This is a genomic window from Paraburkholderia sp. J67 (assembly GCF_905220265.1).
In the GTDB taxonomy this organism is placed as follows: Bacteria; Pseudomonadota; Gammaproteobacteria; order Burkholderiales; family Burkholderiaceae; genus Paraburkholderia.
The window spans coordinates 173015-230685 of sequence record NZ_CAJMZK010000006.1; the positions used below are offsets into that span (position 1 = coordinate 173015).

General features: G+C 65.0%; 48 protein-coding genes. 28 read left to right on the plus strand and 20 right to left on the minus strand.

Annotation, left to right across the window (positions count from 1 at the left end; all coding sequences use genetic code 11):
* Nucleotides 1-120 precede the first annotated feature (120 nt).
* The 7 genes from U5782_RS14210 to U5782_RS14240 all read left to right on the plus strand — a co-directional run bounded on the left by U5782_RS14210 (nt 121) and on the right by U5782_RS14240 (nt 6923).
* Complete coding sequence (locus U5782_RS14210; protein ID WP_322044464.1) at nt 121-408, plus strand: hypothetical protein; 288 nt, start codon at nt 121-123, stop codon at nt 406-408.
* A gap of 1 nt (nt 409) precedes the next feature.
* Complete coding sequence (gene mdtN / locus U5782_RS14215; protein ID WP_322044465.1) at nt 410-1462, plus strand: multidrug transporter subunit MdtN; 1053 nt, start codon at nt 410-412, stop codon at nt 1460-1462.
* Entirely contained in the window at nt 1443-3482 is a 2040-nt protein-coding gene (locus U5782_RS14220; RefSeq protein ID WP_322044466.1) for an FUSC family protein, read from the plus strand. Before mdtN ends, U5782_RS14220 begins: the two co-directional genes overlap by 20 nt.
* Complete coding sequence (locus U5782_RS14225) at nt 3469-5040, plus strand: TolC family protein (protein ID WP_322044467.1); 1572 nt, start codon at nt 3469-3471, stop codon at nt 5038-5040. Before U5782_RS14220 ends, U5782_RS14225 begins: the two co-directional genes overlap by 14 nt.
* A 192-nt stretch (nt 5041-5232) precedes the next feature.
* Nucleotides 5233-5724 (plus strand): lysozyme inhibitor LprI family protein, encoded by a 492-nt coding sequence (locus tag U5782_RS14230; RefSeq protein WP_322044468.1) that lies wholly within the window; start codon nt 5233-5235, stop codon nt 5722-5724.
* Between the two features lie 197 nt (nt 5725-5921).
* Entirely contained in the window at nt 5922-6500 is a 579-nt protein-coding gene (locus U5782_RS14235; protein WP_322044469.1) for a PAAR domain-containing protein, read from the plus strand.
* Nucleotides 6501-6509: 9 nt separating this feature from the next.
* Nucleotides 6510-6923, plus strand: coding sequence for a DUF4279 domain-containing protein (locus U5782_RS14240; protein WP_322044470.1), 414 nt, complete (start codon nt 6510-6512; stop codon nt 6921-6923).
* A 121-nt stretch (nt 6924-7044) separates the two neighbouring features.
* On the opposite strand, the gene U5782_RS14245 is transcribed toward U5782_RS14240, so the two are convergent.
* Nucleotides 7045-7386 (minus strand): DUF4148 domain-containing protein, encoded by a 342-nt coding sequence (locus U5782_RS14245; protein ID WP_322044471.1) that lies wholly within the window; start codon nt 7384-7386, stop codon nt 7045-7047.
* Between the two features lie 353 nt (nt 7387-7739).
* On the opposite strand from U5782_RS14245, the gene U5782_RS14250 reads away from it, so the two are divergent.
* Genes U5782_RS14250 through U5782_RS14260 form a run of 3 tightly spaced genes read left to right on the plus strand, consistent with a single transcriptional unit; the run spans nt 7740 to nt 13650 of the window.
* Nucleotides 7740-10994: an efflux RND transporter permease subunit gene (locus U5782_RS14250; protein WP_322044472.1), complete on the plus strand. Its 3255-nt coding sequence runs from the start codon at nt 7740-7742 to the stop codon at nt 10992-10994.
* Between the two features lie 26 nt (nt 10995-11020).
* Nucleotides 11021-12211: an efflux RND transporter periplasmic adaptor subunit gene (locus U5782_RS14255; protein ID WP_322044473.1), complete on the plus strand. Its 1191-nt coding sequence runs from the start codon at nt 11021-11023 to the stop codon at nt 12209-12211.
* Nucleotides 12208-13650, plus strand: a complete 1443-nt coding sequence (locus U5782_RS14260) for an efflux transporter outer membrane subunit (protein WP_322044474.1) — start codon at nt 12208-12210, stop codon at nt 13648-13650. The genes U5782_RS14255 and U5782_RS14260 overlap by 4 nt, the downstream gene beginning before the upstream one ends.
* Here U5782_RS14260 and U5782_RS14265 read toward each other — a convergent pair.
* The 3 genes from U5782_RS14265 to U5782_RS14275 form a co-directional block, all read right to left on the minus strand.
* Entirely contained in the window at nt 13647-15116 is a 1470-nt protein-coding gene (locus U5782_RS14265) for a heavy metal sensor histidine kinase (protein WP_322044475.1), read from the minus strand. The two genes, U5782_RS14260 and U5782_RS14265, sit on opposite strands and share 4 nt — an antisense overlap.
* Nucleotides 15116-15793: a heavy metal response regulator transcription factor gene (locus U5782_RS14270; protein WP_322044476.1), complete on the minus strand. Its 678-nt coding sequence runs from the start codon at nt 15791-15793 to the stop codon at nt 15116-15118. Before U5782_RS14270 ends, U5782_RS14265 begins: the two co-directional genes overlap by 1 nt.
* 102 nt (nt 15794-15895) lie before the next feature.
* Complete coding sequence (locus tag U5782_RS14275) at nt 15896-16204, minus strand: DUF4148 domain-containing protein (RefSeq protein WP_322044477.1); 309 nt, start codon at nt 16202-16204, stop codon at nt 15896-15898.
* Between the two features lie 343 nt (nt 16205-16547).
* Between U5782_RS14275 and U5782_RS14280 the strand changes: the two genes are divergently transcribed.
* The 7 genes from U5782_RS14280 to U5782_RS14310 all read left to right on the plus strand — a co-directional run bounded on the left by U5782_RS14280 (nt 16548) and on the right by U5782_RS14310 (nt 23830).
* A complete protein-coding gene (locus U5782_RS14280; protein ID WP_322044478.1) occupies nt 16548-17051 on the plus strand; it encodes a sigma-70 family RNA polymerase sigma factor in 504 nt (167 codons plus the stop codon).
* A gap of 11 nt (nt 17052-17062) precedes the next feature.
* Complete coding sequence (locus tag U5782_RS14285; RefSeq protein WP_322044479.1) at nt 17063-18043, plus strand: FecR domain-containing protein; 981 nt, start codon at nt 17063-17065, stop codon at nt 18041-18043.
* 141 nt (nt 18044-18184) lie between these two features.
* A complete protein-coding gene (locus tag U5782_RS14290) occupies nt 18185-20653 on the plus strand; it encodes a TonB-dependent receptor (RefSeq protein ID WP_322044480.1) in 2469 nt (822 codons plus the stop codon).
* The gene (locus U5782_RS14295) at nt 20653-21402 is read left to right on the plus strand and encodes a hypothetical protein (protein WP_322044481.1); all 750 of its coding nucleotides are present in this window, start codon (nt 20653-20655) and stop codon (nt 21400-21402) included. Before U5782_RS14290 ends, U5782_RS14295 begins: the two co-directional genes overlap by 1 nt.
* A gap of 73 nt (nt 21403-21475) precedes the next feature.
* The gene (locus U5782_RS14300) at nt 21476-22003 is read left to right on the plus strand and encodes a GbsR/MarR family transcriptional regulator (protein ID WP_322044482.1); all 528 of its coding nucleotides are present in this window, start codon (nt 21476-21478) and stop codon (nt 22001-22003) included.
* A gap of 106 nt (nt 22004-22109) precedes the next feature.
* Nucleotides 22110-23363, plus strand: coding sequence for an SDR family oxidoreductase (locus U5782_RS14305; protein ID WP_322044483.1), 1254 nt, complete (start codon nt 22110-22112; stop codon nt 23361-23363).
* Complete coding sequence (locus U5782_RS14310; protein WP_322044484.1) at nt 23360-23830, plus strand: DUF2269 domain-containing protein; 471 nt, start codon at nt 23360-23362, stop codon at nt 23828-23830. The genes U5782_RS14305 and U5782_RS14310 overlap by 4 nt, the downstream gene beginning before the upstream one ends.
* A 22-nt stretch (nt 23831-23852) precedes the next feature.
* Here U5782_RS14310 and U5782_RS14315 read toward each other — a convergent pair whose 3' ends face one another.
* The 5 genes from U5782_RS14315 to U5782_RS14335 are packed head-to-tail and all read right to left on the minus strand — an operon-like array spanning nt 23853 to nt 30336.
* Nucleotides 23853-24689 (minus strand): ATP-binding cassette domain-containing protein, encoded by an 837-nt coding sequence (locus tag U5782_RS14315; protein WP_415914319.1) that lies wholly within the window; start codon nt 24687-24689, stop codon nt 23853-23855.
* Nucleotides 24690-24708: 19 nt separating this feature from the next.
* On the minus strand, nt 24709-25845 hold the full coding sequence (locus tag U5782_RS14320; RefSeq protein WP_322044485.1) for an iron ABC transporter permease: 1137 nt from the start codon (nt 25843-25845) through the stop codon (nt 24709-24711).
* 29 nt (nt 25846-25874) lie between these two features.
* Nucleotides 25875-26795, minus strand: a complete 921-nt coding sequence (locus tag U5782_RS14325) for a helical backbone metal receptor (protein ID WP_322044486.1) — start codon at nt 26793-26795, stop codon at nt 25875-25877.
* A complete protein-coding gene (locus U5782_RS14330) occupies nt 26792-27898 on the minus strand; it encodes a hemin-degrading factor (protein WP_322044487.1) in 1107 nt (368 codons plus the stop codon). The genes U5782_RS14325 and U5782_RS14330 overlap by 4 nt, the downstream gene beginning before the upstream one ends.
* A gap of 41 nt (nt 27899-27939) precedes the next feature.
* Nucleotides 27940-30336: a TonB-dependent hemoglobin/transferrin/lactoferrin family receptor gene (locus U5782_RS14335; RefSeq protein ID WP_322044488.1), complete on the minus strand. Its 2397-nt coding sequence runs from the start codon at nt 30334-30336 to the stop codon at nt 27940-27942.
* 390 nt (nt 30337-30726) lie between these two features.
* On the opposite strand from U5782_RS14335, the gene U5782_RS14340 reads away from it, so the two are divergent.
* Entirely contained in the window at nt 30727-31341 is a 615-nt protein-coding gene (locus U5782_RS14340) for a TetR/AcrR family transcriptional regulator (protein WP_322044489.1), read from the plus strand.
* A 312-nt stretch (nt 31342-31653) separates the two neighbouring features.
* Nucleotides 31654-32529, plus strand: coding sequence for a lipid A biosynthesis lauroyl acyltransferase (locus tag U5782_RS14345; protein ID WP_322044490.1), 876 nt, complete (start codon nt 31654-31656; stop codon nt 32527-32529).
* Here U5782_RS14345 and U5782_RS14350 read toward each other — a convergent pair.
* Nucleotides 32492-33700: an MFS transporter gene (locus U5782_RS14350; protein ID WP_322044491.1), complete on the minus strand. Its 1209-nt coding sequence runs from the start codon at nt 33698-33700 to the stop codon at nt 32492-32494. The two genes, U5782_RS14345 and U5782_RS14350, sit on opposite strands and share 38 nt — an antisense overlap.
* Nucleotides 33701-33797: 97 nt before the next feature.
* Here U5782_RS14350 and U5782_RS14355 point away from each other — a divergent pair, with 97 nt between their 5' ends.
* Both U5782_RS14355 and U5782_RS14360 read left to right on the plus strand, forming a co-directional pair.
* Nucleotides 33798-34703: a LysR substrate-binding domain-containing protein gene (locus tag U5782_RS14355; protein ID WP_322044492.1), complete on the plus strand. Its 906-nt coding sequence runs from the start codon at nt 33798-33800 to the stop codon at nt 34701-34703.
* A 15-nt stretch (nt 34704-34718) separates the two neighbouring features.
* The gene (locus tag U5782_RS14360; RefSeq protein WP_322044493.1) at nt 34719-35561 is read left to right on the plus strand and encodes a helix-turn-helix transcriptional regulator; all 843 of its coding nucleotides are present in this window, start codon (nt 34719-34721) and stop codon (nt 35559-35561) included.
* Between the two features lie 25 nt (nt 35562-35586).
* Here the strand turns inward: U5782_RS14360 and U5782_RS14365 are convergent, their stop codons facing one another.
* The 4 genes from U5782_RS14365 to eat form a co-directional block, all read right to left on the minus strand.
* Nucleotides 35587-36615, minus strand: a complete 1029-nt coding sequence (locus U5782_RS14365; RefSeq protein WP_322044494.1) for a helix-turn-helix domain-containing protein — start codon at nt 36613-36615, stop codon at nt 35587-35589.
* 252 nt (nt 36616-36867) lie between these two features.
* On the minus strand, nt 36868-37677 hold the full coding sequence (eutC, locus tag U5782_RS14370) for an ethanolamine ammonia-lyase subunit EutC (RefSeq protein WP_322044495.1): 810 nt from the start codon (nt 37675-37677) through the stop codon (nt 36868-36870).
* The gene (locus U5782_RS14375) at nt 37674-39089 is read right to left on the minus strand and encodes an ethanolamine ammonia-lyase subunit EutB (RefSeq protein WP_322044496.1); all 1416 of its coding nucleotides are present in this window, start codon (nt 39087-39089) and stop codon (nt 37674-37676) included. The genes eutC and U5782_RS14375 overlap by 4 nt, the downstream gene beginning before the upstream one ends.
* Before the next feature lie 47 nt (nt 39090-39136).
* Nucleotides 39137-40564 (minus strand): ethanolamine permease, encoded by a 1428-nt coding sequence (gene eat / locus U5782_RS14380; RefSeq protein WP_322044497.1) that lies wholly within the window; start codon nt 40562-40564, stop codon nt 39137-39139.
* Nucleotides 40565-40918: 354 nt separating this feature from the next.
* On the opposite strand from eat, the gene U5782_RS14385 reads away from it, so the two are divergent.
* The 5 genes from U5782_RS14385 (at nt 40919) to U5782_RS14405 (ending at nt 48648) form a co-directional block, all read left to right on the plus strand.
* A complete protein-coding gene (locus U5782_RS14385) occupies nt 40919-42277 on the plus strand; it encodes a TolC family protein (protein ID WP_322044498.1) in 1359 nt (452 codons plus the stop codon).
* Nucleotides 42278-42282: 5 nt separating this feature from the next.
* Nucleotides 42283-43440 (plus strand): efflux RND transporter periplasmic adaptor subunit, encoded by a 1158-nt coding sequence (locus U5782_RS14390; protein ID WP_322044499.1) that lies wholly within the window; start codon nt 42283-42285, stop codon nt 43438-43440.
* Nucleotides 43437-46526, plus strand: coding sequence for an efflux RND transporter permease subunit (locus tag U5782_RS14395; RefSeq protein ID WP_322044500.1), 3090 nt, complete (start codon nt 43437-43439; stop codon nt 46524-46526). Before U5782_RS14390 ends, U5782_RS14395 begins: the two co-directional genes overlap by 4 nt.
* Before the next feature lie 101 nt (nt 46527-46627).
* A complete protein-coding gene (locus U5782_RS14400; RefSeq protein WP_322044501.1) occupies nt 46628-47290 on the plus strand; it encodes a response regulator in 663 nt (220 codons plus the stop codon).
* Nucleotides 47287-48648, plus strand: a complete 1362-nt coding sequence (locus U5782_RS14405; protein ID WP_322044502.1) for an ATP-binding protein — start codon at nt 47287-47289, stop codon at nt 48646-48648. Before U5782_RS14400 ends, U5782_RS14405 begins: the two co-directional genes overlap by 4 nt.
* A gap of 90 nt (nt 48649-48738) precedes the next feature.
* On the opposite strand, the gene U5782_RS14410 is transcribed toward U5782_RS14405, so the two are convergent.
* Entirely contained in the window at nt 48739-50763 is a 2025-nt protein-coding gene (locus tag U5782_RS14410; protein ID WP_322044673.1) for a TonB-dependent receptor, read from the minus strand.
* Between the two features lie 416 nt (nt 50764-51179).
* Between U5782_RS14410 and U5782_RS14415 the strand changes: the two genes are divergently transcribed.
* Complete coding sequence (locus tag U5782_RS14415) at nt 51180-51590, plus strand: DUF6632 domain-containing protein (protein ID WP_322044503.1); 411 nt, start codon at nt 51180-51182, stop codon at nt 51588-51590.
* 117 nt (nt 51591-51707) lie between these two features.
* The gene (locus tag U5782_RS14420) at nt 51708-52013 is read left to right on the plus strand and encodes a hypothetical protein (RefSeq protein ID WP_322044504.1); all 306 of its coding nucleotides are present in this window, start codon (nt 51708-51710) and stop codon (nt 52011-52013) included.
* A gap of 173 nt (nt 52014-52186) precedes the next feature.
* Here U5782_RS14420 and U5782_RS14425 read toward each other — a convergent pair whose 3' ends face one another.
* From U5782_RS14425 to U5782_RS14445, 5 genes are all read right to left on the minus strand, one after another.
* Complete coding sequence (locus tag U5782_RS14425) at nt 52187-52492, minus strand: hypothetical protein (RefSeq protein ID WP_322044505.1); 306 nt, start codon at nt 52490-52492, stop codon at nt 52187-52189.
* Nucleotides 52493-52668: 176 nt separating this feature from the next.
* Nucleotides 52669-53625, minus strand: coding sequence for a spore coat U domain-containing protein (locus tag U5782_RS14430; RefSeq protein WP_322044674.1), 957 nt, complete (start codon nt 53623-53625; stop codon nt 52669-52671).
* Nucleotides 53626-53630: 5 nt separating this feature from the next.
* Nucleotides 53631-55994: a fimbria/pilus outer membrane usher protein gene (locus U5782_RS14435; RefSeq protein WP_322044506.1), complete on the minus strand. Its 2364-nt coding sequence runs from the start codon at nt 55992-55994 to the stop codon at nt 53631-53633.
* 111 nt (nt 55995-56105) lie between these two features.
* Entirely contained in the window at nt 56106-56834 is a 729-nt protein-coding gene (locus U5782_RS14440; protein WP_322044507.1) for a molecular chaperone, read from the minus strand.
* A 47-nt stretch (nt 56835-56881) separates the two neighbouring features.
* Nucleotides 56882-57367, minus strand: coding sequence for a spore coat U domain-containing protein (locus U5782_RS14445; protein ID WP_322044675.1), 486 nt, complete (start codon nt 57365-57367; stop codon nt 56882-56884).
* Nucleotides 57368-57671: the final 304 nt, after the last annotated feature.

Genomic DNA, 57671 nt, shown 5'->3' on the forward strand with positions numbered 1-57671 from the left:
GCTCAAGGCAGCATACTGAAGCGAACCTGTAAGCCTTTCGTCCACCTCAACGTGACGTCAGGTGTTTGCAGGAAATGGCAGACGAGTGGGATTCCAGTCATTGTTCCAGTCACGCAAGCGATGAAACAACGTACATGGCCCAGATTCGCTACCAGCTGTTCCGTTCTGGCATCCGTGCCGTTAGCGGGTTGCGCCGCCCGTGGCGCGCCCGCCTTTGCACTATTCGGTGCGTATTTCCCCTTCTGGCTGATGAGCGCCATAGCCGGCGTCGTGGGCGCGCTCATCGCCCATCGCGTCTTCGTGGCGACCGGCTGGGTCCGCGCCGTGCCCTGGCAGCTTTCTGTGTGCACGGCGATCGGCATCGTCACCGGCGTGCTCGTCTGGCTAGCCGGAACGGGGCAACTCTGACATGAAAATGGCCGGCGCCCCTTCGTCCCCCGCATGGAAAGGCCGCGCGATCGCGGCCGCGATCATCGTGCTCGGTCTGGCGGCGCTCTGGTACGCGTACGACCGCTCGGCGCGCTTTCCCTCCACCGACGATGCAAGCATCGACGCAGATGTCGTGCACGTCGCCGCGCCCGTGGGCGGGCGCATCGTGCGGGTGCCGGTCGAGGAGAACGCCCGCGTAGCCAAAGGCGACGTGCTGTTCGAAATCGATCCGCTGCCTTACCGGCTCGCGGTGGCGCAGGCGCAGGCCGAGGTCGAACTGGCGCGCGCGGCGCTGGCGACGCGGCGCCGCTCGGTGATCGGCGAGACCTCGAATGCCGCCATTGCCGCCGACCAGACCCACCGCGCCAGCCACAATTACGATCTCGCGACACGCAGCGTCGAACGCTTGCGCCCGCTCGCCGCGCAGGGCTATGTGTCCGCACAGCAGTTCGACCAGGCGGTCGTCGCGCAGCGCGATGCAAGCGTCTCGCTGGCGCAGGCCAAGGTGCAGCAGCAGTCGTCGGCGCAGACCATCGGCGACGATGCCGACGCCATCGCCTCCCTGCACGCTCGCGAGGCGGCGCTCGCGCTCGCCCAGCACGCGCTCGACGATACCGTCGTGCGCGCGCCATTCGACGGCTACGTCACGGGGCTTTCGATACTCGCGGGCGAGACGGTCGCGCCCAACCAGTCCATCTTCACGCTGATCCACGCCGGCGAGTGGTTTGCGGTGGCGAATTTCCGCGAGACCGCGCTTGGCGCGATCGAGGTTGGCGACTGCGCGACCGTGTACTCGATGATCGACCGCAAGCAGGCGATGAGCGGCAAGGTCATCGGTATCGGCGCAGGTATTACGGACACCGATCGATTAAACCTGCCGCGCGGCCTGCCCTATGTGCAACAGTCGGTGAACTGGGTACGGGTCTCGCAGCGCTTTCCGGTGCGCGTGCGCATCGAGGCGCCGCCCACGAGGCTGGTGCGCATCGGCGCAAGCGCGATCGTCGAGGTCCGGCATGGCCAGTCCTGCCGCTGAGGTCGCAAGCGCGGTTTCCACCGACGTCGCTGGCGACGTCACCGCGCCCGGCCCTCGCGAGATCGCGCGTCTGCTCGCGCCGTTTCCGGGCCGCGCCGCGATCGTCACGCGCATCGCGCTGATCTGCGCGCTGACCGTGCTCGTCGCCAGCGCCTATGGCACACCCGAAGCCGCAACATCGGCGTATATCGTGTTCTTCCTGAACCGGCCGGATCGTGTGACGAGCGTCGTCATGTCGTGCGCTCTACTGCTGCTAGTGAGCGTGATCATCGGCATCGTCATGGCGGTCGCGATCGTCTGTATCGACCTCCCTCCATTGCGGGTCGCCTGCATGGCGCTACTATCATTCGGACTGCTATTCGTGACCTCGGCGAGCAAGCTGCGGCCGGTCGGTGCGATTGTCGCCATGATTGTCGGCTTCGGGCTCGACGAACTCGGGCTCGCGCCCATCGGCGAAGCCGCCACCCGCGGCCTGTTGTACGCCTGGCTCTTCGTCGCGATTCCGATCGGTCTGGCGATCGTCGTGAACCTGCTGATGGCGCCGTCACCGCGCAGGCTCGCCACGGCGCAACTCGCGCGGCGAATGCGGCTCGCGGCGCGCCGCCTCGCGAATACGGCCAGCGACGCCGAACGCGCCGCGTTCGAGACCAGCCTGCGCGAAGGCAATCACGCGATCATGACGTGGCTAAAACTCGCCAGTCTTGAAGGCACCTTGACGAAGGCCGATAGCGCCGCGCTGCGCCAGGCCACCGCGTCCACCACAGCGATCCTGATCGCGACGGATCTCAGCGCGAGCGAACCCGGCGCGCGGCTGCCTGTCGAGTATGCGGCGCAACTCGCCGACACGATGATGCAAATGGCCGCGATGCTCGACGCAGGCGGCTATCCGGTAGAGATCGCCGTGCCAGTGCCCTCGCCTGAAAGCGCCGCGCCGACGCCCCTCGCCGCGCTCGTGCTGGCAGACCTGCGCGCGGCGCTGGAGCAGTTCGCCGTACCGCCGCCCGCGAGCGCCCCTGCCGCTGAGGAGCACGCCCCCGCGCCTCGCGGCTTCTTCGACGCAGACGCCTTCAGCAATCCCGATCACGTCCGCTACGCGCTAAAAACCACGGCGGCCGCGATGTTCTGTTACCTGCTCTACCAGCAGCTCGACTGGCAAGGCATCCACACCTGTTTCATCACCTGCTACATGGTATCGCTCGGCACGACGGCCGAGACCGTCGAAAAACTGACGCTGCGCATCGCGGGCTGTCTCGTCGGCGCGCTGCTCGGCACGGCAGCCATCGTGTTCGTGACGCCGATGCTGACTTCCGCTGGCCAGTTGATGGCGCTCGTCTTCGTGGGTGCGTGGCTGGCCGCCTGGGTCGCGATGGGTTCGCCCCGCATCGCCTATGCCGGCATGCAGATCGCGTTCGCCTTCTTCCTGTGCGTGATCCAGGGACCCGCGCCCGCCTTCGACCTGACGATCGCGCGCGACCGGGCGATTGGCATCCTGATCGGCAACGTCGTGGTCTATCTGGTGTTCACGCGCGTCTGGCCCGTGAGCATCGCAAGCCGTATCGACAACACATTCGACGCGCTGGTCGCGCAATGGCGACGCATCGCCCGCGCCACCGACGCCGGCACACGCCGCACGCTCGTGGCGAATGCGCTTGCCGAGTATGGCGGACTGCGCCAGAACCTCGGACTGATCCACTACGAACCGTCGTGGGTCCGCCCCGCCGCCACGTGGATCGCCAGCCGACGACGAGCGCTAGCGGAACTCGGGGCGCTGGAAACGCCGTTGTTTTTCGCCGCAGGCCGGGCAGGCGCAGCAGGCGATGCGCGTCTTGGCGAACTCGCACGCCAGTTCTCGCCTGGTAGCGATGCTCATGCGAGTGCCATGAGCTCACCTACCGGGCCTGCCGCCGAAGTCGCAACGGACCCCGGCATCGACGCCTTACTGAACCTCGTCGCGCAACGCTACGCCGCAATCGCCCAGCCCGCAACGCCGAAGGAGACGAGCACCGATGCGCGCCCTTGAACCGACGCCCCGGATGATCGCGCTGGCCCTTGCCTTGAACGCGTGCGCACTCGCGGGATGCGCGACGTCCTCGCTCGATCTCGCGCCGCCTGCCGCCGATCGTCCCTGGCAGCCGCAGACGGATGCGGCCGGCAACATTGTCGCCGGGCCGCCTCGTAGCGCCGCCGACGCCGCGCACGAAGGCTACACCTTGCCACGCAGCGCTGTGCTCGCGAATATCGAAGCGGCAGCGCCACTCGATAAGAACCATGCCTACACATTGCCCGAATTGATCGATCTTGCGGAATCCACCAATCCCCTCACGCGCATCGCCTGGAACGATGCGCGCAACGCGGCGCTCGCTGCGGGCATCGCGAAGACCGCTTATCTGCCGCAACTCACCGCGACGGCGATGGGCGGCTACCAGGCCGCGAGCGGGTCCGCATCCACGCTGCTCGGCAATACCTCCACGAGCTCGGATATTCACGGCACGGTGTCGGTGCTGGCGCTGCAATGGTTGCTGTTCGACTTCGGCGGCCGCCGCGCGCGCGTCGACGCGGCGACCCAGCTTTCGCTGGCCACCAACATCGCCTTCACGGCGTTGCATCAGCAGATCATCCACGACGTCAGCATCGCGTACTACACCTACGAAGCCGCCGACGCGCGAGCGCGCACCACGCAACAAGCCCTCGACAACGCGGACGGCATCCTTGCCGCCGCACGCGCGCGCCTTAAACAGGGCGTAGGCACCGTCGTCGAACTCGCGCAGGCCACGCAAAACCGCGCGCAGGCCAACCTCGCGAAAGTGCAGGCCGATGGCTTCGTGAGCGACAGCTATTTGAGCCTCGTTTCGGCGCTCGGTATTTCGCCGTTGTCGAAGCCAGCGATTGCGCGGTTGCCAACGCGCACGCTCTCGCCGTCCATGCATCAATCCGTCGATCAAATCGTGGCCGATGCCATCGCACGACGCCCGGACGTGCAAAGCGCGTACGCAATCGAACAGGCAAACCAGGCAAAAATCCGCGCCGCCGAGGCGGCGTTCATGCCGAAGGTATTTCTGGCTGCGAACGCCGCGTACGGCACGGGCAGCACGGCGATCACGGCGATTCCGCCCATCGGCGATCAGGCGGCCACGGTGAATCTGAACGGCAGCCGGCGTAGCGGCAGCGTCTTTCTCGGCGTGACGATTCCGCTTTACGACGGCGGCTTGCGCTCGGCCGTGCTGATGCAGGCGCGCAACGACGCCGATAGCGCCGCCGCGAAATTGACGCGCACGCGCGACGAGGCGGTCCGCCAAGTCGTCGCCGCGCAGAATGCGCTCACCACGAGCCTGGCTTCTAACGGCGCTGCGAAGGCGCTGCTCGACGCCACGCAGACGACTTACGACGCGGCGTTTGCTGCATATCGGCATGGGGTTGGCTCGATCACCGATGCGCTGCTTGCACAGAACCAGTTGCTGGCCGCGCAGAACGCGTTTGCGGATAGTTATAGCGCGGCGTTGGCGGCCGCGGCTTCGCTTGCGTTGGCTACGGGGGAGATGGGGGGCGCCCCGGCGGAGAGTGGGGGGAGTGAATGGTGACAGGGCGACAGCAGGCGCGGTGAGTGGAAAACACCGCTGCCAGTCATGCGTAACACCTATCTAATTGGCAGCACCTTGGCAAGAGTCAGGGTTTGACGTGTTTCATCGAAATCGTTTGTCAATGTGGAGTAGCCTGAAATAGAACGGACACCAGAGTTAACAAATCATCATCTTGAGAAAATTGATCATCGCATGATGCACCGCATTAGAATTCCAGTGGCAGCACTACTTGCCTCTCTCACGAATCCCGCATTTTCTCAATCGATATATTTTGACGATTTCAACTATAATAAAATTGAATCATCATTTAAATATTTTTCCGAAAAATCGCCTGATAGTATAGCGAAATTCTGCAAATCACTGCCCCACGCATCACAAGAGGACATGGATCAATGCGGACACAGAGATTTTGAGCTAGCAGATCACGAACTGACCAATGAATTTGGGAAATTCATATCCAAATCTGAGAAAAATGATCTGAATTTGAAAAAAGATAGCGAACCCATATCTCTGCCTTATTTTATGAAATCGGAGGAAACGTGGTTGGCATATCGCGACAACTATTGCTATGGGGAAACGTATGGACTGGGGCAAGCGTCGATGCGATATCAGGTTTTTTGGAGTTGCATGACACGCATGACAAAAAACCGGCTGGCCGAACTGAAAAATCCCAAAGACTGGTAGCGCGGTAGCGACATGACCTGTTGGTTCGCCAATGGGGTTCGGCAGTCCGGTACGATTGCCGCTCGTACCGCATGCGGAGATGTCCCGCGACGGACGGCGTTTACGAAAACCTCGATCTAGCGCAAAGGCCGTCGCCTCGCTCCGTGTTATTCATCTCCTCACAACCAACAGGGTCGCTAACAGGCCATGGGAGGCAGATGAGCAATTTGATCCGGGTAGGAGACAGAACCGTAGTGGGTGGCGTCGTGGTTGACGGCGCGGGCTGTGTATCAATGGACGGGCGTGCTTTGTCGTTCAACGGTGCTGGCGTGTCTTGCGCTCAATGCGGGTCAGTGGGTTTCGCACGCAGCATCCTGCCACACTCCACGAATGTAGTGATGAACGGCAGGCAATTGCTGCAGGCGGGCGATCAATGCGTGTGCAAGTGTTCGTCGCCTGCCTTGGTAGCGTCCCAAGGCATCGTGTCCTTGAATGCAGGCAGCAGTTATCCGGTCGCCACCTTTAATGCTTCGGGTTCGATGTCACTTCGCGACGCTCAGCCGTTCGGGTACTACGAGGACATCCAGGATGGTGACACGGCGAAAGTAGCCGGCACAACAAACGAAAAATATGCCCGGAAAATGTTCGGCTATAGCAATTCCGCGTTCCGCGAGATGATCCACAGATTCAAAAAAACAAACGGAATAGGACCGAATGACGACCTTGAGTTTGAGGAGAACGGGGACATTTATTTCAATGGAGATTATATTGATAATTTTCATGCCTACGACAACTGAGGAATGGGAATGACGGAGAAATTGGCTGCAGCTAGCTTTACGATAACGGGCGATCGTGTTGTACCGGAGTGGTGGACGCAGTACTTCGGGGTGCAGCCGGATGTGTCTGTGACCAAGGGGGAGCCGCTTGAGGACCGGACAGGACAGGGTCGCTCTCTGGTGCGACGTACAGGGGTATGGGGCATCGACAGCGAAACGGCGGTGCACAGCGATCGATTGGAGCCGCATCTACGCTATCTGATCCAACGTCTGGCGCTGCCCCGGCAGGACTTGAAGGCACACATCGAAAGCGCGGGCGGGAAGGTGCGCTTTTTCTGCTATTGGGTCAATGAAGCAGGAAATCGTGTGCCCGATGTGCCGGACGATATCCGGACCATGATGGCAGTGATGGGGGGCACAATCGAGATTGATGAATACCAATAGCTCAACGATAGAGCCGACTCCCGCGCCCGTCCTATAAGGCACTTCAAAGCACATAGCCCAACCGGTGAGGACCAGACTATGCGCTTGAATCTTTAGGTGTCGGAGAGCCCCCACCCTCGCATCACGAATGCCCATAAATCGGCTCAAGCCCCACGACATCGTTTTGCGCGCTCTGCCCGTTGCGTACATCTGACGCCCCCGCCGCCGAACTCCCATTCGACCCCGCCCCATAAGCCGCAGCCACCGCACCGTTCTGCGCCTCCACACGCGCCTCGGCCGCTTGCAGATTCTGCGGATACTGCGTGTAATCGGCGGCCGGGTTATAGCCTGCCTTTTGAAGCTGCACCAGTTCCGCACGAACCTGGGCACGCGTAAGCGCCTGCTCCGGCTGGCTCGACTGAGCGAAAGCAACAGCCGGAACGACAACAGCAACGGCGACGAGCAGCGATTGAACGAGTTTCATGACTGACTCCTGCGAGTTGAAAAAGGGATCGAAGGTCCAGTCGGCTGGTTCATCGCCTTCGCGACGTTGCTGACTGGCATGGATGTATTTGAACGCGCGGACGTATCTCGCTTGTGTCTGCTCACCCGTGCTCTTGCAAGCGCACGTGTCTGCTAACACGGCAGATACACAGCGATACAAAAAGGGAAATCGCAGCGACGCCCCACCCCACATGACGAATTTGTAATCCACCCGTCACCCTCCGGAAAAGCCCCACCCATCAGACTGCGAACCTCCATACCGGCGCGCGCCGCGTCACCGCCTTCGACCTCACGAGGCAAAAAAGCGCGCCCTCACGCTCATACAGGTTCGTCATGTGGATTGTCCGGCTCGCCCTGCGCCGCCCGTATACCTTCGCCGTGCTCGCGATTCTTATCCTGATCGCGGGCCCGCTCGCCATCCTGCGCACGCCGACCGACATCTTCCCCAACATCGACATTCCCGTCGTCAGCATCGTCTGGTCGTATAACGGCTTTTCGGCGCAGGACATGGCGCAGCGCATCACCTCGAACTACGAGCGCGCGCTGACCTCGGACGTGGACGATATCGAACACATCGAATCGCAATCGCTCAACGGCGTCTCCGTGATCAAGGTGTTCTTCCATCCGGGCGCCGATATCAACCGCGCAATCGCGCAGGCCGCGAGCAATTCGGCGTCGATCCTGCGCGTGCTGCCGCCCGGCACGCTGCCGCCGAACATCATCACCTACAACGCCTCGACGGTGCCCATCCTGCAACTGGGCCTCTCCAGCGCGACGCTCGCCGAGCAGCAGCTCTACGACCTGGGCAACAGTTTCATCCGCACGCAACTCGCCACCGTGCAGGGCGCGTCGGTGCCGCTGCCGTTCGGCGGCAAGGTGCGCCAGATCATGGTCGATATCGACCCGCACGCGCTGCAGGCCAAGGGCCTCGCGCCGCTCGACGTGGTCAACGCCATCAATGCGCAGAACCTGATCCTGCCGGGCGGCACCGCCAAGATTGGCGCGCGCGAATACAACGTGCAGATGAACGGCAGCACCGACAGCATCGCCGCGCTCAACAATCTGCCCGTCAAGACCGTGAACGGCAGCGTGGTCTATGTGCGCGATGTCGCCCACGTGCGCGACGGCTACGCGCCGCAGACCAATATCGTGCGCAGCAACGGCACGCGCGCGGCGCTGCTCACCGTGGAAAAAACCGGCAATACGTCGACGCTGTCGATCATCGGTCAGGTCAAGTCGCTGCTGCCGCATATCGCGGCGGGCTTGCCCAAGGCGCTCACGATCACGCCGCTGGGCGACCAGTCGGTGTTCGTGAAAGCGGCCATCGGCGGCGTAGTGCGCGAGGCGCTGATCGCCGCGTGTCTTACCGCGCTCATGATCCTGCTGTTCCTCGGCAGCTGGCGCGCCACGCTCATCATCGCCGTGTCGATTCCGCTCGCCGTGCTCACGTCGATCCTCGCGCTGTCGGCGCTGGGCCAGACCATCAACATCATGACGCTCGGGGGCCTCGCGCTCGCGGTCGGCATACTCGTTGATGACGCAACGGTTGCGATCGAGAACATCACGCATCACCTGGAAAACGGCGAGCCGCTTTACGACGCGATCCTCAACGGCTCGGGCGAGATCGCGGTGCCAACCTTCGTGTCCACGCTGTCGATCTGCATCGTGTTCGCGCCGATGTTCCTGCTCACCGGCATCGCGCACTATCTATTCGTGCCGATGGCCGAGGCGGTGATCTTCGCGATGGGTGCGTCGTACTTTTTCTCGCGCACGCTCGTGCCCACGCTTGCGCTGTATCTGCTCAAGCCGCGCACGCCTGGGCAGCGGCCCGCGAATGCGCTGGTCGCACGCATGATGCGCTTCCAGGCCGGCTTCGAAGCACGCTTTGAGGCGCTGCGTCTGCGTTACCGCGCGGCGCTCGCGCGCGCCATCGCGCAGCGCCGCCGCTTCGTGCCGATCTTTCTCGCCTGTTGCGCGGCCTCGCTCGCGCTGCTGCTCTTCACGGGCCGCGACTTCTTCCCGAGCGTGGACACCGGTGAAATCCGCCTGCATCTGCGTGCGCCCACGGGCACACGCATCGAACAGACGGCGCGGCTCACCGATCAGGTCGAAGCGGCGATTCGCGGCGTCATTCCCGCCAGCGAGCAAGGCGCGATACTCGACAATATCGGCGTGCCGGTCAGCGGCATCAATCTCACCTACGATTCATCGGACCCGGTCGGCGCGGGCGACGCCGATGTGATGGTCTCGCTAAAGCCCGGCCATCGCCCCACTGCCGACTATGTACGCGAGCTTCGCCAGCAGTTGCCCAAAGCGTTCCCGGGCGTGACGTTCGCCTTTTTGCCCGCCGATATCGTCAGCCAGATTCTCAACTTCGGCCTGCCCGCGCCTATCGACATCCAGATCGTCGGCAACAAGCTCGCCGCGAATCGCGTCGTCGCCGACGATCTGCTCGCGAAGCTGCGCCACGTGCGCGGTCTCGTGGATGCGCGCATCCAGCAGCCCGGCGACGCGCCCGCCATCAATATCGACGTCGATCGCACGAGAGCCATGCAGGCGGGCCTGCTGCAACGCGACGTCGCGCAGAATCTGCTGATCGCGCTGTCCGGCAGCTCGCAAACGACGCCCAACTTCTGGCTCGATCCGAAGAATGGCGTGAGCTATCCGCTCATGGTGATGATGCCGCAGTACGACATGAACTCGTTGCAGGCGCTCGCGAATCTGCCGCTGACGGGTACCAGCACGAGCAACACAGGCAACGCGAAGAATGCCGCCAACGCCGCGCCCGTGCAGAATCTGCTTGGCTCGCTCGGCACGTTCTCGCGCGCCACGCAGCAAGCCGTGGTCTCGCACTACAACGTCCAGCCGGTGCTCGATATTTTCGGCGCGGTGCAAGGCCGCGATCTCGGCGCGGTTGCGAGCGACGTCACGCAGGTCGTGGAGAGCGAGAAAGCCAAACTCCCGCCCGGCTCGTCGATCGTGATTCGCGGCCAGGTGCAGGCCATGCACGAGGCTTTCTCCGGACTCCTGATGGGTATCGCGTTCGCCATCGCGCTTGTCTATCTGCTGATGGTCGTGAACTTCCAGTCGTGGCTCGATCCGCTCGTCACGCTGAGCGGCCTGCCCGCTTCGCTTGCGGGCATCGTCTGGATGCTGTTCGCGACCGACACCACGCTCAGCGTGCCCGCGCTAACCGGCACGATTCTCTGTATCGGCATCGCCACGGCGAACAGCATTCTCGTCGTCACGGCCGCGCGCGAGCGTCTCGCGCAAGGCATGACGCCCTTCGAAGCCGCCGAGCAGGCGGGTTTCACGCGCTTTCGCCCGGTGATGATGACCGCGCTGGCGATGTTGATCGGCATGCTGCCGATGGCGCTCGGTCTGGGCGATGGCGGCGAGCAGAACGCGCCACTCGGCCGCGCCGTGATCGGCGGGCTGGCATGCGGCACGGTCTCGACGCTCATGTTCGTGCCGGTGGTGTTCGCCATCGCGCACGGCTGGCTCGCTCGCCGTAAAAGACCGTCGCAAGAACCAGAGCGCGCCGCGCAAGAAACCCCGGTCGATCAATCCGCCGACGCCGAACAGTAACGCTTCCCGCTTTCACTCTCCCGATCATGACCGACATCGACAAACAGCCTGCTCCCGCGCCGCGCCGCAAAGGTGCATTCGTGCTCGCGGCGCTCGCCCTCGCGCTGCTCGCCGCGGGCGTCGTTCCGCGTTTTCAGGCCAGTCGCGCACTGGCGGCGCAGACCGCCGCGCAAAGCACGCTCACCGTTGCGGTGGTGCAACCGCAGCCCGCGCCCGCCAGTCAGGATCTCGTGCTGCCCGGCGCCGCCACATCGTTCGCCGATGCCGCGATCTTCGCGCGCACGAGCGGCTATATCGCGCACTGGTACACCGATATCGGCACGCACGTGAAGGCCGGTCAGGTGCTCGCGGACATTGCCGCGCCCGATCTCGACGCGCAATTACGCGCAGCGCGCGCCGACGAAGCCTCGGCGCAGGCGGCCTATGCCTATGCGAAGACCACGGCGCAGCGCTGGCAGGCGATGCTCGCGACCCAGTCGGTCGCGCAACAGGACGCCGACGCAAAAACGAGCGACATGCAGACAAAACAAGCCGCACTCGCGGCCGCCCAGGCCAACGTCGCGCGGCTCGCCGAACTGGTCTCGTACGAAAAGGTGACCGCGCCGTTCGACGGCGTGGTGACGGCGCGCGATGTGGACGTGGGCGCGCTCGTCACCGCAGGCGGCACGCCCGGTGCGCCAACCGCCGCGAACGAACTGTTCCATCTCTCGCAGACGCAGACCTTGCGTGTCTTCGTCGATGTGCCGCAGGACGACGCGGCGGACGTCACGCCCGCGACCGAGGCATGGTTGACGACGCAACAATATCCGGGCCGCCGCTTCAACGCGCATGTGGCGCGCAACGCGGGCGCCATCGATCCGTCGAGCCGCACCTTACGCGTGGAAATCGACGTGGACAATGCCGACGGTGCGCTGCTGCCCGGCGGCTATGTGCAGGCGCATCTCGCGCTCAAGAGCACGACGCCCGCACTCGATGTGCCCGTGACCGCGCTGCTGTTCCGGCCCGACGGCGTGTCGGTGGCGACGGTCGATGCGGCGGGCAAGGTATTGCTCAAACCGGTGCACCTGGGCCGCGACTTCGGCACGCATGTGGAAGTCACGTCGGGTCTCGCCGCCAGCGACCGCGTGATCGACAATCCCGGTGACAGCATCAGCAACGGCGAAGCGGTGAGCATTGCCACCAAAAAGGCCAGCGTCGCAAAGGCGTCACAATCATGAGCGCGTGCCGTTTCCCCCTGCGCCTGTGCGTCGTGGCGGTTGCCGTGGCCTTGACGGCCTGCTCGACCGTCGCGCCTTATCAGCCGCCCAAGGTTGAAGTTCCCGCGCACTATGCTGCCGATACACCATCGAACACCGCTTGGCAGATCGCCTCCCCCGCCGACGCCGCACCGCGCGGCGCATGGTGGACCGTATTCGGCGATACCGAACTGAACACACTCGAAGCCCGCATCGACGTATCGAATCAGAGTGTGCGCAAGGCGCTCGCCAATCTCGACGAAGCGCGCGCGGGCACGGATTATCAGCGTGCGGGCTTCCTGCCCACCATCACCGCAGGCGTCGCACAGGACCGCTATCGCACTTCGGCGAACAAGCAGGGATCGTCGCTTGCGGGCAAGACGATTCCCGACTATTCGCTGGGCGTGACGGCGACGTGGGAGCCCGACGTATTCGGCCGCATCCGCGACGAAGTGACGAGCGCGAGCGCCAGTGCGCAAGCAAGCGCGGCAGACCTGGAAGCGGTGCGCCTGTCGATGACGGCGCAACTCGCGGTCGATTACTTCAATCTGCGCTCGCTCGACGCGCAAAGGCATCTGCTCGACGACAGCGTGAGCGCCTATGCCCGCGCGCTAAAGATTCTGCAAGACCAGCAGCGCAACGGCGCGATCGACGCCTCGGCGGTCGCCCAGGCGCAAACGCAACTCGACAGCACGCGCACACAGGCGCGCGATATCGATGTGAACCGCGCGCAACTTCAGCATGCGATCGCCACGCTGATCGGCGAGCCCGCTTCGATCTTCTCGCTGCCGCCGCTGCAAGACACGCAGGACAGCTTCCACCTGCCTGCCATCCCGCCCGGTCTGCCGTCGCAACTGATCGAGCGCCGTCCCGACATCGCGGCGGCCGAGCGTCGCGTCGCCGCAGCCAATGCGCAGATCGGCGTGGCGCACGCGGCGTTCTTCCCCAACCTCGTGCTGAGCGCGACGGCCGGGCTGGAAAGTTCGTTCTTCATGCCCTGGCTCAGCGCGCCCAGCCTGTTCTGGTCGCTCGGGCCACAGCTCGTCGGCACGCTGTTCGACGGCGGCAAACGCAGTGCCACGCTGCACGCCGCCACCGCGCACTACGACGGCACGGTCGCCGATTACCGGCAAACCGTGCTCACCGCGTTCGAGCAGGTCGAGAACAATCTGTCCGCATTGCAGGCGCTGGCCGATGAATCCACCACGCAGCAACGCGCGGCACAGAGTGCGCAACAAGCCTTGCAGCTCACCACGAACCGCTTCAATGCGGGCGCGGTCAGCTATCTGGACGTAGTGACGTCGCAGACCATCGCGCTCACCAACGAGCGCGACGCCGTCGTGATCGAAGGCCGCAGAATGGCCGCGTGTGTGCGGTTGATCGAAGCGCTGGGCGGTAGCTGGAGCGGCAACGCGGGTTAGGCGCGCGGGAAGGTCAGGATGAAGCGCGTGCTGCGCGCATCGCTTTGCGCGCTCACCTTGCCGCCGTGCAACTCCATCACGGAGCGCACGATGGCGAGGCCCAGCCCCGCCGATGCGCCGGTTCCCGTCGATTCGGTCCCACGCGTGCGTGAAGGATCGGCGCGATAGAAGCGCTCGAAAATGCGTTCGAGGTGTTCAGCGGGAATCGGGGTGCCGGGGTTCTCGACCATGACGTCGAGCGTCGGACCGCTGATGTGAGCCGCCAGCACGATCGTGCCGCCATGCGGCGTGTAGCGCAGCGCGTTCGCCAGCAGGTTGCTGAGCGCGCGGCGAAACAGTTCGACATCGGCGCTCAAGGTGCCGTTGCCTTGCACGCTGATGGCGAGACCCGCTTCGTCGGCCAGTCCTTCGAAATACTCCGCGATGCGTTCGAGTTCTTCACGCACGTCGAACTCGCGACGGTGCATCTCGAAGCTCGGATGCTCCGCACGCGCGAGAAAGATCACGTTCTCGATCATGCGCGAAAGTCGTTCGCATTCCTCCAGATTGGAGGCCAGCACCGCCTGATATTCATCATCGGAGCGCGGGCGCGCGAGTGCGATTTCAGTCGTGCCGCGCAGATTGCCCAGCGGCGTGCGCATGTCGTGCGCGAGGTCGGTGGTGAATTGGGTGAGGCGCTGGAAACCGGCATGCAGCCGCTCGAGCATCGCGTTGAGCGAGGCCACGAGCGTCGCGAGTTCGCTGGGAATGTGCTTGACGCGAATCGGCCGGTCGAGCCGATAGGCCGTGACTTCGCGTGCCTGGTCGGCGATCTGGCGCAGCGGCCGCAGCGCGAGGCGCACTAACGCGTAACTGCCGAGCAGCACGACCAATGTGCCGACACTGCCCGCGAGACCCAACGTATCGCGATAGGAATCGAGCAAGCCGAGCGGGCCGCGCTGATCGCGCGCAATCGCCACGCGCACGGTCTCGCCGTTGCGCAGCGCGACGTCGAACGCGATGCTGCGCACGGGCACGCCCTGCGCGCTGCGCCATGCGCGAATCGCGGTATCGGTGATGCGCGCGTCGGGGGCCAGCACGAGCGCGCCCGCGCGCGACGCGGACAGATCCACATCACGGGCGAGCACGGCATGGGTGGGCGGCGTGGGCGGTTCATCGAAGGTTTCGCCTTCGTCGTGGTCGGCCACGGGCAAGCCTTGCGCGTCGACGATGCGCATGGCGAGCGCCTGGTTGCCCAGCACGGCGCTGGAGAGCCGCTGCGCGTGTTCGCGCGCATCCTGCGTGGAGCCGAGTTCGGCCGCGAGACGCCGCACGTGGCGAGCCGCGAGCACGATGTCCTGATCGTCCTGCTTGCCCACCTGGTGCGCGAGCGCCACATAGAGATACCAGCCGACGCACGCGAATACCGCGAACGTGGTCGCGCTGAACACCACCGCGAGCGTGAGCGCAAGCGAGCGGCGCGCCATCAGGGCGTGTCCTTTTCTTCCATCACGTAGCCCACGCCGCGCACCGTGTGGATCAGCTTGCTGGGATAACCTTCGTCGATTTTCGCGCGCAGGCGCCGGATCGCGACTTCGACGACATTGGTGTCGCTGTCGAAATTCATGTCCCAGACGAAGGAGGCGATCTGCGTGCGGCTGAGCACCTCGCCCTGGCGGCGCGCGAGCAGTTGGAGCAGGGAGAATTCGCGTGGCGTGAGGTCGATTCGATTCGCGCCGCGCTTGACGCGGCGGCGGATCACGTCGATTTCCAGATCGGCGATGCGCATCGTCTCGGCTTCGCGCGGCGGCCCGCGGCGCGCCAGCGTGCGCACGCGCGCGAGCAATTCGACGAAGGCGAACGGCTTGACCAGATAGTCGTCGCCGCCGAGTTCGAGTCCTTGCACGCGGTCGGCGACATCGTCGCGCGCGGTGAGAAAGAGCACTGGCGTGGCCTTGGTTGCGCGCAGGCGCTTGAGCACCGTCCAGCCGTCGAGCACCGGCAGCATCACATCGAGCACGATCACGTCGTACTCCTCTTCCTGCGCAAGCAGCAGCCCCTGGGCGCCGTCCGTCGCGAGATCGACACTACAGCCCGACTCCTCGAGCCCTTTCTTGACGTAGGCTCCCGCCTTTGGCTCGTCTTCGATCACGAGGACCCGCATACGTACTCTCCCGCCTTCATGGTGGGACGATTTTACCCAAACGCCGCCCGCGCCAGCGTTCCGCCGGATGACCGGCGGATTACATTTTCGACATCTTCACGCTTATTGGTGGCGGTAGAGCGCGTTGACTGCCGCGCTGTTCGCGGCGCTGCCCGATTGGCTGTTGCCAACGCTCGCGGTGCCGTAGCCGCTGTTGCCGGCATTCGCGGAAGTGGGCACGACGCCGTCGGGGTAATGCACGTTCGACGGATGCAGCGTGCCGTCCTGTTCGGCCTGGGCGATTTGCGCCTTGACCGCGGCGCGCTGGACAATTTCGCTCTTCGACAGGTCTTGTGCGAAGGCCATTGCCGGAAGCATCGCAGTACTGATGATGAGCGTAGCAAGCAGACGGGTATTCAAGCGGGTTTTCATGGTTTCGATCCTCAAATCAAGCGAAAAAGTGGCTGAATTGCGCGTCAAGACGGATTCGAATTACGCGCCGCGACTTCATGAATATCGCGAAGTCGGGGGCATTGTGCGCAGCGCTGCCTTAAGCGAATCTGAACCGACGCCAACATGACAAAACGGTAATGAAGCCGATATCGCAGCGACATTTTCGAGCCTCGAAACCATGAAAGGGGCAGATCACACCGACCTATACGAGAACAATTCTCATTTACTTACATGCAATCGACGTGTAAGCTACGCGACCGAAGCTGTAAGCCACCAACCCATTTTTTCTACTTCAGCCACTCGCCACGCTGCGTCACGCCGCATGACCGCCCTTCCGCCCTCCGCCCAACTCGAGATCGACGCGCTCTACCGCGCGCATCACGGATGGCTACATGGCTGGCTGCGCCGCAAGCTCGGTTGCGCGCACCGTGCCAGCGATCTCGCGCACGACACCTTCGTGCGTCTGCTCGCGCGCGAGGAGCCCGTGGAGGCCCGCGAGCCGCGCGCGCTGCTCACCACCGTCGCCCAGCGTGTGCTCTACAACCACTGGCGGCGCGAGCAGGTCGAGCGCGCGTATCTCGAAGCACTCGCGCTGACGCCCGAAGCCCTCGCGCCCTCGCCCGAAGACCAGGCCGTGCTGCTCGAAACGCTCTGCGAAATCGATCGCCTGCTCGACGGGCTGCCTGTGATCGTCAAGCGCGCGTTCCTGCTCGCTCAACTCGATGGCGCGACGCATACCGAGATCGCGGCAACGCTGGGCATTTCGCTCGCGACCGTCAAGCGTCATCTCGCGAAGGCGGCGGCGCAGTGCTTCTTCGCGCTGTGAGCGCAACGCCCATGCGTCCGATTGCACCTGATATCGCGCCGGAGATCGCGCATCGCGCCGTCGAGTGGTGGCTCGATCTGAGCAGCGGCGCGATCACGCCGGCACAGCGCGAGGCGCTGGAAGCGTGGCGCGCGCAACACGCCGATCACGAGCGCGCCTGGCAGCATATCCAGACCGTCTCGCAGCGTTTTCAGTCGCTCGGCCAGGGACCCTCGGCCCACGCCGCGCGCGCGGCGCTCACGCGCGCCGGCTCGCGACGGCGCTCGACCGTCAAGGCGCTCGCGGTGCTGTTTTTCGCGGGTGGCGCGACCTGGGGCGCGCGCCATCGATCGGCATGGCCGGGCTGGACCGCCGACATGCACACGGCGACGGGCGAGATCCGCACCTACGCGCTCGACGACGGCACGGCGTTGACGCTCAATACGGCCTCCGCCGTCGATCTACGCTTCACAGCCAACGAGCGACGCGTCGTGTTGCGGCGTGGCGAGATCATGGTGACCACGGGGCACCGGGATGGCTTTGCATCACGCCCCTTCGTCGTGCAAACGGCGCAAGGCACGGCCACGCCGCTCGGCACGCGCTTTTCGGTGAGGCAGGAGCCGGACGCCACGCAGCTCGCAGTGTTCGAAGGCGCGGTGCGCATCGTGCCCGACAAGGCTCCCTCAGCCGCGCGAACATTGCATGCGGGCGAGTCCACGCGCTTCACCGCGAACGCCGTGCGCGAGGTCGAACCGGTCGCCAGCGATGCTTCGGCGTGGGCGCAGGGCATGCTCGTCGCCAACGACATGCCGCTCGCCGATTTTCTGGGCGAACTCGCGCGCTACCGGGACGGCGCGTTGCGATGCGATCCGCGTGTGGCAACGCTGCGCGTCTCCGGGACCTACCTGCTCGCCGATACCGATCGCGTGCTCGACACGCTCACGCGTGCGCTGCCGTTGCGGGTCGACTATCTGACGCGCTTCTGGGTCACGGTAAGCCCGGCACGCGGCTGATTTCGCGCCCGCATTTCCACAAGCAAAAAAATTTTTCGAAAACGTGAGCTGTTTTCGATTCTCGCGGGACAAGCCAGATGAAAGCACTTCTTCATCGGTCTTCTCCCAGTCCTAGAACCCATGCATCCTTCTGTCCAGGCCATGTCTGAGGGCGTTGTGCGCCCCATCCGTTACGCCCATCGCCCATGCCGTCACTGGATCGGCGTTGCTGTCGTCGCGCTCTTTGCCGCCAGTGCGGCTGGCACCGCAACGTCCGCCCTGGCGGCCGGCACGGCCGCGTCCCAGCAAGCCGCGCCCTTTCAGCACTACGAGATCCACGCCGGCCCGCTCGCCACGGTGCTGAACCAGTTCGGCCAGCAGGCCGGCGTGATGATCGCGTATCCCGCTTCGCTTGCCGCCAACCGCACGAGTGCCGGACTGCAAGGCGATTACGGCGTGGCCGACGGCCTCGCGCACATCCTGCGCGATACGGGCCTCGCCGCCAGCGCGCAAGCCAACGGCAGTTACACGCTCGCGCAGGACACCAGCAACGCCGATCTGCAAGAGCGCGCCGTGCTGCCCGCCGTGAAGGTCGACGCCTCGGCGATCAAGGCGGGCAGCTACCGTGCGCCCGCCGAAGCCAACATCACGCGCTCGGACACCCCCGTGCTCGACACGGCACAAGCCGTCAACGTGGTGCCCGCGCAGGTGCTGCACGACCAGCGTCCGCGCAATCTGGACGATGCGCTCGCGAACGTCAGCGGCATCGTTCAGGGCAACACGCTCGCGGGCACCCAGGACACGCTGCTCAAACGCGGCTTCGGCGGCAATCGTGACGGCTCGATCATGGAGAACGGCATGCCGCTCGTGCAGGGCCGCGCGCTCAACGATGCGGTCGATAGCGTCGAAGTGCTCAAAGGGCCGACCTCGCTGCTCTACGGCATCATGGACCCGGGCGGAGTCGTCAACGTGGTGAGCAAGCAGCCCATGCTCACGCCGTACCATGCGATCTCGGTGCTCGGCTCGACCTATGGCCACGGCCGCAATGGCGGCGGCGCGACGCTCGACACCACGGGTCCGATTGGCGACACGCGCCTCGCTTATCGCCTCGTGCTCGATCAGGTCGACGAACAATACTGGCGCAATTTCGGCGAGCATCGCGAGACGCTGGTCGCGCCGTCGCTCGCGTGGTACGGGCGCGATACCCAGGTGGTACTGTCGTATCAGTACCGCAAGTTTCTCTATCCCTTCGATCGCGGCACCGCGCTCGATCCCAAGACCAACCAGCCACTCGCCATCCCCGCACGCGAGCGTCTGGATGAACCCTTCAACGAGATGCGCGGCGAGTCGCATCTCGCGCAGTTGCTCGTCGATCATCAGATCAACGCGGACTGGAAGGCCCACATCGGCTACAGCTACAACCGCGAGACCTACGATGCAAACCAGTTGCGCGTGCAAGGGGTTAACAGCACGACGGGCGTGCTCTCGCGCAGCAACGACGCCACTCACGGCGCCGTGAGCACGGATAGCTACGCGACCGCCTATGTGGACGGCCATTTCACCGTGGCCGGCTTGCGCAACGATCTGCAGGTGGGCGTGGACGACGAATACCGCCGCATCTATCGCGCCGACCTGCTGCGTCAGGCCACGCAATACACGTTCAACTACCTGCATCCGGTCTATGGACTGGAAAGCCCGTCGAGCACCGTTTCGGCCAGCGACAGCGATCAGACCGATACGCTGCACGACGCCTCCGTCTACTTCCAGGACAGCCTGCATCTGACCGATAAATGGATTCTGGTTGGCGGCGCGCGCTTCATGACGTACAACCAGGTGGCGGGCAAGGGCCGCCCGTTCAAGGCCAATACCGATCTGAGCGGCAACAAGTGGCTGCCGCGCGCGGGCGTCGTCTACAAGTGGACCGACACGTTCTCGCTCTATGGCAGCTACACGCAGTCGCTCAAGCCGACTTCGACAATCGCGCCACTCAGCACGGGCGTGGTGATCGACTCGGCGGTGAAGCCCGAAGAAGCCACGTCCTGGGAAGTGGGCGCCAAGGTCGCGATGCCCGCAGGACTCACGGGCACGCTCGCGCTCTTCAATATCGACAAATCGAACGTCCTGGTCTCGCAGTACAACGACACCACCAAGCAGACGGACTGGCGCACCTCCGGCAAGGCGCGTTCGCGCGGCGTGGAGCTGGACGTGTCCGGCCAGATCGGTCAGCACTGGAGCGTGATCGCGAGCTACGCGTATATCGACGCGAAAACCATCGAAGATCCCGTGTATGCGGGCAACCGGCTCTGGAACGTCGCGCAGAATACGGCGTCGCTTGCGGCGGTGTATGACTTCGGCACGGTGTTCGGCGGCGATCAGTTGCGCGTGGGCGCGGGCGCGCACTACGTCGGCTCGCGGCCCGGCGATTCGGCGAACAGCTTTACGCTGCCCGCCTATACCGTCGCCGATGCTTTCGCGACCTACGACACGCGCTGGGGCGGCCATCGTGTTTCATTCCAGCTCAATGTGAAGAACCTGTTCAACAAGACCTACTACCCGTCGAGCGCGAACCGCTATTTCGTCGCCGTGGGCGACGCGCGCCAGGTCTCCCTGCTCTCGACCTTTGAATTCTGATGACCATGACTCGCTTTCCACTTCGTGTTTCGCGCCGCCATGCGCTGGTCTCCCTCTCCGCCCTCGCGGCTTCGTGCGCGCTGCCCAATGCTCGCGCGCAAACGCCTGACGCATCACGCTCGATCCTGATGGTCGTGCAGCTCGATGGCCCCAATATCGCGGTCGATCGACAGATTGCGGCGCATCTGCAGAAGCGCGGTTATCAGGTTCAGCTCGTTAATCAGGACTTCGATCCAACTGGAGCTTCTGGCTCGGATCTCGTGGTGATTTCTTCCACCGTATCGGCCAAGGACGTGCCGGCGGGCTGGCGCACCTCGCCCGTGCCGCTGCTCACCTGGGAAAACGACCTGCTCGACGATCTCGCCATGTGCGGCAAACGTCATGACGTCGATTTTGGCGAGACGGAAAAAGAGCGCTATCTCTGGCTCGTGAATGCACCGCATCCGGTTTCGGCGGCCTTGCCTGCGGGCGTCGCCAATGTGTTCCGCAAGCAGGCGCCGATGAGTTGGGGCAAGCCGGGACTGGGCGCGTCGATCATCGCGACGATTTACGGCCAAGCCGATAAAGCCGCGATCTTCACCTACGAAAAAGGCGCGACGATGGACTACGAAGCGCTTGCGCCCGCGCGCCGCGTGATGTTCTTCATGGACAACGACTCGTTCACGAATCTTTCGGCGGCGGGGCTTCGGTTGTTCGACGCCGCGATCGACTGGGCCGCGCGTGCGCCCAGCGTCGACAAGACGGCCTGAATTTCCGGGGCGCACGATCGCTTCAGTTATTTCTGTCTTGACAGAAATAACTGAAGTTTATAGAGTCGAGCCCATGGAACTCACACCGACCGCCGAAAAATTCATCCTGCATTGGGGCGAGATGGGCTCGCGCTGGGGCGTCAATCGCACCGTGGCGCAGATTCACGCTTTGCTCTATCTGCTGGGCCGTCCCGTCGCCGCCGACGAAATCGCCGAGGCGCTGGGCGTCGCACGCTCGAACGTCAGCAACAGCCTGAAGGAGTTGCAGGCGTGGCGACTCGCGAAGGTGGTGCACGTAATGGGCGACCGGCGCGACCACTTCGAGACCTCCACGGATATCTGGGAATTGTTCAAGCTGATCGTCGAAGGCCGCCGCCAGCGCGAAATCGACCCGACGCTCACGATGCTGCTCGATACCCTGGCAAGTCCCGAGATCGGCAACGAGAGCCGCGAAACGGAGCAGCGCATTCGCGACACGCTACAGTTCCTCGAAACCCTGACGACCTGGTCCGACGAAATGCTGCGACTGAAGCCGGAAACGCTCATGAAGACGCTCGGCATGGGCGCGAAGATCAGCAAGGTAGTCAGGCGCAAGTCTTGAGATGGCCGATGCAGGCTCGCGGGCCTGCATTTTTTTGACCTGTTATTTCTGTCTATACAGAAATAACAGTAATTTTAGCAATAACAAGCACGACGGAGATTCTTGAATGAACATCCTCGTTTGCGGGGCGCAAGGTTTCATCGGCGGTACGGTGTGCGCGTGGCTCGAACGTCGCGGCCATCGCGTCGTGAAAGGCGTGCGGCACGCCACCCAGGCCGACGAACGCCAGATAGATTTCGCGGCCGATCTCGATCCATCAACGTTGCACACGCAACTTCATGGCATCGACGCCGTCGTCAACGCGGTCGGCATTTTGCTGGAGCGTGGCGAGCAAACCTTCGACGCCGTTCATACGCGCGGACCGATCGCACTGTTCGAAGCGTGCCGACTGGCTGGCGTGAAGCGCGTCGTGCAGATATCGGCACTGGGCGTGGAAGCTGGGGAAACGCGTTATTTCACGAGCAAGCTCGCAGCTGAGCGTCATCTGCAAAGCCTGCCGCTAGACTGGCAGATCGTGCGGCCCGCGCTGGTCTATGGTTCGGACGGGGCATCGGCGGGCTTCTTTCGTGCGCTCGCGAGTGTGCCGGTTCACGTGCTTCCTGCGGGCGGCCATCAGTTGCTGCGACTCGTCCACGCCGACGACCTGGCCGAGGTCATCGCAAACCTGCTCGATGCAGACGCGCCGGCGCGTCAGACGCTCGATATCGTCGGCGCGGAGGAAGTCGAGTATCGCGACATGCTGGCGATCTACCGTGAGGCGCTCGGATTCGCACCGGCGCCGCGTATCGGCTTGCCAGCGGCGCTGATCGGCGCGGCCGCCGCCCTGCTCGATCGCGTACCTGGATCGATGCTCACGTGCGATACGTGGCGCATGCTTCAGGCCGGCAGCACCGCCGATGTCGCGGCTACGGCAAAGGTCCTGGGACGCCTGCCGCGCAGCCTGCGCGAGTTCATAGCGCAAGATGCCGCGCCGCTGCGCCTCGCGGCGCTGGCAAGCTGGCGCGCTTACGCATTGCGTTTCGCACTGGCAGTGACATGGATCGTGAGCGCAGTCGTCAGTGCCTGGATTCATCCGCTCTCGCAAAGCCTCGCGTTGCTGGAGCGCGTTCATCTGCACGGCGTGGCCGCGTTGGCCACGCTTTATCTCGCCTCCGCGCTCGATCTGACGTTCGGCATGGCCACGATCTTCTGGCCAGGTCGACGGTTGTGGCTCGCGCAGATTGCACTGATCGTTGCGTACTCCACCATCATCGCCGTCGCCATTCCCGAGTTGCTAGGCGACCCGTTCGGCGCGGTCCTGAAGAACCTGCCGATATTGACCATCCTCTTCATCCTCATCAGCGATGAGCCGCGGCCATGAACCTCTACCTCACCATCAAGACCTTGCATATCCTGTCGTCCGTGCTGCTCGTCGGCACGGGATTCGGAACCGCGTTCTATCTTTTCTTCGCCAATCGCACGCGCTCGGTGCCCGTGATCGCCGCCGTAGCGCGCCTCGTCGTGCGCGCCGACTGGTGGTTCACCACGCCCGCCGTGCTGTTTCAGCCCGCCAGCGGCCTCTGGCTCGCACACGCCGCGGGCTGGCCGTGGAGAAGCCCGTGGCTCGTCGCGGCGCTCGCGCTGTATCTGCTTGCCGGTGCGTGCTGGCTGCCTGTGGTGTGGCTGCAACTGCGGCTCGCCGAATTGGCCAACGCCGCGCATGAGGCGCGCGCGGCGACGCTCCCGGCCCGCTACTGGCAATACGCGAAGCTGTGGGAAAGACTCGGCTATCCAGCCTTCATCGCGATGTTGCTGGTCTACTTCCTGATGGTGTTCAAGCCGAGTTGAAGCAGGCGTTGAAGCGCGAGCATCACGCCGGAAAGATGCTCGCCACCGCATCTTCATCAACGCCGGCAATCTGCATCGGTGCGCCATAGCAACGCTCTAGCAGATCGGTGCGCATCACTTCGCGCGGCGGCCCGTCGGCGATCACGCGGCCCTCGCCAATCAGCACGAGACGATCCGCGTGACGCGCCGCGAGATTGCAGTCGTGCGCAATCGCCAGCGCGCCGATATTCCATGCCCGCGTGAGTCGCCGCGCCGTCGCAAAGAGCCGGTGCTGCTGCACCAGATCGAGCGCCGCCGTCGGCTCGTCCATCAGCAGATATCGCGGCGGCAAGCGGTGGCTGTCGAGCGTCCACAATTGCGCGAGCGCGCGGGCGAACTGCACGCGCGCGAATTCGCCGCCCGAGAGCGTGGTGATGTCGCGCTGCGCGAGCGGGGCCACGCCTGCGAGCGCGAGCATGTCCTGCACCAGTACATCGACGGAAAACGGCATCGCCGCGCCGTCGAGGTGCGCATAGCGGCCCAGTTGCACGACCTCGTTCACGGGTACGGCAAAGGTGTTGGGCACGCTTTGCGCGAGCACCGCGCGCAGTTGCGCGAGACGCTGCGGCGCGATGCGGCGCGCGTCCTCGCCATTGAGCGTGAGTTTGCCGCTGCTCGTCCGGTCCGGAAAGCCGTGCAGCGTGAAGTCGCCCGCTAGCGCCTTGAGCAGCGTGCTTTTACCAACGCCGTTCTGGCCCAGCACGACCACGAATTCGCCGGGCGCAACGCTCAACGAAAAATCGTCGAACAGCGCCCTTCCCCGGTAGCCGATGCGCAGATTCTCAATCGAAAGCATGAAGTGTTTTTTGTCTGTATTCATGGTTCGTGCCGAAGCCCGATCACGCGCCGAAGTGCCGTCGGCTGCGCAAGATCAGCACGATAAAGAACGGCGCTCCCAGCAGTGCGGTGAGCACACCTAATGGAATCTCGGCGGGCGCGACCAGTGTACGCGCGACGAGATCGGCGGCCACCGTCAGCAAGGCGCCCAGCAGCATCGAGCCCGGCAGCACCACGCGCTGATCGGGTCCGCACGAGAGCCGGATGCAATGCGGCGCGACCAGCCCGATAAAGCCGATCTGCCCAGTGCTCGACACCAGCGCGCCCACGGCCAGCGCCGTTGCCAGCAGGATCGCGTGCTTGACGCGACGTACGGGCACGCCAAGGTAATGCGCTTCGAGTTCACCGAGTTGCATCGCATTGAGCGCGCGCGTGTGCGCCGCGATCGTCAGGACGCCTACGATCACGAACGGGGCAATCGCACAGAGCGTCGACCACTTCGCATCGGCGAGACTGCCCAGACTCCAGAATGTGAGCGAGCGCAGTTGCGCGTCGGTCGCAACGTAGGACAGCGTGCCGATCACCGCGCCCGCGAGCGCGTTGGCGGCTACGCCCGCCAGCAGCAGGATGGGCAGCACCACGCGGCCATTGGACGAAGAAATCCGGTACACGCCCAGCGTCACGCCCAGCGCACCCACGAACGCGGCGACGGCCGTGAGTTGCCCCGAGCCGGGCGCCATCCCCCCTGCAAACACAGCGGGCCAATAAGCAGCCAGATGCGGCAACAGCACCGAACCGAACACGATCAAGAGCGATGCGCCCAGCGCCGCGCCGCTCGATACGCCGATCAGCCCCGGGTCCGCGAGCGGATTGCGCAGCAGCGCCTGCAACGCGCTGCCCGCCGCGCCGAAGCCCGCGCCCACCAGCAGCGCCAGCGCCACGCGCGGCACGCGCAATTCGAGCAGCACGAGCGCGGAGCGATCGGCTTGCGCACCCGCATGCAGGTCGCCCGCCAGCAGCGCCTGCCAGAGCGCGGCGGGTGAAACCGGATAAGCGCCCATGCACACGCCTGCGAGGATCGCGAGCGCGAGCAACACGCCAAGCGCCGCGAATACGAATGGCACGCGCGAGCGTGGCGTGCGCACGGAAGGAGGCGCAGCCAGCGAGGGCTGCGCGAGTCGAAGAGTCTGCCTGGTCATGATGAAACGCCGAGCGCGCGTCCTTTGCGTCACGCTTGCGCGAGACTGCGGTTGAGCGCGCTCACGGCTTCGGGCAAGCGCGGGCCGAAGCCGAGCAGGAACAGTGCGTCGAGCGCGACCACGCGCGTGGCGCGGCCAGCGGGCGTGAGCGAGAAACCTGCCGAATCGAGCAGTTGGCGTTTGCTGCCGGCGGCCTTGAGCGCGTCGTCGGTGGTCAGCACGATGTCGGGTTGCGCGGCGACGAGCGCTTCCGGCGTGAGCGCGCGATAGCCCGAGAAGCCCTGCATCGCATTGCGTGCGCCGGCGTAGGCGAGCATGGCGTCGGCGGCCGTGTGCTGCCCCGCCACCATCGCCTGGTTGCCCGCCGGGCTCATCAGGAACAGCACGCGCGGCGATGCCTGCTTCTGCGCATCCTTCTGTGCCTGCACCACGCTCGCCGTCGTCTCGGCCCACGCACGGTCGAAACGGGCGAGCTGCGCCTGACCCGCGTTATCGGCGTCCAGTGCGCGCGCCACGCCTACGATCTTCTCGCGCACCGAGGCCACATCATGTGTCTCGCCAAAAGTCGCGACCTTGACGCCCGCATCGGCCACGCGTTGCAGAACCGATGGCGGCCCGGCCTCGGCGGAGGCGAGGATCAAAGTCGGCTGCAGCGACAGCAGGCCTTCGGCGGACAGCGCGCGCTGGTAGCCCACCTTCGGCAGCGCCTGCGCTTGCGGCGGCCAGGTACAGGTCGTATCGGCGCCGACGAGCGTGTCCGCGCGGCCGAGCGCATAGACGATCTCCCCGAGCGCCCCGCCGATCACGACCACGCGCGATGTGTCCGCCTTGAGGGGTGCCGAAGCCGCCCCCGCACGCGCCGTCACGCCCGCGCCCGTGACCGCGAGCAACAGACCGCCCGTGCCGATCAGCAGCCTGCGGCGCCGGAAATCGAAACGATCGTCGCTCATGCCGTGGCTCCCTCGGTGGTGGCCGGGACGCGCGCGAGCCGTTGCACGGCTGCGCGCCAGTCTTCGCGCTCCGCCTGGCCCGGTTTGCGCGCGCCGAACAGCATCGTGATGTTCTCGCCCGCCGCATCGAACAGTTCGACCGAGGTGACGATGCCATCGCTGGTCGGCTTGCGCACGACCCATGCGTGCGCAACCAGATTGGCGCGCAGATGCAGGTTGAAATCCGCGTCGAGCACGTTGAGCCACGGCCCCATCGTGCGGATCGTCTGCACCGGACCCGTGTGAATCTGGATCATGCCCGGATTGCCGACGAACACCATGATGGGCAGTTGCGTGCTCGCGGCGTCGTTCAGCAAGGCCTCGATGGCGTCGAGTGCGATGGGCTCGGCATACGCGGGATCGGCCAGACGCAGCGCCTGCAAACGGCCCACGCCGAATTTACGCAGGATATCGAAGAATTCGTGCGTGTCCTTCATGGCGGCCCACGCCGCGCGAAAACCCTGCACGTCGATCTGCACGTCGTCGCGTTGCGGTGCGCGCGGCTGGGCGCGCTCCACGCTCAGTCCGGGCTGCTGCGACGGCGCGGCATGACGCTCGACCAGCGTGTCGAAGGCGACGTGATCGCTGGCATCGCGCAGATAGACCTTGGTCACCGCCACGCCTTGCGCGTCGAAGAATTGCAGGCTCTCGCGCACACCGTCGTCGTAGACTTCGCGCACGGCGAACGCCGACGCCCACTTCGCGTAGAAGATGCGCAGGTCGATCGCACGGCCCACGGTCAGGCCCACCGGACCGGTGCGGCTCATCTTGCCGAAGGTGCCGATCTTCTCGTGCACGACGGCGTCGTTGCGCGTGAGGACCATCACTTCGCCAAGCAGCGGCATCGACTCGAACAGCGTGGCGAACTCATCGGCCGATTGCGCGTCGAGCCGCACGACATGCTCGCCCACGAACGCCGCCAGCGCCTCGCCCTCGCTCACGCCCAGCTCCGCCGCCGCTTCGCGATGGCGCAGCTTGCGGGTCGTGCGCAGTTCGGTGAAGGCCTCGCGCAGCAGCGCAAGCGAGGCCGGATTCACAGGAAGTTGATGGGAGGTTTGCGTCATGTTGGTCCTGCCTTGTTACGTTGAATAAGGGAATGCGTGCGTCAGAAGTCGATCTTCATGCCCACGTTGAAATTGCGGCCCGGCGCGGTGAACGAGTCGATCTTCGCGGCGCTGTCGCTGTCCGAAAGACCGCGCACGTCGTTCCAGATCCAGTATTTGCGGTCGAACACGTTGTCGATGCCCGCCGTCACGCTCACGTGACGCGTGATGTTGTAGCCCGCGTGCAGGTCGAGGATCGTGTACGAGGGCGTCGAGTAATACGTCGACGTGGACATCTGCGACTTGTTCTTGCGCGAGTTGTAAGTGAGGTCGGCGCTGGCGAACCAGCGTTCGGTGGGCGCGTATTTCACGCCGAGCACGACCGCGAGCGGCGGCACCGTGTCGAGGCCCGAGGTCACGCCGTCCTTGGTTTCCGTACCGTGAATCCACGCGAAGCCGCCCTTCACTTCGAGGCTGTCGTTCACGTACCAGTCGGCCTTGCCTTCGAGGCCCTGAATCGAGGCCTTCGAATAGTTCACGTACTGCACGGTGTACGGATTGGTCGACGACGTCACGCTGCCGCCAATCACCTTCGTGTCGATGAAGTTGCTGTAGCGGCCCGCGAAAGCAGCAGCGCTGTAATTCACCTGACCGTGACCAACGCCGAGCTTGCCGCGCAGACCCAGTTCGATCGAGTTGCTGGTTTCCGGCTTCAGGTTGGGATTGCCGACCTGCTGGTAATACAGGCCATACGAGCCTGCCGGGTTATAGAAGCTGTTGACCTGGTAGGCGGACGGCGCGCGAAAACCGTGTGCGTACTGCACGTACGGCACGAATGCGGGCGACACTTCGTAAAGCACCGCGAAGCGCGGGGAAATGGCGTTGCCCGTGGAGCTGGTGGTGGGCTTGGTCGAAGCCGCGGACGCCGACTCGTAGGTCGCATCCGGATGCGGCGTCATGTCGTACCAGTCGAAGCGCACGCCCGGCACGAGACTCAGCTTGTTCCAGCGGATTTCGTCCTGCACGAAGGCGCCGAAGCTGGTCTGCGTGGTCTTCGGGAACGCTTCGGGGTAGCCGTCGGTGCTGCTCGTCCATTCCGAGCCCGCCGAGCTCGACGTGCTGTAGTGCGAGACGCTCGCATCGAAACCGTAGGTCAGCTTGTGCTGGAACGGCCCAGTCGAGAACGCACTATCGGCCACGACGCTGCCGCCGAGGATGTTGTCGCCATAGTCGTTGATGCGCGAGCGCGACGACGTCGCACCACTCGCATTGACGCCGCCAATATCGAGCGTCTGTCGCGTGGAGGCATTGCGGTAGTAGAGCGCGGCATGCAACTGCTGGAAATACGGGTTCGTCGCATCACGGTGATCGTAGTCGAGCTGGACACGGTTGCTGTTCACCTCGTTGCCGGTGACATAGCGATTAGCCGTGTAACCGCTCCACGTATAGGCGCCGCCAAGCTGCGAGAGACCATCGCTTGAATTCGCATTACTAAGTGTTTCAGCAGTGATTTTCAGCGTGTCTTGCGGCGTCAATTTGAAAACGAGCTTGCCGAGCGCGCTGCGGTTGTTGTACGTGAGCGGGTCTGCTTCCGAGCGCGTCGCGCCCAGCGTGTTGCTGTCGCCCTTGTTGTCGGTCTCGTGGCCGTGGCGTCCCGAGAGCGCGATCATGCCCTGCACCACGTCCCCGCCGAACGCGGCAGTGGCCGTCGACCCCCAGCTACGGTCGGTCGAATCGTAGCCGGCCTTCAGCGAGAAGTAGGTCGGTTTGTTGTAGATCGACAGCAGATCGGCGGGGTCCTTGGTCACGAAGTTGACTGCGCCCGTGAGACCGTCGCTGCCGTACAGCGCCGAGGTCGGGCCGCGCAAGACTTCGATGCGCTGATAAAGATCGGTGTTCAGATAATCCGCGCGCCCAGCCGAGCCCGAACCGAATGCATACGACTGCGGCAGCGGCACGCCGTCTTCGAGCAGCAGGACCTGGTTGCCTTCGAGGCCGCGAATATTGATGCCCTCGTTGCCCGCACGCCCCGACGAGCCTGTGATGCCCGACGGACGATAGGCCGAGTGGCGCACTTCGACGCCCGGCTCGTACTTGAGCGCGTCCTTGACGTCCTTAGCGTTGTTCTCGTCGATATCGTCGCTCGTGATAACCGAGACCGTGGCGGCCGTGCGGTTCGGGTCCGTGCTGCCGCCGCGCGTGGCCGTGACCGTGACGGCCTCGAGCGCCTGCTCGCGGCGCTGGGCGTCGGCGCGCAGCGGTTTGGTGGTCGTTGCGTCCGCTTCGTTCGCCTGGCGTGTGGTGTTGGCGTCGGTGGTGTTCTCGCGCGCGTCGGCGGTCTGGGCCACCGTGGCGCTCGCGGCCGGTTGAGCGGCGAATGTGTGGCCGGCGTATAGCGCGCAGGCTTCGGCGATCAGCGCCGGCAGCACGCGCCGCACCAGTCTTTGCTTGAGATACATGAATCTTCCCCGTTGTCAGAATCCAGGCTTTTCGTTTGCTTACGAATCGAAAGCGGGCTCGATCTTAGCCTGGATGCAAACAATTCTCATTTACTTTTTAACAGATTCAAGGTTTCGGGGATGGGAAAGCGACTGGCACGTGCGAAGCGCGAGGAGCGGCCAGCACGACATAAACGCTTTTCTTTCAGCGACTTGGAAGCCACTTCAGCCGTTGTCGAAAACGCGATCTACAGACACCGGCGTAGGTATCTTTCGTCGTCAGCTGGCATGCGGAAACCCTTATATGCGTCATGGTTATCTGGCGCCAATTGACCCAAAATGTCCGCTTTTGGACCGGATTGCGTGCCTTTGGGGCATCGCAGCGGCCGGGCAAACCAGTAAAATTCCGTCATGGATTCGACCGCCACCCCGCAACGCCTGACCGACCGCAAACGCGCCGCCATCCTCGAAGCCGCCATTGAGGAATTTCTCGCCGCCGGTTACGACGCGACCAGCATGGACCGCATCGCCGCGCGCGCGAGTGCGTCCAAGCGCACCGTGTACAACCACTTCCCCAGCAAGGAGACGCTGTTCGCGGCCATCCTCATGCGCCTCTGGGATGCGAGTCAGACCGGTGCGCCGCCGGCCTACCGCGCTTCCGAGCCGTTGCGCCCGCAACTGCTTGCGCTGCTCGCGCGCAAGCTGCGCCTGATGGCCGACGAATCGTTTCTGGCCCTCGCGCGCGTAGCGATCGCGGCGGGCATCCATTCGCCCGAACGCGCGCGCGACATGGTCACGCGGCTTGGCGAGCGGGAAGAAGACGTGACGGTGTGGATTCGCGCGGCCGCCGCCGACGGGCGACTGCGCACGGACGATCCGCTGTTCGCGGCGCAGGAGTTGCAGGGCGTGGTAAAGGGCTTCGCGTTCTGGCCGCAGGTGACGATGGGCCAGCCGCCGCTAAGCGAGGCCGAGCAGATGCGTGTCGCCGAGGCCGCCGCCGATATGTTTCTTGCGCGCTATGCGTAGCGCCTGGGAAACCGCGTTACAGAGGCGAGGCGAATTGAGGGGCGTGTCAGTCCGTCACGTCCGTCAGTATGCGATTGGCTTTAAGACTGCCCGCCTCTGAACGTAGCGGCTGCGCAAAGTTTTGCGCTCGAAGTCAGCGCGAGAATAACCGGAATCGCGTCTCGATCGCTCATCGGCTCACGCACGATCAACGGCCTGCTCCCTGGGTTTTCCAAGACTGCTACATCGTCCTGGTAGTTATCCTGACGAACGTCTTTTGTCGCCGGGTCAGCGCGTCAGGTAGGATGGCGGGCCGCCAAACAGGAGCCGGTCTTGGGACAATTCGGTCATTTGCTGATCATCGCACTACTACGCACGCTCGCGATACTGCCGTACGCCTGGGTCGCGCGGCTCGGCAGCGCGCTCGGCGCAGCCCTCTACGCGCTGCCTGGCCGGCGCAAACACATCGTCCTTGTGAACCTGCGCCTCTGTTTTCCTGACAGATCGGAACGTGAGCGCGATGAGCTCGGGCGGGAGCATTTCCGGCATGTCGTGCGCAGCTATCTCGAACGCGGCGTTCAATGGTTTGGTAGCGCGGAAAGGATCCGTAAGCTTGTGCAGATCGAAAGCGCCATCGATCTCGAAGACCCCAATGCTCCGCCCACGATTTTCATGGGCTTTCATTTCGTGGGCGTCGAGGTCGGGTGCCTGGCTTACTCACAGAATATGCCCGCCGCTTCCTTGTACACGCACATGTCGAATAAGCGCCTTTGCGCTCTCGCCAAACGTCAGCGCGGCCGGTTCGGTGCGGAAATGATCGAACGGTCGACGAGCGCCAGAAAAATCGTGCGCCTGCTCCAGGAGGGCAAGCCGGTCATGCTGGCGGCGGACATGGACCACGGCATCGGCAACTCGGTTTTCGTGCCGTTTTTTGGCGTCCCCGCCTGCACGCTGACGTCGGTTTCGCGACTGGCGAAAATGGGCCATGCGCGCGTTGTGCCGTTCGTCACCGAAGTCCTCCCGGATTTCAAAGGCTATAAGCTGCATGTTTTTGCGCCGCTTGGCCATTTCCCATCGGATTGCGATGAGACCGACGCCCGCAGCATGAATGCGTTTCTCGAGAGCCAGATACTGAAAATCCCCGCTCAGTATTATTGGGTGCATCGACGCTTCAAACATCGTCCAGAAGGCATGCCTTCGGTGTATTGATTGGGCGCGCGCGCCTGGCATTCTCGCGCCAAAACCACCAGGCAAGCCCGCCCGCCATCAGTTGCGCGCCCATCACGAACGCCACGCAGCCGCTCCAACCCCACTGCCGCCACGCCGGCACCGGCAACACCGATCCAAGGCTGCCACCCAGGTAATAGAACGAAAGATAGAGCCCGATAGCCGTGGCCCGCGCCGCGCCCGCCGTCTGGGAAATAAACGCGTTGGCCGCAGCCTGTTCGACAAAGACCGCGGTGGACCCAAGCGCAAGCCCAACGAGTATCGGCACGAGGCCATGCGCGAGCGTGAGCAGCGCGCCCACCCACGCGAGACACGCCGCCCACATCGCCAGTTCGCGCGGCGCCCGGTAGCGCGCGATACGTCCCGCGAGCGGCGTGACCACCATCGCGAGCAGAAACACCGCATAGATCGAACCGATCTGCGCGGTGCCAAAGCCATAAGGCGGCTGCGCGAGCCGCAGCCCCACGAACGTGAAAGTGGCAACCTGAGACGCCAGCACGCAGGCGCCGAAGCCGAAGGCCGCCAGTAGTTCGGGCCGCATGAACAAGCGCAGACGAGATGGCGCTTCCTGGCGCTCAATACGCGCTTCAGAGCGCGTCTGAATTCCGCCCGGCAACCACGCGTAAATCACGAGGCCAACCACGAGACTCAGCCCCGCCACGACATCCAGTGCATGCCGCCAGCCCAGCGCGGCCACGCACGCATTAGTCACGAAGCGCCCCGCGAAGCCGCCAAGCGTGGTTCCCGCGACGAACAGCGCGCTCACTTCCGCCGTCTCTTCGCGCGAAAAGCACTCGCCGATGAACGACACCGAAATCGCGAAGATGAACGGCATCAGCACGCCCACGGCAAAGCGCGCCGCGAGAAACGAGGCGAAGCCGCCCGCCTGCGCGGCCCACAGCGCGGGCAGCGCGGAGGCCACGGCCGCCCCGGCAATCACAGTGCGCCGCGCGAACGGCGTCGCGAGCGCGCCGACGAATGGCGCGATAATGGCGACGGCCAGCGTGGTGGCGCTCACGCCCTGGCCTGCGCGCTCGGCGCTCACGCCGAAGGCCGCAGCGAGTTCGCGCAGAATGCCTTGCGTGGCATAGAGATTGAGGAAGGCCGCGCAGCCGCACAGAAAGAACGCCGCGCGCAAGGGCTTGCCTGACATGAATGGGTCCGTGAAGATAAACGTCCATCCAGTCTGCCGGGCACGCGCGTGGCCGGCCAATACCGTTTTTGTCGTGATTGATACCGGGACTCACCGCATGCTCGACCTGCGCCGCCTGCGCTACTTCGTGACCGTCGCCGACGAACTGCACTTCGGCCGCGCCGCCGAGCGTCTGCACATCGCCCAGCCGCCGCTCACGCGCCAGATCGCGGCGCTCGAAACGGAGCTGGGCATTCGCCTTCTGGAACGCTCGACGCGCGCGGTCACGCTCACGCCGGAAGGCACCCAATTTCTGGACCATGCGCGCGTCGTGCTCGATGCGGCCATGAGCGCGCAGACCTCGGCACAACGGCTCGCGAGCGGCGCGGCCGGCAGGTTGACGATCGGCTACACGAGTTCGATACCGATGTCGCGCGTGTTCAGCGAGATCGTGCGCGACTTCGGCCGACAGTCGCCGGAAGTGGCCTTGAGCTTTCGCGAGGTGGCGAGTGTCGATCATCATCGGCAGATCGCGGCGGGCGTGCTCGACATTGCGTTTGGCTGGGCGTCAACCGAGGCCGCACCACGCGGGATCGCGCAACAGGTCGTGGCGAGCGAGCCGCTGGTCGCCGCCGTGCCGTCCGGCAGCCCACACGCCGCGCACGAGTCGATCGAATTCGCCGCGCTCGCGCACGAAGCCTTCATCACTTATCCGCCGGGTCAAGGTTCCGCGCTCAATGCGGCGCTCAACCGGCTGTGCGCGCAAACGGGCCTCGCGCCGCGTCTCGGTCCGACCGCCTCGCAGGTGACGACGCTGGTGGCGCTGGTCGCCGCCGAGCGCGGCGTGGCGATCGTGCCCGCCGCCGTCGCTGCGTTGCAGATGTCCGGCGTGCGCTATGTGCCGCTTGCGGGCGCGGCGCCGCTCGAACAGACCCTGCTCTGGCACGCGGACGACGCGTCGCGTTGCGCGCTGCGCTTCGTCGAGTTCGCGCGCGAGACGGCCGCGCGCGCGCAATCGTCGTAAAACCGCGTCATGCCGATGCCCCGCCCGAAATCGAACCCACAGCGCGCGCGCAGCGTGCAGCACCTGCGCCAGCCGCCCTTCATCGACACGCTGCCCGTGCCCGTGTACTTCCGCACCGAGCACATGCCTTCGCATGCGACTTATCCGTCGATGTGTCATCCGTGGGGCGAGTTCGTCTATTCGTTCAGCGGCATCACCGAAGTCACGACACGCGAGGACTACTTTCTCGCGCCACCGCACATGGCGCTGTGGATCGCGCCTGGCACCGAGCACGTGGGCTTCAATCATGCGGAAACCGTGCATTGCTCGGTCTATATCAACCGCGAACTCTGCACGGCGCTGCCCGCGCAGACCTGCGCGATGATGGTGTCGCCGCTGGTGAGGGCGATGCTGGAGCATTTGCGCGCGCTACCGCCCGAGGGTCACGACGGCCGCGAGTCGCCCACGCGTGCGCGCCTGCTGCGCGCGCTGGTCGATCAGTTGAGCACCTGCGCCACGACCGGCAGCTATCTGCCGCACGCGGACGATCCCGATCTGAACGCGGTGCTACAGGTCTTTCACGCCAATCCCGCCGATAACCGCTCGCTCGCCGATCTCGCCACGGCGTTTCACATGAGCGAGCGCACGCTGATACGTCACGCGCAGCGCGATCTGGGTATGTCGCTGACCGAATGGCGTGCGCGCCTGCGGTTGGTGAGCGCGCTACCGCTGCTGCAGGCGGGGCGCAGCGTGGAATCGGTGGCGCTGGATCTGGGTTACGCGACGTCGTCGGCATTCATCGCGATGTTCCGGCGGCTCACGGGTACGAGCCCCGGCAAATTCGTCGCGCAGCCCGCAGGTAATCAGGTGTCCGGATGAATCGACGATGTAAGCGGAAGCCGGATCAGGCGGCGCGCAGCGCTTCCGATGGCCGCATGCCGAACATGCGCCGGTAGTCCGTCGCGAACTGGCTCAGATGCCAGAAGCCCCACGCGGCGGCCACGTCCTGCACGGAACCCGCCGCACGACCGCATAGATCGCGGCGCGCGCCATTCAGGCGCAACGCGCGCAGATAGGTCGCGGGCGCCATGCCCAGCACGTCCTGGAAGCAGTACTGCAAGGTGCGGCGACTCACGTGCAGTTGCTCGCAAAGCTCGGGCACGCCGACCGGACGCGTGCGATGCGCAAGCACGTAGTCGCGCGCCTGACCGACGATCCAGCGGCGTCGCGACGGCTGATCGGCGCCCACGCCTTCGGACGCGCCCGTTGTTTCGTCGTCGCGTGTCGTGCAGGCGTCGAACAGCGCCGCCAGCAATTCGGCCTGCACCTCGTCGCGCTCGTTATCGGAGATAGCGTGGCCGTCCTCCGTCTCGCCCAGGCGCTGCGCGAGCAATGCGCACAGTTGCGCGAGACGCGCCGCGCCCGCGCGCACAACGGCCGCCTGCGGCAGACCGAGGTCGAGCGGCACGCGCTCCACCTGGTCGGCATAGTGGCGCAGCACGTCGCCGCGCACCACCACGCCGTAGATCGAAAACTGCGCGGGCGTGAGCAATTCGAATTCGACGTTGCCGGGCCGCACGGCAATGGCATGCTCACCGAACGGCTGCGAATCGATCCGGGCCTGCTGATCGGGCACGGCCGGAATGCCGAACCAGTAGGCGTCGCCGCGCACCTCGCACGCCTGGCGCAGCGTGTGGCTCGTGGTCTCGCAGAAGATCTTCATGGTGTCGAGCGGGATCTCCGTGAGCGTGCCGACAAAGCGGCCCGCCGCGAGCTGATCGTAGGTCTGACGCCAGCCGACCAGATTGCGCGCCTGCTCGTCGGCGTCATGGGCGACGCTGACGACCGCGCGGCCCGCGGGCACGTCCGCGCCCTGGGCGTTCAGGCGCGTGTCTTCGGCGGTGTGTTCGATGCGCGTGGCCGGTTGATTCATGGGGACTCCTAGCGCTCGGGCTGTGTCGAAACGATCGGCTTACGATGCAAAACTCGCGCCAGACCGATGCGGCAGAATCACGCAGGCGTCGTGATGCGTGGCGGATAGCGCTTGTGCAGGCTTGTTCCGTGCTTGTTCCGTTATTGCGCAGTCTTGCGCTGCCCGCCCGCGCGGCCGATGTTCAATATCGGCGCATCGTTGCGCAGCGCGTTCGGCGCGCATGCCCCAAAAACGTGCATACGCGGGGCCAGTTCACGTGGCTTCGATCCGCTCCACGTCCTGGGCGTGCGGGAGCGTCGCATCGCTATCGTCCTTGAGCCCCACGCCGGTCAATTGCAGGCGCCGCGCGTGCGTGAGCAGATAGTGCAGCTTATGTGCCGCCGCCTCGTACGGCAAACCCTCGGGCCGCACGTTGGAAATGCAGTTGCGCAAGGCATCGTGGCAACCCACCTTCGGCGCCCACGTGAGATACACGCCAAGGCTATCGGGCGAACTCAACCCCGGCCGCTCGCCGATCAACATGGCGACCAGCTTCGCGCCCAGCAATTCGCCGATCTCGTCGCCAAGCGCGACGCGCGCCTGGCGCGCCACCACCACCGGCCCGATGCGCCAGCCCTGCGATTGCGCGTCGTCGTCGAGACGCTTGCGCACCGCCTGCAACAGCGGCAAGGCCTGCTTCGAAGCCGCGAACGCGGAGAGTCCGTCGCCCACCACGAACACCACGTCGGGCGCATCCTGCGCGGACGTTGCTCGCACCTGTGAGAGCGCCGCGCGGCTCTCGTCACTCAGTTGCCGCCCCAGATCGGGACGGCGCAAATAGTGCTGCCGATCAGGCGCCGCACTCGCCGCTTCAAGGGTCGAAAACCCCGCCGCTTCGAGTTGCGCGCGCAAGGCTTCGGCGTCGAGCGGCTGATGCACCGCGTCGCGCGCCTGCGCGTGCGAGAGGTTGAACGCGAGCAGCGGCGCAGTCGGCAGGCCGTTGCCCGCGCGCCCCAGCGCAATGCGCGCGTTCGTGAACGCCTTCAGCCCGGTCCACGGATTCTTTTCGATGGCATCGCTCATGCGCTCGCTCCCGTGGTCGCGTCCACGCCCATCCACTCCTGCGAGCCGGAAAGCAGCGGCACGCGCGGCGAAGCGGGCAGCAGCGCACCCTTCGCGTCGGCGATCTCCATCGTCTCCAGCCATTCCTCGAACTCGGGCGCGCGGCGCAGGCCGAGCACTTCGCGCACGTATAGCGCGTCGTGAAACGAGGTGCTCTGGTAATTGAGCATCACGTCGTCGGCGCCGGGAATGCCCATGATGAAGTTGATACCCGCCGTGCCCAGCAGCGTGAGCAGCGTGTCCATGTCGTCGGAATCGGCTTCGGCATGGTTGGTGTAGCAGATATCGCAACCCATCGGCACCCCTAACAACTTGCCGCAGAAATGATCTTCGAGGCCCGCGCGAATGATCTGCTTGCCGTCGTAGAGATATTCCGGCCCGATGAAACCCACCACCGTGTTGACGAGGAACGGATTGAAGTGCCGCGCGACCGCGTAGGCGCGCACTTCGCAGGTCTGCTGATCGACGCCGAAATGGGCATTGGCCGAGAGCGCGCTGCCCTGCCCCGTCTCGAAGTACATGAGGTTGTTGCCGACCGTGCCGCGCTTGAGCGAGAGCGCCGCTTCGTGCGCCTCGCCAAGCAGCGCGAGCGAAATGCCAAAACTGGCGTTGGCTTTTTCGGTGCCCGCGATCGACTGGAACACGAGATCGACGGGCGCGCCTTTTTCGATCGCCGCGATCGTGTTGGTGACGTGCGTGAGCACGCAAGACTGTGTGGGCACGCGGTAGCGTTCGCGAAAGCCGTCGATCATCGTGAGCAGCTTGACGATGGCCGCGAGGCTGTCGGTGGCGGGATTGATGCCGATCATCGCGTCGCCGCAGCCGTACATCAGGCCGTCGAGCATGGAGGCGGCGATGCCCTTGACGTCGTCGGTGGGATGGTTCGGCTGCAAGCGCACCGACATGCGCCCCGGCAATCCCACGGTATTGCGAAAACGCGTGATCACGGGGCGCTTGCGCGCCACCGCGATCAGGTCCTGGTTGCGCATGAGCTTCGAGACCGCGGCCACCATCTCGGGCGTGAGTCCCGGGCCCACACGTTCGAGCGCCGCGCTGTCCCCATCGGGCGAGAGCAGCCAGTTGCGCAAGTCGCCCACGGTGAGATGCGAGACCGCCGCGAAGGCCTGCGCATCGTGCGTATCGACGATCAGGCGCGTGACTTCGTCGCTCTCGTAGGGGATCAACGCTTCGTTCAGGAAGGTCTTGAGCGGCACCTGGGCGAGCGCCATTTTCGCGGCGACGCGCTCCTCCTCGCTCGCCGCCGCCACGCCCGCGAGCTGGTCGCCGCTGCGTAGCGGACTCGCCTTGGCGAGCAGGGTCTTGAGGTCCGCGAAACGGTAGGTGCGCGGACCGATCGTCTCCGTATAGGCCATCGGTTCAACTCCTGCGGGTTGCCATCGTGCTCAGATTCATTGTGCGCTCATTCCTCCAGCAGCGCGCCGGTGGTTTCCGGCGAAGTTGCCGTTCCTGCAGCCGCTTCGCGTTGCGCACGGGTCGCGAGGAAATAAGCATAGCCGAGCGCGAGGAAGCCCACGAAGATCACCGCGACGAGCGCGTTGAAATACACCATCGTGCCGAGGCAGATCAGCGCGGCCACCAGCGCGAAGGCCGGGAAGAACGGATAGAGCGGCGCACGGAACGGACGCTCCAGGCGCGGCTGCGCGCGGCGCAGCTTGAACAGCGCGGCCATGCTGACGATGTACATGACGATCGCGCCGAACACCGACATCGTGACGATATTCGCGGTGAGCGTCTGGCCGCCGAACTGGATCAGCTCGTCGCTATAGATTGCGGCGATGCCGATCACGCCGCCCGCGATGATGGCGCGATAAGGCGTCTTGAAGCGCGGGTGCACCTTGGCGAGCCAGGCGGGCAGATAGCCTTCGCGGGCCAGCGCGAAGATCTGGCGCGAGTAGCCCAGGATGATGCCGTGGAACGACGCGACCAGACCGAAGAGGCCGAGCCACACGAGCATGTGCATCCAGCCGCTATGCTCGCCGACGATGTACTTCATCGCTTGCGGCAACGGGTCGTTGATATTGGCGAGCTTGGTCCAGTCGCCCGCGCCGCCTGCAAACACCATCACGCCCACGGCCAGTGCAACGAGCGTGAGGATGCCCGCGACATACGCGATGGGGATCGAGCGCTTGGGGTTCTTCGCTTCCTCGGCGGCCATGGCCACGCCTTCGATGGCGAGGAAGAACCAGATCGCGAACGGAATGGCCGCGAACATGCCGTGGAAAGCGCCCAGCGAGAAGTGATCGTTGCCCGACCAGCCGCCCTTCAGGAAGTGATCCCACGTGAAGCCCGGCGAAACCACGCCCATGAACACCAGCAATTCGAAGATCGCCAGCACGGTGACGACCAGCTCGAACGTCGCGGCAATTTGCACGCCGACGATATTGAGCGCCATGAAGACGAGATATGCGCCCATGGCGGCGTGCTTGGGTTCGAGCCCCGGAAACTGCACGTGCAGATACGCGCCGATCGCCAGCGCAATGGCCGGCGGCGCGAACACGAATTCCACGAGCGTCGCCGCGCCCGCGAGATAGCCGCCGGCCGGGCCGAAGGCGCGGCGCGCGTAGGCGAAGGGGCCGCCCGCGTGTGGAATCGACGTGGTGAGTTCAGTGAAGCTGAAGATGAAGGTGGTGTACATCGCCGCCACGAACAGCGCCGTGACGACGAAGCCAAGCGTCCCGGCGCTCGCCCAGCCGTAGCTCCAGCCGAAGTATTCGCCTGAAATCACGAGCCCGACGGCAATGCCCCACAGCTGCCACGTGCCGAGCGTTTGCTGGAGCGCGGGCGCAGCGCCCGCGGGGCTGCTTTTGCCTTTCGACTCTGCGTGCATGGTGTTTTCTCCTCGATAAAGGTCCGCGCGGGCAGGTCTGGATGCGTTGAACGGCGCTGCAAGCCAGCCCATGCGGGGATGATGGACCCATGCTAGAGAGTCATTAATCGACGTGTTATCGAAAATCGGCAATCCTGCAACCTTTCAATTTGCATACGAATTACTATCAACTCACCACTCGGACCCTTAAGGCGCACATAAGCGTTCCCCCCGCAGAATGCCCCTCGATGCTGCTCGTCCATTCGTGCAGCGCCCGCATTCATCGAGGAACGTACGTTGTCCTGCTCGACTTCCTGCTCGACTTTCCGACCGAGATTTCGCACTACCCCACGTAGCGCGCTCGTTGTGGCCCTGATGGTTTCAGCGCTGCTGGGCGGCTGCGCCGTCTATCATGCGAAGCCTTTGCCGTCGAACGATTCGCTGCTCACCCAGGACGGCCTCTCGCGCCTGAGCATCGATGCGGCGAAGATGCCCTTGCCCGCACTGGCGGCACATCGCTTCGATCCGTCCGATGGTTTCGATATCGACGAAATCGCCATGCTCGCGGTCGCCAACAATCCCGATCTGCGCCTCACGCGCGACGATCTGGGCATTGCGCAGGCGCAGGCATTTTCGGCAGGACTGCTGCCCGATCCGCAGGTGAGTGTGTCGAGCGACTATCCGGGCGCCGTGGGTTTGTCGCGTGCGTTCAGCTACGGGCTGAGCATGGATGTGATGGCGCTCGTCACGCGCGGCGCCAACCAGCGCTCGGCCAACGCCACCGTGCGCAAGACCGACCTCGGCCTGCTCTGGCAGGAATGGCAGGTGATCGCCCAGGCGCGCCAGTTGTTTGTGAAAGCGCGCTTCCAGGACGAAGTCCTACCGTTGCTCGCGCAACAGGCCGATCTGACGCAGCAGCGCTACACGCGCGTCGCGCACGCGGCGAGCGAACACAACGTCACGGGCGACACCGCCACGGCCGCGCTCACCGCGTGGGAAGACGCGCGCAAGCAATCCGTCGATATGCAGCGTGCGCGCGAGCAAACTCGCCACGATCTGAATGCGTTGCTAGGCATCGCGCCCGCTACCGATTTGCCGCTGACCGGCCCGGCGCAGGTGGAACCCGTCGATGCGGCCACGCTCGACGCCGCCGTGGCCGCGCTGCCGCAGCGCCGCCCCGATCTGATCGCCTTGCAGGCGGGCTACGAAGCGCAGGAGCAAAAGTTTCGCGCCGCGATCCTCAACCAGTTTCCGAGCCTCTCCGTGGGCTTCACGCGCCAGCGCGACACGTCGGAGATCTACACGAGCGGTTTCGCCATCAACCTCACGCTGCCGGTGTTCAACCGCAATCGCGGCAACATCGCCATCGAGCAGGCCACGCGCCAACGTCTTGCCGACGAATACCAGGGACGCCTGAACGCAGCCCATGCCGATATCGCCCATTTGCAGGCCGATAGCGCGCTCGCCGCACACCAACTTGCCGAGGACGAAGCGGCCCTGCCCGAACTGGACCGCGCCGCAGCGCATGCGCGCGACGCCTACGCGGCGCACAACATCGTGATCGGCCAGTACGTCGATGCGCAGAGCGCCTCGCTCGCGCGACGTGTGGATGCCGCGACGGCGCGCGAAGCGCTGGCAGAGCAGCGCATCGCCCTGGAAGCCCTGCTGGGTAGCGCGATTCCCACACCTTACGCAGATACAAGTACCGATTCGCACACTACCGCGACCCGCTGATATTCATGCTCAACCGTCAACTCCCCTTGCGTACCGCAGCGTACGCCGTGTGCGCCGCTTGTGCCCTCGCCGCAGGCGGCGCGATCTTCGCCGTGCGCGCCGCGCACGCCGATGCGCCCGATAACAGCCAGAACGCCGATGCGTCGCCTTCCGTCGCCGTGCAGGTCGCCAAGGTAGTGCGCGAACCGGTTTCGCAGCAGATCGTGGCCTACGGTGTCGTGGCCGCTGCGGGCGCGAACGCCGTCACCGTGAGCCTGCCCTATGTCGCGCGCGTGACGCAGGTGCTCGTGCAGCCGGGCCAGCGCGTCGCGCGCGGCACGCCGCTATTCGTCGTGCAGGCCGATCCGGCCGCCGTGATCGCGCTCACCCAGGCACAGAGCGCGGCAACGCTCGCGCGCGGCGAACTCGCGCGCACCGAGGCGCTCTATCGCGACGGCCTCGCCACGCAATCGCAGCTTGCCGCCGCACAAAAGGCGCTCGACGACGCCAACCAGGCGCTCGCCGCACAAGGCGCCTCCGGCATCGCCGCCGGGGCGAAAACACTCACCGCGCCTGCAGCGGGTGTCGTCGCGCAGTTGAGCGCCGCGCCTGGCGATCAGGTACAGGCGGGCACCGCGCTCGCTCAACTGGTCGGCACGAATGCCGGCGATGCCAAGGCGTCCAACGTATCGCTAGGCGTCGAAGCCGCCGACGCGGCCGCCATTCGCGCGGGCGACCGCGTCATCCTGCATCCGCTCGCTGCTTCGCAGCAGACCGTGCAGGCGCAAGGCCAGATCGCGCTGGTGGGCGCGTCGGTGGATGCGCAAAGCCAGCTTGTCGATGTGGGCGCGAGCGTGCCGCTCGCGGGCACGGCGTTTCTGCCCGGCACGCGCGTGCGCGCCGAGATCGACGCGCAGACCGGCACCTGGTGGAACGTGCCGCGCGCAGCGGTGCTGCAGGACGCGCACGGTCAATATGTTTACCAGGTAGTACCAGGCAAGCCGACGAGTAAAGCCCATCGCGTGGCCGTGACCGTCAAGGTCGAAAGTGGCGACGCCTATGGCGTGGATGGCGCGCTCGACGCCGCGCGCGCGCTCGTCGTGAGCGGCAACTACGAACTCGAAGAAGGTATGGCCGTGCGCGTGAGCGCCGCCGCCAATCCGACGCAAGGCGGCGCGCAATGACTTTTGGCCAATGGATGCAGCGCCACCGGCGCTCGCTGCTGTTCGTGATCGCGCTCGCCGCCGTCGCCGGGGCGCTCACCGCCCTGCGCCTGCCGATCTCGCTCTTTCCGAACGTGTCGTTCCCGCGCGCCGTGGTCTCGCTCGATGCGGGCGACCGTCCCGCCGAGCAGATGGCCACGCTCGTCACCATGCCCGTCGAAGAAGCGCTGCGCCGCGTGCCCAATGTGCGCGATGTGGAGTCGCGCACGAGCCGGGGCGCGGCGGAAATCTCGCTGAACTTCGACTGGGGCACCGACATGGCGCAGGCCACGTTGCAGGCGCAGTCGGCCATCGCCGAAATCCTCGCGACGCTGCCGCCGGGCACCTCCATGCAGGTGCGCCGCATGGACCCCACGGTGTTCCCCGTGATCGCCTACAGTCTCACGTCCTCGCAGCGCTCGCTCGCGCAGCTCTACGATCTCGCGCAATTCCAGTTGCGCCCGCTGCTGTCGTCGGTCGAGGGCGTGGCGCGCGTGGATGTCACAGGCGGCGCGCGCGACGAACTGGAAGTGGCCGTCGATCCGGCGCGCCTCGCTGCGTACAAACTGTCGGTCGCGGACGTCTCGCGCGCGATCGGCGCGGGCAATGTGCTGATGGCCACCGGCCGTATCGAGGATCACGACAAGCTCTATCTCGTCGTGGCGAACGCCGCCGTCAACGGACTCGACGCGCTGAAGAACATCGTGGTGTCCACTTCCGGCGCGAATCAGGTGCGTCTGCGCGACCTCGCCACGGTCACGCAAGGCACCGTGCCGCAGTGGATCCGCGTGACGGCCGATGGTAAGGATGCCGTACTGATCAACGTCTACCAGCAGCCAGGCGCGAACAGCGTGGCGATGGCGCAGGCCATTCGCGCGAAACTCGCGGACTTCGGCAAGCAGATGCCGCCAGGCGTGCATCTGGCCAACTGGTACGACCAGAGCGAACTCGTGGTCGCCTCGGCCACCAGCGTGCGCGACGCGATCATGATCGGCGTGGTGCTGGCCGCGCTCACGCTCTTCGTGTTCCTGCGCAACATGAAGATTACGCTGATCGCCGTGGCGCTCGTGCCCATCGTGATGGCCGCCACCATCCTGCTGCTCGACGTGTTCGGCATGGGCTTCAACATCATGACGCTCGGCGGCATGGCCGCCGCCGTGGGTCTCGTGATCGACGACGCCATCGTCATGATCGAGCACATCGCACGGCGCATGCGCGAGGCGGGCGCGCACGCGTTTCATGGCCGCGTGATGAGCGCGGCGCTCGAATTCACGCGCCCGCTGGCAGGTTCGTCGGCGGCCACGCTCATCATCTTCGTGCCGCTCGCGTTTCTCTCGGGCGTAACGGGCGCCTTTTTCAAGGCGCTTTCCGTGACGATGGCCAGCGCCCTCTTCATCTCGTTCCTCGTCACGTGGCTCGCGATTCCGATCCTGTGCGACCGCTGGCTCACGGCGAAAGACGCCGAAGAGCACAGCGAAACGCGCTTCGCCGCGTGGCTCAACCGCAGCTATGCGACGCTCGTCGCCCGCGTGAGCGCGCGGCCCGTGTGGGCGCTCGCGCTGATCGTGCCGCTCGCGCTGGCCGCCGCGTTTGCCTTCACGCGCGTGGGCAGCGGCTTCATGCCGTCGATGGACGAAGGCGGCTTCGTGCTCGACTATCACACGCAGCCGGGCACCTCGATCACGGAAACCGACCGCCTCATGCGCCAGGTCGAAGCGATCATCCGCGCTAACCCGAACGTCGCGACCTATTCGCGGCGCACGGGCGCGGGACTCGGCGGCGACCTCAATGAGCCGAACAAGGGCGACTTCTTCGTGCGCCTGAAATCGGGCTCGCGCGAACCCATCGATACGGTAATGGAAGAAGTCCGTTCGCAGATCGAAACCCAGGTGCCGGGCGTGAGCATTGAACTCGCGCAGTTGATGGAGGATCTGATCGGCGATCTCACGGCGGTACCGCAGCCTGTGCAGATCAAGATCTATTCCGACGATACGCAGCAACTCGACGACACCGCGCAGCGCGTGGCCGCGCGCATCGGCAAGATTGCCGGCATCGTCGACGTGAACGACGGCATCAATCCGGCCGGCGACGCCATCGACCTCGCGATCCGCCCCGACGCCGCCGCGGCCGAAGGCATGGACCCGCAGGCCGTCGCGCAGCAGGTCAACGATCTGCTCGACGGCAACGTGGCCACGCAATATCAGAGCGGCCCGAAGAGCATCGGCGTGCGCGTGCGCGCGCAAGGGGCGCTGCATATGACCGACACCGCGCTCGGCCAGTTGCCGATCCGTGCGCCCGATGGTCACGTGTTCGCGCTCTCGCGCGTGGCTAACCGCGCGACGGTAAGCGGCCAGCCCGAGATCAGCCGCGACAATCTCAAGCGCATGGTCGCAGTGACGGCGCGCATCGACGGCCGCGACCTGGGTTCGACCATCGCCGACGTGCAGCACGCCCTCGCCGACCCGAGCCTGCTGCCTGGCGGCGTCTATTACGAACTGGGCGGCCTCTACCAGCAGCAACAGATTGCGTTCAAGGGTCTCATGGCCGTGTTCGGCGCGGCCGTGGCGCTGGTCTTCGGCCTGCTGCTGTTCCTTTACGAGCGCTTCCGGGTGGCGCTGGCCGTCATGGCGATGCCGCTGTGCGCCACGGGCGCGGTCTTTATCGGCCTGTGGATCACCGGAATCGAACTGAATATCTCCGCGATGATGGGCATGACGATGATCATCGGCATCGTCACGGAAGTGGCGATCTTCTATGTGTCCGAATTCCAGGGGCTCGTGCGCGACGACGGCCTGCCGCTGCACGAAGCGCTCCAGGCTGCGGGCCGCAACCGCCTGCGCCCGATCGCCATGACCACGATCGCCGCGATTCTCGCGTTGCTGCCGCTGGCCTTCGCGCTCGGTCAGGGTTCAGCGATGCAGCAACCGCTGGCGGTGGCGATCATCTCCGGGCTGATCGTGCAAATGCCGCTCGTGCTGCTGGTGCTGCCGGCCTTGCTGCGCCTGCTGTTGAGCGCCGACGCCCGCAACAAGCCGCACTCAGACCGGAGCAAGGGGCGCCAGCCATGATCACGAATGAGCGACAATCGCAATCTGAAGCACCGCACGAATCACAAAACGGCTCGCAGCAGGATGGCACCGCTGCGAGCGAAGCAACCTGGAGCAGCACAATGCGCCTCTTACTGGTGGAAGACGACGAGATGATCGCCGAGCCCGTGCTCGACGCGCTGCGCCGCGAAGGCTACGCCGTCGACTGGGCCAAGGATGGACGCGAAGCCGAACTTTCGCTCGCCAACGATGTGTACGACCTCGTGATGCTCGACCTGGGCCTGCCGAAGAAGGACGGCGTGACCGTGCTGGCCGCCTACCGCCGGCGCGGCGGCGAAGCGCCGATCCTGATCCTCACCGCGCGCGACAGCGTGTCCGACCGTGTGAGCGGCCTCGACGCGGGCGCCGACGACTACCTCGTCAAACCGTTCGATCTCGACGAACTGGCCGCGCGCGCCCGCGCGCTGCTGCGCCGCCGCACCGGCCGCAAGCAGCCCGTCTATACGCACTGCAATCTCGCGCTCGACCCCGCCGCCCACGAAGTGACGATGAACGGCGAACCGATGGCGCTGGTGCCGCGCGAATTCGCGCTGCTGCACGTGCTGATCGAGGAACCCGCGCGCGTGTTCACCAAGGCCGAGCTCGAAGAGCGCCTCTACGGCTGGGGCGAGGAAGTCGGCAGCAACACCATCGAAGTGCACGTGCACAGCCTGCGGCGCAAGATCGGCGCCGAGCAGATCGTCACGGTGCGCGGCGTGGGTTATCGCCTCAAGAGGGCTGAATGAATTCGATCAAGCGCCGCCTGCTGGGCTGGCTGATCTGCGGCTTCGCGGTCGGATCGGCGGTGGCGGGTTTCGGCATTTTTCATACCGCTCGCAACGAGGCGAGTGAGTTGTTCGACTACGAACTGCGCGCGGTCGCGCTCTCGCTGCCCTCGAATCTGCACACAGGTCACGCTGGCGAGCAACACGAACCCGACATGCAGGGTATCGCCGACGACCGCATCCTCATCGAGATCTGGGACCGCAACGGCGCGCCGATCTACCACTCGTCGCAGGACGCCCCGCTGCCGCGCAATCCCGAGGGCTTCCATACCTTCGAGCATGAGGAATCGCACTGGCGCACCTTCGGCGTTCAACAGGCGGAGCGCTTCGTGCAGGTCGCGCAACCGGTATCGGTGCGCGAGGCACTGGCGTTGCGCCTCGCGCTGCATACGCTCTGGCCGCTCGCGCTGTTCGTGCCGGTGGCCATCGTGCTCGTGCTGCTGGTGGTGGCGCGCGGGCTCGCGCCGGTCGGCGCGCTTTCGGCGCTGCTGGCCGCGCGCTCGCACAATGCGCTCGGGCCGCTCAAGCTCGACGGCTCGGTGCCGATCGAGTTGCGCCCGCTGGTGGTCGCGCTCAACGATCTGCTCGCGCGCCTGAATACGGCTTCGCAGACGCAGCGCACCTTCATCGCCGACGCGGCGCACGAACTGCGCTCGCCGCTCGCCGCGCTCAAATTGCAGTTGCAGGCCGCGCTGCGCGACGGCACCTTGAGCGGCGAGCCGCAAACCACCGAGCGCATCGAAACGCGCCTGAACCGCCTGATCCGGCTGGTGCAGCAACTGCTCACGCTCGCGCGCGAAGACGCCCAGGCCGAGTTGCCGGTGGCGGCCGTCAGCCTGCGGCGTCTTGGCGAACAGGCCATCGGCGATCTGTCGCTGCTGGCCGAGGAAAAGGACATCGATCTCGGGCTGGAACTGCGCCCGCCCGTAAGCGGCGACGACGCCTGCAACGTGGCCGCCGACGCGCACGGTCTCGCCACGCTGCTCAACAATCTGGTCGATAACGCGATCCGTTATACGCCGCGTGGCGGCAAGATCGATCTCGTGCTCACGCGTTCCAACGGACACGTGGGGTTCGAAGTCGTGGACAACGGGCCGGGCATTCCCGAAGAACATCTCGGTCGCGTGCTCGATCGTTTTTATCGCGCCAATCACGTGCCGGGAACCGGCAGCGGGCTGGGGCTCTCGATTGCGATGCGTATTGCGCAGCGGCACGGTTTGAAACTCGTGCTGCGCAATAACCCCGGTGGAAAAGGGCTGACGGCTTCCGTGAGCGGACTGCCGGCGCAAGAAGAAACGGTGGTGAAAGCGCAGGTTTGAGCGAAGGCGGCTGGGTATGCCGCCCTCGACTTTGTTATCAGGAGTCCGATTCAAATGGAACGTATCCATCCACCGAAATCGCACCTGATGCTAGAACGTCGTCCTCAACCCCACCATCACACTGCGCCCGCCCTCCGGCGCAATATCGCGCACCACCGAACTCGCATAGCGCACATCCTGATTCGTGAGATTGTCGCCACGCACATAGGCTAGCCAGTTCGTCGATCCCACGTGGAACTTGTAGGTCAAGATCAGCGCGAGCGTGGTGTAGCCGTCGGTCGGCAGATCGTCTTCGGGGACGCGATGTTGCGCCCAGGCATGCACGAGTTCCGCGCGCGCGCCGAACGGCCCATAGCCGTAGTCGCCCGCCAGCGTCGCGCGCAGCGGGGCGATGCGTGGCAGCGGTGCGCCGGTATCGACATTGCGCGCGTGCGTGTAATCGGCCGTCAACGACACATCGACGCTATGCGCGCCCTGTTCGAACACCCGCCATTTGCCGTCCACTTCCACGCCATAGAACTCCGCGCGCACGCCGCGATAGACGGCTTCGTTGAGCGCGTCGTCGGTGCCCGCGGGCACGGGTTCGTCATCGTCGTTCACGAGGCGGCCCGTGTTGTATTCGGTCAGATAGTTGCGGAAGCGGCTGTAGAACACGCCCGCGCTCGCCTTGTTCGGGCCGCGCTCGAAGCGCAGCGAGAGGTCCGTGGAGACCGCCTTTTCCTTCTGCGCGTCCGGATTGCCGATCAGATATTGCCCTGTCGCGTCGTGCGGCCCATTCGCGTAAAGCTCGTAGAAGGTGGGCGCGCGCTCCGTATAGGCCAGGTTGCCGACCACCGACCACGCCGGTGTGAGCTTGTAGAGCGCACCCGCCGAGACGCTGCCCGCGTTGAAGTCGCGCCCTTGCGCAGCGGCGAAGCGGTCGTTGCCGTTCGGCGTGGGGTCGAGCTTCACGTGCTCGTAGCGCGCGCCCAGGCTCAGCTTGAGCGCCGGCGTAACGTTCCATTCTTCCAGACCGAACAGCGCCACATTGGTGGTCTGCGTGGTCGGCACGAGCGCTTCGTCGCCGAGCGCGGAGAACGTGTTCTGACTCACCTGCACGCCAATCGCGCCTTCGAATGGGCCGATTTTCTGGTGGCGCGCTTCTAACCGCGCTTCGTAGCCGTGGTTGCGGAACGTGGTGCCCACCACGCCATTGTCGATTTCGCGGTGTTCGTAGTCGGTATAGCCGAAGTCGAATTTCAACTGGGTGAACGGCCCGCTCAGGTTGCGCACCTCGGAGGCCACGGCCACGTGATCCTGATGCATGCGCAAACGCACGTCGTCTTCGGCCACGGAACCGTAGTCGCTCTGGAAACCGTTGTACGAGATGCCCGCGTAGCCGTCGGCCCAGGTGTACGAGGTGCCGACCGCGCCGCCGTGCCAGCGGCCATCGCTGTTCGGGATGCTGCCGTAGGGCTCGCTCGCGTCCGCGCCGTCCAGCGCGCGTTGGCGGGTCGAATGCGCATAACCGGGAATGCGTTCGTTGCTGGTGTCGCGGTCGAAGGCGTCCACGTGGAAGGCGAACTGGCCGTTGCCGCCCTCCACTTGCGCCGCGCCCGCGCGCGCGTCGTTGGCGCCGCCGTAGCTTGCGTCCACTGCACCTGTCACGCCCTGGATCGGCTCGCGCGGGATGCGGTTGTCGATCGTATTGACCACGCCGCCGATCGCATTGCCGCCGTAGAGCAGCGCCGCCGGGCCGCGCACGATCTCGACACGCTCGACCGTGAGCGGGTCTTGCGGCACGGCGTGGTCGTACGAGAGCGAGGACGCATCCCAGGCCGCGACGCCGTTTTGCAGCATGCGGATACGGTCGCCATCCATGCCGCGGATGATCGGACGGCCGACCATCGGGCCATAGGTGGTCGTCGAAACGCCAGGCAGGCCGTTGAGCGTTTCGCCGATCGAGTTCGCGGCGCGCAGCGTCAGCGCATTGCCGTCGAGCGCCGTTGCGGGCGCGATGAGATCGGCGTCGCCTAGCGGGTTCGCGGTGACAAACACGGGGGCGAGCGTGGTGCCCTGCGCGCTCTGCTGCGCCGGGTCGCCATTCGCCGACTGCGCGTGGACGAGCGCGCTCATGAACGCCAGCGAGACGGGCGTGAGGCGCACCAGGGCGCAGCGCTTGCGTTGCGGACGTCGAGCGCGCCGCGTCGACGGAAATTCAGACTGGGTTGAGATCGCCACGATGGTTATTGTTTGCGTCGTTGGAATGGGTGGTCGCGGACGGGCGATTCCCCTGGCCCGTGTCCGCTGCGCATGTGCGACTTTGAGTTGCTTGCCGCAAAAGTTCGACGCGAATGTTACGTTATAACATTGCGAAATGTGAAGAAAAATTTCAGTTGGCTTGCCGTGCGCGGGTCGGCGAAATCCGCTCGATCGCCTGCCAGATCATGTTTGCAGCCGCACGCAGCGATCTTTCACCGGGCTTGCAAGCCGCCCGGCTGGCGCGCATATTGGCGGGATTCGCGCGTCCCCGCAGGGACAAGGGAGTGATCGTGGACGATCCGGCACGCCTTCGGTATTTGCGCATCGCGCTCGTCGTGATCGGGGCCATCATGACCTTTGCCGTCTATCCGCTGATGGTGGTCTGGCCCGCCGGCTGGGCGTGGCATTCGGGCCACTCGGACTATCCGCTCATGATCGTCGGCATTTACGCGACGCTCGGCGTGTTCCTGCTGCGCGCCGCCCGCGATCCGCTTGCGCATCTGAGCCTGATCGGGTTCACCGTCTGGTCCAGCGTGGTGCACGGCGCGATCATGGCCGCGCAGTCGTTCGCCACGCCCGGCCATCGCGGCCATCTGCTTGGCGACGTGCCCGCGCTGTTCGTCATCGCCGCCGTGCTGGCCTTCCTCACACCGCGCGCCGCGTCGCGAGCATCGCGCCCCTTGGAGGAACGCCCGACTTGAGGCCGCTATCGAGCGCTGAAGCGCTCAACTTTTGCGCCGCGCTGCCGACAAACGGGTAGACGCTGTTTCCGCATCGCGCGGCGCAGGCCGCCACGCAACCCTGAATCGTTTCCGGACATGCCCCGTTCTTTCCCCACTATCCGCCACTGGCTGGCGCTGGCCTCCGGGCTAGCGCTCAGCCTCTCGGTTCTCGCCACCGGCGACGCCGCCGAGCCCGCTCCGGCCGCCATGGTCGTGAGTCTCGTCGTCCAGCAAAGCTGTCTTGTGAGCACGGCCGACGACCGCGTTGCGCCTGCCGTCAGTTGTCTGCACGGCGAGCCCTATCTCGTCTCGCCGGCCGACGCGTCGCCGATGCGGATGACGTCAGCCGCGCAATTCGGCGCGCAACGCACGGCTAATGCGCTCTGGACGGTGACGTTTTGAGTCTGGCCGGTGAGACTGCGGTAAAAATGTCTCACGGCGATGGAAATTCGACGTTGCGCCATCCAGAACCACGCGCGTTGCGCGCGTGCATTCATTTATTTCGGATGACAAACTAAAAGACCGCTAGCCGTGCAGGCAGCGGTCTTTATGACAGAATGCGGATTCGAGAGGAATTATTGACCGGCCGGCGACTTCGTGGACGGTCTGGCCAGCGTATTGTTTACGCCGTAAGCATTCGTGGCGCCCGCATCCGTATTCGCGCCATTCGGCATGTTCGAGTTCATCGCCCCGCCGCTCATGCCGCTTTCCGAATTCGTGGCGCCTGGTGCGCCATAGCCGCTCGTTGCGGGTGTCGCTGGTGTTGAACTAACCGGCGACTTGACGGACGGCGTTGCCAGCGTATTGTTCTGTGCGTAAGCGACGCTCGACAGCGTCAGTGCAGCAGCGGCCGCGATGAATGCGCAAGTGGCCTTGTTCATGATGTGCTCCTCCGTGACTGGAATGGAATGTGGACCTGAACGATCCTTTCGTAATTCTCATTGGCGAACGAATCCCGCCATTTCATTCCAAGTTTAGAAAGACAGCCGTGAATAATTAAGCGCATTCTTCGCAATTATCAGTTTCGATTTTTGGCGCCAGCCCGCTCACGCTCCATTCAAAAATAAATCGTCGCGGTAATGGTGTCGCTGTAATTGCCGGGCGCTGGCGTGCTTTGTGCGGGCACCTGACCATAAACCGTGAAGACCTGCTGCGTACCCGACCCTGTGCCGGCTTGCGTGGCCGTGCTGCCCGTGCCGTCACCCCACGCGCTGCTATAGCCCGAATCCAGATACAGCTGATAGTTCACCGAACCACCGCCGCCCGAACGCTGCATGGCACGCGCGCCGACATTGCCGCTCGCCCCGCCGTTGAGCGTGATCTTGAAGGCATCGCCATTGGTGCACACGGTCGTAATGGCGCCGGTCGCCTTGAGCGCCGAACTGAGCACGCCCGCCGAACCGAACGCCACGTTGGTCGCCGTGATATTGCAGTTGTTGATGACGGTGGCGCTCACCGAAAACGGAAACGTGCCGGCCGTGCCAAGTGAAGAGCAGGTCGGCGCGATCAGCAGATAGAAGCCGTAGTTGATCGAGGTTGTCGTGCCGCCGAAGTTCTGCGTATAGATCGTGCTGGCGTTGTTGACGGTGGGCACCGTGGGCTGCGAACTGCTGACCTGCCCGTACACGGTGACGTTTGTGGTGAGCGTGGTGCCGCTCGGCTTGGTCATCGTGAGCGAAATGGGTGTCGTGCCCGAATAGACCGAACCCCACGGTTGCGTATGCCCCGAATCTCGATAGAGGTCGTAGGTCAGCGAATTCGTGCCATTGGTGAGCGCGCGCGGGCTTGTTCCGCCCAGATTCAGGCACACGAGCACATCGGGCGTGAGCGACACCGTGGGCCACGTGCAGGTCACGGCGATGTTGGTGGTGGCCGCCACCGCCACGCCCGCAATCGGGCTCACCGAAGGAAAACTGAGCGGTGTCACCACGGCCGAGCAACTCTGCGCACGCGCGCCACTCGACGCGAACAGCAGCGCGAGGCATACGCCGAGCATCAGCAGCGCGCGTTTCATCGCGCTCACGGCTGCGCCCCCTGACCTTGCTGACCCTGCAAGCGGCAAACAAGTGGCCCGATGGTTTGCAGCGTATCGTCCTTATCTGACGCCCACGCAAACGATACTTCGCAGTGCTTGTCGCCCGATTCGATTTGCAGATGGTTCTGCGCAGCCAGCCCATCGACGAACGTCAGCCCGTCGTAGCCCACGATGGTGTCGTGCCCGCTCTCCACATGATGCACGCGCGCACCGGCAGGCAGCGGCTTGCCGTCGCCGTCGTGCACGATGATCGAGGCCGCGTGATAGCGCGTCACCCCGAAATGCGCGAGCACGCCCGACTGCGATTGCGGCACGATGTCCATCGCGGTGTCGTCGATACGCGCGGCGGCGGGCAGGCGCATCGAGTCGATCGCCACCTGGTTGTGCTGGTACGCGTTGAGATCGGGAATCAGCAGATGGCCGCCGCCATCGGTCACGCCGATCACGCGGTTTTCATGCAACACCGGAATGCCCGCGACGCCATCCGTCGAGACCAGCGCGAAGCCGTCGTCGATGCGCCGCGCGGGCTGCACGGTCTGGTCCATCACCACGACCGCGCCTGTCAAATCGAGCGAGCCGATGGTCTGCCCGCCCACCTGCTGCACCGACGCCGTGGCCTCGCCGTAGCGGCCCAGATACTGCAACTGGCCCTGGCGCGAGGACGTCGAGCCCGTACCGCCAGTCTGCACGCCCCAGCCCCAGCCGCCCGCATAATCGGGCGGACGCAGCGCATTGATGTTCCAGGTGGAGGCGCCGTCCTGACGACCCACCGTTGCGTTGATCGACGCATTGCCGCCAAGGCCGATGCTCGCGGAGAGCAGCACGCCACGCGAATCGTGTTGCCGGAAGTCCTGGTAGGCGCTCAGATTCAGCGACACCAGGTTGCCGAAGTTGAACGTCCACGCAACCGAGCCGATCTGCGAAACCGGCGCCGAGGGAATCTTGTAGCCGATATAGCTGACCGAGAAAGTCTGGTTGCGCAGAAAGGGCACGGCCAGCGTCACGCGGTCGGTGATATCCGGCACCGGCGACCCATCGCGCGAGCCGAGATCGCCGAAATTGCCGTACGCGCGGATCGTCTGCGCATCGACCGAAAAGCGCTGCGACACGTATTGATAGCCAAGGCTCAATTGCGCGCCATTGAATTTGCCGCCGCTGCCGGAAAGGGAACCGTTGAGCACGCCCGCCGTGCCGAGCCCGAACAGCACGCCGCCGCCCGCGTTGACGAGACCGCCCGTCGCTTCGCCGTGCGCTTCGAACGTGAGATGGTCGTTGAGTCCATGCCGCCACGACGCGCTCACGGCGGGCCGCGTGTCGTAGTCGAACGAATCGAGCCCGTAATTGCGACGCAAAAAGCCCGCTTCGAACGAATAGCTCGACAGTCCTTGCGCCATCAAACGCGTATCCACATAAAGCGGCACTTGCGCCGAAATCGTGCGGCCCAGCGCATCGTGCGTGATGACGGTGGCCTGCCCCGCGCCCGTAATGCCGGGCACGTCGTTGATGATGAACGGGCCGCTCGGCACGTTGCCCGAATACTGGCGCACGCTGTTGATGTAGAGATCGACGGAGGTCGGCACCACCGCGCTGCCCGGCAGCGCGGGCGTCGGAAACGTCACGAGGTCGGGCCGCAAGGCGAAATTGCTGCGGTACTGCAGGCCCGCCATGCGAATCGAGCGCGTCCACGCCAGCGACGAGGAGATCGTGTCGCCGATCTGCGTCGTGCTCATATTCGTGGCGTTCGACGTGCTCCACGACGTGTCATAACGCACGTACTCGTTACGGTCGTGGTAGAGATACGCCACGCCCGTATTGCTTAGCACTCCCTTTGGATCGAAATAGCGCTCCTCGCTCCAGAGCGCGAACTCGGAAGCCGAGCCCGCCTGCGCGAAAGCGTCGTAATTGAATACCAGGCCGCGCGCCGAGGTCGCCGCCGGAATGGCCGACACCGCGCGCGTATCGAACGCGAACGGCTTACGAATGGCGTCCGGGATCTGCAATTCGAGCGTCTGACGCTGCGCATCGTAGCGATAATGCAGGCCCGGCAGCGAGTCGAGATCGACGTTCGCGCTGTTCGCGATACCGAGCTGCGCCGTCGCCACGCCCACCTGCGAAAGGTCGTCGCCGCTCGCGAAAAGATGACCGCCCAGTTGGCGGAAATGCACGATCTGGGCAGTACGCTGGCCGTTCACATCGACTTCGAGATACAGATCACGCGTATCCATCGCGCCTGCGTTGATCAACTGTCCTTGCGCATGCGCCGCGGCGCTGAGAAACGCCAGCAGCGCCGCCATCGACACCATGCGCCTCGCCCGGCCACGGCGCCCAGCGCTCCGAGTTCGTCTCATTCTTCGTCGTTCGTTTCATGCTGTCCTCCGGCGCGCGCCGCCTGGGTGACGCTTGCGCCGACGAGCCACCGCGCCGGGGTCTCGCTTTCAGCCTCGCTCTTTGTCGCGCTATCAGCCTCCCTGCTCGACCGACACCGTTCCTTCGAGCGGCAACGTGTTGACCGTCGCCCGCACCTTGAGCTGACCGTCGAATTTCGCATCGGCGGGCACCGGCACGCTCCACTGACGGCTCTGCCGCGCGAGCGCATAGCCGAGCAGCCCGCGCGTCAGATCCCAGCGGTGGCCCGCCTCGTCGAACAGCGACACCGCGGCGATCTGCGCGCGCTTCGTGCCCGCGTTTTCGGCGCGCAGCGCATAGCCTTGCGGCCCATGCACGAGACGCCATGCAAGCAGCGGCCGCGCGCTCCCGCCGCCTGGCCCGTCGACGAAGACTGGCACCGAATAGCGCAGCCGGATCGTCACGCCCTCCGCGCCCGGCGTGCCCGGCGTGGGCAACTCGTCGATCAGGATGCGAAAGCTCTGCTCGCTATCGGGAGCCGCGCCCGCGCCCTGTGACGACGAAGCGTTCGCGCGCACGAGGCGCACGAGCTGATCGCTATGCGGCGCGATTTCGATGAGCGGCGGACTCGCGATGACATCGGCCGTGGGCGTGAGCACATCGTCGCCCTGTGCCTGTCCCCACTGGAACACGCGCACCTGACCATAGAGCGGGGTGTCGCCGGGATTGCGCAGCGTGAGGCCAGTCGCGACCTCACCCGCAGCGAACTCGATCGTGACCGGTGATATCTGCAATGTCGCGGCCATCGCGGCGCCACAGCACAGCCACGACCCTGCGGCCACGACGGCTCCGGCAGTGGCGCGCGCGGCGCGTCCTGCGAGCCCGCGCGTCAAAAGTAGACCGTCGCGGTGACTGTCGTCTGATAGGTATCCGGCTTAGGCGTGGTTTGCGCCGGCACCTGGCCGTAGACCGTGAGTGTCTGCGCCGCCCCGGAGCCCGTGCCGGCCACCGTGTTGGTGCCCTGCGTATTGCCCCAGATCGTCGTGCGGCCCGAATCCTGATAGAGCTGAAAGCCCACCGTCGTGCCTGTGTTGCCGGTGGCCGTGCCCGCCATGAGCCGGCTCGTCACGGTCGAGCCGGTGACATTGCCGCCATCGAGACCCACGTTATAAGGCGTGGTGTTCGTGCAGGTCACGCTCAATGTGGTCTGCTGGTTGAGCGCCGTGCCCAGCACGCCGTTGGTGCCGAAGGCGAGTGCATTGGCCGTAATCGCGCAATTCGCCTGTAGCGTGAGCGTGACATTGAAGGTCGCCGTTGCCGTCCCAGTGGAGTAGACCGCGGCCTGCGCGAGCGGCACGAGTGGCGCAACCGGCATCAACGCAATCTGCACCGCGACGACGGCGGCGAGGAGATGCTTTCGTTTCATCGACCTTGCTCCTGCATGCGGACTCACTCACGCGAATGGGCATCAGAAAATGGGAAATGAAATTAATCGATTACCCGCCAATTACCTGGTGAATCGACACTTTATTTATACGAACAATGTCACATTACCTTTAGCACACTTACATCCTGTTACAGATTGGCGATTCAACACGAATATCGCGAGTAATCTGTGCCGCACGCGATGCGCATTCAATATTTAAAGGCATTTTTTACGAGTCGGTCATTCGCATCGC

Bases quoted from the DNA above. Each gene is read 5' to 3' on its own strand.
- U5782_RS14210 (WP_322044464.1), top strand. From the start codon at position 121: ATGAAACAACGTACATGGCCCAGATTCGCTACCAGCTGTTCCGTTCTG.
- mdtN (WP_322044465.1), top strand. From the start codon at position 410: ATGAAAATGGCCGGCGCCCCTTCGTCCCCCGCATGGAAAGGCCGCGCG.
- U5782_RS14220 (WP_322044466.1), top strand. From the start codon at position 1,443: ATGGCCAGTCCTGCCGCTGAGGTCGCAAGCGCGGTTTCCACCGACGTC.
- U5782_RS14225 (WP_322044467.1), top strand. From the start codon at position 3,469: ATGCGCGCCCTTGAACCGACGCCCCGGATGATCGCGCTGGCCCTTGCC.
- U5782_RS14230 (WP_322044468.1), top strand. From the start codon at position 5,233: ATGATGCACCGCATTAGAATTCCAGTGGCAGCACTACTTGCCTCTCTC.
- U5782_RS14235 (WP_322044469.1), top strand. From the start codon at position 5,922: ATGAGCAATTTGATCCGGGTAGGAGACAGAACCGTAGTGGGTGGCGTC.
- U5782_RS14240 (WP_322044470.1), top strand. From the start codon at position 6,510: ATGACGGAGAAATTGGCTGCAGCTAGCTTTACGATAACGGGCGATCGT.
- U5782_RS14245 (WP_322044471.1), bottom strand. From the start codon at position 7,386: ATGAAACTCGTTCAATCGCTGCTCGTCGCCGTTGCTGTTGTCGTTCCG.
- U5782_RS14250 (WP_322044472.1), top strand. From the start codon at position 7,740: ATGTGGATTGTCCGGCTCGCCCTGCGCCGCCCGTATACCTTCGCCGTG.
- U5782_RS14255 (WP_322044473.1), top strand. From the start codon at position 11,021: ATGACCGACATCGACAAACAGCCTGCTCCCGCGCCGCGCCGCAAAGGT.
- U5782_RS14260 (WP_322044474.1), top strand. From the start codon at position 12,208: ATGAGCGCGTGCCGTTTCCCCCTGCGCCTGTGCGTCGTGGCGGTTGCC.
- U5782_RS14265 (WP_322044475.1), bottom strand. From the start codon at position 15,116: ATGGCGCGCCGCTCGCTTGCGCTCACGCTCGCGGTGGTGTTCAGCGCG.
- U5782_RS14270 (WP_322044476.1), bottom strand. From the start codon at position 15,793: ATGCGGGTCCTCGTGATCGAAGACGAGCCAAAGGCGGGAGCCTACGTC.
- U5782_RS14275 (WP_322044477.1), bottom strand. From the start codon at position 16,204: ATGAAAACCCGCTTGAATACCCGTCTGCTTGCTACGCTCATCATCAGT.
- U5782_RS14280 (WP_322044478.1), top strand. From the start codon at position 16,548: ATGACCGCCCTTCCGCCCTCCGCCCAACTCGAGATCGACGCGCTCTAC.
- U5782_RS14285 (WP_322044479.1), top strand. From the start codon at position 17,063: ATGCGTCCGATTGCACCTGATATCGCGCCGGAGATCGCGCATCGCGCC.
- U5782_RS14290 (WP_322044480.1), top strand. From the start codon at position 18,185: ATGTCTGAGGGCGTTGTGCGCCCCATCCGTTACGCCCATCGCCCATGC.
- U5782_RS14295 (WP_322044481.1), top strand. From the start codon at position 20,653: ATGACCATGACTCGCTTTCCACTTCGTGTTTCGCGCCGCCATGCGCTG.
- U5782_RS14300 (WP_322044482.1), top strand. From the start codon at position 21,476: ATGGAACTCACACCGACCGCCGAAAAATTCATCCTGCATTGGGGCGAG.
- U5782_RS14305 (WP_322044483.1), top strand. From the start codon at position 22,110: ATGAACATCCTCGTTTGCGGGGCGCAAGGTTTCATCGGCGGTACGGTG.
- U5782_RS14310 (WP_322044484.1), top strand. From the start codon at position 23,360: ATGAACCTCTACCTCACCATCAAGACCTTGCATATCCTGTCGTCCGTG.
- U5782_RS14315 (WP_415914319.1), bottom strand. From the start codon at position 24,689: ATGAATACAGACAAAAAACACTTCATGCTTTCGATTGAGAATCTGCGC.
- U5782_RS14320 (WP_322044485.1), bottom strand. From the start codon at position 25,845: ATGACCAGGCAGACTCTTCGACTCGCGCAGCCCTCGCTGGCTGCGCCT.
- U5782_RS14325 (WP_322044486.1), bottom strand. From the start codon at position 26,795: ATGAGCGACGATCGTTTCGATTTCCGGCGCCGCAGGCTGCTGATCGGC.
- U5782_RS14330 (WP_322044487.1), bottom strand. From the start codon at position 27,898: ATGACGCAAACCTCCCATCAACTTCCTGTGAATCCGGCCTCGCTTGCG.
- U5782_RS14335 (WP_322044488.1), bottom strand. From the start codon at position 30,336: ATGTATCTCAAGCAAAGACTGGTGCGGCGCGTGCTGCCGGCGCTGATC.
- U5782_RS14340 (WP_322044489.1), top strand. From the start codon at position 30,727: ATGGATTCGACCGCCACCCCGCAACGCCTGACCGACCGCAAACGCGCC.
- U5782_RS14350 (WP_322044491.1), bottom strand. From the start codon at position 33,700: ATGTCAGGCAAGCCCTTGCGCGCGGCGTTCTTTCTGTGCGGCTGCGCG.
- U5782_RS14355 (WP_322044492.1), top strand. From the start codon at position 33,798: ATGCTCGACCTGCGCCGCCTGCGCTACTTCGTGACCGTCGCCGACGAA.
- U5782_RS14360 (WP_322044493.1), top strand. From the start codon at position 34,719: ATGCCCCGCCCGAAATCGAACCCACAGCGCGCGCGCAGCGTGCAGCAC.
- U5782_RS14365 (WP_322044494.1), bottom strand. From the start codon at position 36,615: ATGAATCAACCGGCCACGCGCATCGAACACACCGCCGAAGACACGCGC.
- eutC (WP_322044495.1), bottom strand. From the start codon at position 37,677: ATGAGCGATGCCATCGAAAAGAATCCGTGGACCGGGCTGAAGGCGTTC.
- U5782_RS14375 (WP_322044496.1), bottom strand. From the start codon at position 39,089: ATGGCCTATACGGAGACGATCGGTCCGCGCACCTACCGTTTCGCGGAC.
- eat (WP_322044497.1), bottom strand. From the start codon at position 40,564: ATGCACGCAGAGTCGAAAGGCAAAAGCAGCCCCGCGGGCGCTGCGCCC.
- U5782_RS14385 (WP_322044498.1), top strand. From the start codon at position 40,919: ATGGTTTCAGCGCTGCTGGGCGGCTGCGCCGTCTATCATGCGAAGCCT.
- U5782_RS14390 (WP_322044499.1), top strand. From the start codon at position 42,283: ATGCTCAACCGTCAACTCCCCTTGCGTACCGCAGCGTACGCCGTGTGC.
- U5782_RS14395 (WP_322044500.1), top strand. From the start codon at position 43,437: ATGACTTTTGGCCAATGGATGCAGCGCCACCGGCGCTCGCTGCTGTTC.
- U5782_RS14400 (WP_322044501.1), top strand. From the start codon at position 46,628: ATGCGCCTCTTACTGGTGGAAGACGACGAGATGATCGCCGAGCCCGTG.
- U5782_RS14405 (WP_322044502.1), top strand. From the start codon at position 47,287: ATGAATTCGATCAAGCGCCGCCTGCTGGGCTGGCTGATCTGCGGCTTC.
- U5782_RS14410 (WP_322044673.1), bottom strand. From the start codon at position 50,763: ATGAGCGCGCTCGTCCACGCGCAGTCGGCGAATGGCGACCCGGCGCAG.
- U5782_RS14420 (WP_322044504.1), top strand. From the start codon at position 51,708: ATGCCCCGTTCTTTCCCCACTATCCGCCACTGGCTGGCGCTGGCCTCC.
- U5782_RS14425 (WP_322044505.1), bottom strand. From the start codon at position 52,492: ATGAACAAGGCCACTTGCGCATTCATCGCGGCCGCTGCTGCACTGACG.
- U5782_RS14430 (WP_322044674.1), bottom strand. From the start codon at position 53,625: ATGAAACGCGCGCTGCTGATGCTCGGCGTATGCCTCGCGCTGCTGTTC.
- U5782_RS14435 (WP_322044506.1), bottom strand. From the start codon at position 55,994: ATGAGACGAACTCGGAGCGCTGGGCGCCGTGGCCGGGCGAGGCGCATG.
- U5782_RS14445 (WP_322044675.1), bottom strand. From the start codon at position 57,367: ATGCCGGTTGCGCCACTCGTGCCGCTCGCGCAGGCCGCGGTCTACTCC.